At 71.2% G+C, this 54,669-nt stretch carries 59 protein-coding genes, 2 pseudogenes and 1 riboswitch (1 of these 62 only partly in view); of the genes and pseudogenes, 23 read left to right on the top strand and 38 right to left on the bottom strand.

What is annotated here, in order from left to right; translation table 11 throughout:
• The 5 genes from AB0B85_RS23430 to AB0B85_RS23410 all read left to right on the top strand — a co-directional run.
• Positions 1 to 764 carry the 3' portion of a metal ABC transporter permease gene (locus AB0B85_RS23430; RefSeq protein ID WP_357410639.1) on the top strand. The gene continues 109 nt to the left of window position 1, outside the view, so only the last 764 of its 873 coding nucleotides appear in the window; its start codon lies beyond the left edge, outside the window; its stop codon occupies positions 762 to 764.
• Positions 765 to 801: 37 nt separating this feature from the next.
• On the top strand, positions 802 to 1,101 hold the full coding sequence (locus tag AB0B85_RS23425) for a metalloregulator ArsR/SmtB family transcription factor (RefSeq protein WP_355030824.1): 300 nt from the start codon (positions 802 to 804) through the stop codon (positions 1,099 to 1,101).
• Positions 1,098 to 1,496 (top strand): Fur family transcriptional regulator, encoded by a 399-nt coding sequence (locus tag AB0B85_RS23420; RefSeq protein WP_357410637.1) that lies wholly within the window; start codon positions 1,098 to 1,100, stop codon positions 1,494 to 1,496. The genes AB0B85_RS23425 and AB0B85_RS23420 overlap by 4 nt, the downstream gene beginning before the upstream one ends.
• Before the next feature lie 216 nt (positions 1,497 to 1,712).
• Positions 1,713 to 2,321 (top strand): hypothetical protein, encoded by a 609-nt coding sequence (locus AB0B85_RS23415; protein ID WP_357410635.1) that lies wholly within the window; start codon positions 1,713 to 1,715, stop codon positions 2,319 to 2,321.
• 64 nt (positions 2,322 to 2,385) lie between these two features.
• Positions 2,386 to 2,553, top strand: coding sequence for a hypothetical protein (locus AB0B85_RS23410; RefSeq protein WP_357410633.1), 168 nt, complete (start codon positions 2,386 to 2,388; stop codon positions 2,551 to 2,553).
• A 58-nt stretch (positions 2,554 to 2,611) separates the two neighbouring features.
• Here the strand turns inward: AB0B85_RS23410 and AB0B85_RS23405 are convergent, their stop codons facing one another.
• The 5 genes from AB0B85_RS23405 to AB0B85_RS23385 form a co-directional block, all read right to left on the bottom strand.
• The gene (locus AB0B85_RS23405; RefSeq protein WP_357410631.1) at positions 2,612 to 4,618 is read right to left on the bottom strand and encodes an acyl-CoA dehydrogenase family protein; all 2,007 of its coding nucleotides are present in this window, start codon (positions 4,616 to 4,618) and stop codon (positions 2,612 to 2,614) included.
• Positions 4,619 to 4,721: 103 nt separating this feature from the next.
• Positions 4,722 to 5,225, bottom strand: coding sequence for a DUF6328 family protein (locus AB0B85_RS23400; RefSeq protein ID WP_357410629.1), 504 nt, complete (start codon positions 5,223 to 5,225; stop codon positions 4,722 to 4,724).
• A gap of 168 nt (positions 5,226 to 5,393) precedes the next feature.
• Positions 5,394 to 6,143 (bottom strand): SIS domain-containing protein, encoded by a 750-nt coding sequence (locus AB0B85_RS23395; RefSeq protein ID WP_357410627.1) that lies wholly within the window; start codon positions 6,141 to 6,143, stop codon positions 5,394 to 5,396.
• Entirely contained in the window at positions 6,140 to 6,946 is an 807-nt protein-coding gene (locus tag AB0B85_RS23390) for an AAC(3) family N-acetyltransferase (protein ID WP_357410625.1), read from the bottom strand. Before AB0B85_RS23390 ends, AB0B85_RS23395 begins: the two co-directional genes overlap by 4 nt.
• A 29-nt stretch (positions 6,947 to 6,975) precedes the next feature.
• Complete coding sequence (locus AB0B85_RS23385; protein ID WP_357410623.1) at positions 6,976 to 7,806, bottom strand: alpha/beta fold hydrolase; 831 nt, start codon at positions 7,804 to 7,806, stop codon at positions 6,976 to 6,978.
• Positions 7,807 to 7,912: 106 nt separating this feature from the next.
• A riboswitch (TPP riboswitch) is annotated at positions 7,913 to 8,017 on the top strand.
• A gap of 75 nt (positions 8,018 to 8,092) precedes the next feature.
• On the opposite strand from AB0B85_RS23385, the gene AB0B85_RS23380 reads away from it, so the two are divergent.
• From AB0B85_RS23380 to AB0B85_RS23370, 3 genes are all read left to right on the top strand, one after another.
• Positions 8,093 to 8,686 (top strand): ECF transporter S component, encoded by a 594-nt coding sequence (locus tag AB0B85_RS23380; RefSeq protein WP_357410621.1) that lies wholly within the window; start codon positions 8,093 to 8,095, stop codon positions 8,684 to 8,686.
• A gap of 112 nt (positions 8,687 to 8,798) precedes the next feature.
• Positions 8,799 to 10,229, top strand: a complete 1,431-nt coding sequence (locus AB0B85_RS23375) for an ABC transporter ATP-binding protein (RefSeq protein ID WP_357410619.1) — start codon at positions 8,799 to 8,801, stop codon at positions 10,227 to 10,229.
• Positions 10,226 to 11,026 (top strand): energy-coupling factor transporter transmembrane component T, encoded by an 801-nt coding sequence (locus AB0B85_RS23370; RefSeq protein WP_357410617.1) that lies wholly within the window; start codon positions 10,226 to 10,228, stop codon positions 11,024 to 11,026. The genes AB0B85_RS23375 and AB0B85_RS23370 overlap by 4 nt, the downstream gene beginning before the upstream one ends.
• A gap of 269 nt (positions 11,027 to 11,295) precedes the next feature.
• Here the strand turns inward: AB0B85_RS23370 and AB0B85_RS23365 are convergent, their stop codons facing one another.
• Positions 11,296 to 11,682, bottom strand: a complete 387-nt coding sequence (locus AB0B85_RS23365) for a hypothetical protein (RefSeq protein ID WP_357410615.1) — start codon at positions 11,680 to 11,682, stop codon at positions 11,296 to 11,298.
• Between the two features lie 291 nt (positions 11,683 to 11,973).
• On the opposite strand from AB0B85_RS23365, the pseudogene AB0B85_RS23360 reads away from it, so the two are divergent.
• Together AB0B85_RS23360 and gndA are read left to right on the top strand one after the other, a co-directional pair.
• A pseudogene (locus tag AB0B85_RS23360) lies at positions 11,974 to 12,271 on the top strand (MTH1187 family thiamine-binding protein).
• A gap of 104 nt (positions 12,272 to 12,375) precedes the next feature.
• Entirely contained in the window at positions 12,376 to 13,818 is a 1,443-nt protein-coding gene (gene gndA / locus AB0B85_RS23355; protein WP_357410613.1) for an NADP-dependent phosphogluconate dehydrogenase, read from the top strand.
• A gap of 214 nt (positions 13,819 to 14,032) precedes the next feature.
• Here the strand turns inward: gndA and AB0B85_RS23350 are convergent, their stop codons facing one another.
• The 5 genes from AB0B85_RS23350 to recO all read right to left on the bottom strand — a co-directional run bounded on the left by AB0B85_RS23350 (position 14,033) and on the right by recO (position 17,310).
• Complete coding sequence (locus AB0B85_RS23350) at positions 14,033 to 14,794, bottom strand: pirin family protein (RefSeq protein ID WP_357410611.1); 762 nt, start codon at positions 14,792 to 14,794, stop codon at positions 14,033 to 14,035.
• A complete protein-coding gene (locus AB0B85_RS23345) occupies positions 14,791 to 14,991 on the bottom strand; it encodes a thioredoxin reductase (RefSeq protein WP_357410609.1) in 201 nt (66 codons plus the stop codon). The genes AB0B85_RS23350 and AB0B85_RS23345 overlap by 4 nt, the downstream gene beginning before the upstream one ends.
• 378 nt (positions 14,992 to 15,369) lie before the next feature.
• Positions 15,370 to 15,555, bottom strand: coding sequence for a hypothetical protein (locus AB0B85_RS23340; RefSeq protein WP_357410607.1), 186 nt, complete (start codon positions 15,553 to 15,555; stop codon positions 15,370 to 15,372).
• Positions 15,556 to 15,626: 71 nt separating this feature from the next.
• On the bottom strand, positions 15,627 to 16,439 hold the full coding sequence (locus AB0B85_RS23335; protein WP_357410605.1) for an isoprenyl transferase: 813 nt from the start codon (positions 16,437 to 16,439) through the stop codon (positions 15,627 to 15,629).
• Between the two features lie 4 nt (positions 16,440 to 16,443).
• The gene (recO, locus tag AB0B85_RS23330) at positions 16,444 to 17,310 is read right to left on the bottom strand and encodes a DNA repair protein RecO (protein ID WP_357410603.1); all 867 of its coding nucleotides are present in this window, start codon (positions 17,308 to 17,310) and stop codon (positions 16,444 to 16,446) included.
• 102 nt (positions 17,311 to 17,412) lie between these two features.
• Here recO and AB0B85_RS23325 point away from each other — a divergent pair, with 102 nt between their 5' ends.
• Positions 17,413 to 18,219: a DUF4097 family beta strand repeat-containing protein gene (locus tag AB0B85_RS23325; RefSeq protein ID WP_357410601.1), complete on the top strand. Its 807-nt coding sequence runs from the start codon at positions 17,413 to 17,415 to the stop codon at positions 18,217 to 18,219.
• Here AB0B85_RS23325 and AB0B85_RS23320 read toward each other — a convergent pair.
• Together AB0B85_RS23320 and AB0B85_RS23315 are read right to left on the bottom strand one after the other, a co-directional pair.
• A complete protein-coding gene (locus tag AB0B85_RS23320) occupies positions 18,200 to 19,393 on the bottom strand; it encodes an acyltransferase (RefSeq protein WP_357410599.1) in 1,194 nt (397 codons plus the stop codon). The genes AB0B85_RS23325 and AB0B85_RS23320 overlap by 20 nt on opposite strands.
• A 251-nt stretch (positions 19,394 to 19,644) precedes the next feature.
• Complete coding sequence (locus AB0B85_RS23315; protein ID WP_357410597.1) at positions 19,645 to 20,295, bottom strand: hypothetical protein; 651 nt, start codon at positions 20,293 to 20,295, stop codon at positions 19,645 to 19,647.
• Positions 20,296 to 20,353: 58 nt separating this feature from the next.
• Here AB0B85_RS23315 and AB0B85_RS23310 point away from each other — a divergent pair, with 58 nt between their 5' ends.
• Positions 20,354 to 20,812 (top strand): hypothetical protein, encoded by a 459-nt coding sequence (locus AB0B85_RS23310; protein WP_357410595.1) that lies wholly within the window; start codon positions 20,354 to 20,356, stop codon positions 20,810 to 20,812.
• Between the two features lie 63 nt (positions 20,813 to 20,875).
• Here AB0B85_RS23310 and era read toward each other — a convergent pair whose 3' ends face one another.
• The 7 genes from era to AB0B85_RS23275 form a co-directional block, all read right to left on the bottom strand.
• Complete coding sequence (gene era / locus AB0B85_RS23305; RefSeq protein ID WP_357410593.1) at positions 20,876 to 21,781, bottom strand: GTPase Era; 906 nt, start codon at positions 21,779 to 21,781, stop codon at positions 20,876 to 20,878.
• Positions 21,778 to 22,164, bottom strand: a complete 387-nt coding sequence (locus tag AB0B85_RS23300; protein WP_357410591.1) for a cytidine deaminase — start codon at positions 22,162 to 22,164, stop codon at positions 21,778 to 21,780. Before AB0B85_RS23300 ends, era begins: the two co-directional genes overlap by 4 nt.
• On the bottom strand, positions 22,157 to 23,581 hold the full coding sequence (locus tag AB0B85_RS23295; RefSeq protein WP_357410705.1) for a hemolysin family protein: 1,425 nt from the start codon (positions 23,579 to 23,581) through the stop codon (positions 22,157 to 22,159). Before AB0B85_RS23295 ends, AB0B85_RS23300 begins: the two co-directional genes overlap by 8 nt.
• A complete protein-coding gene (ybeY, locus tag AB0B85_RS23290; protein WP_357410589.1) occupies positions 23,557 to 24,030 on the bottom strand; it encodes an rRNA maturation RNase YbeY in 474 nt (157 codons plus the stop codon). The genes AB0B85_RS23295 and ybeY overlap by 25 nt, the downstream gene beginning before the upstream one ends.
• Positions 24,031 to 24,045: 15 nt before the next feature.
• Complete coding sequence (locus AB0B85_RS23285; RefSeq protein ID WP_357410587.1) at positions 24,046 to 25,104, bottom strand: PhoH family protein; 1,059 nt, start codon at positions 25,102 to 25,104, stop codon at positions 24,046 to 24,048.
• Positions 25,105 to 25,235: 131 nt separating this feature from the next.
• Positions 25,236 to 26,633: a serine hydrolase domain-containing protein gene (locus AB0B85_RS23280; RefSeq protein ID WP_357410585.1), complete on the bottom strand. Its 1,398-nt coding sequence runs from the start codon at positions 26,631 to 26,633 to the stop codon at positions 25,236 to 25,238.
• A gap of 64 nt (positions 26,634 to 26,697) precedes the next feature.
• On the bottom strand, positions 26,698 to 27,057 hold the full coding sequence (locus tag AB0B85_RS23275) for a histidine triad nucleotide-binding protein (RefSeq protein WP_124774517.1): 360 nt from the start codon (positions 27,055 to 27,057) through the stop codon (positions 26,698 to 26,700).
• Positions 27,058 to 27,195: 138 nt separating this feature from the next.
• Between AB0B85_RS23275 and AB0B85_RS23270 the strand changes: the two genes are divergently transcribed.
• Both AB0B85_RS23270 and ppk2 read left to right on the top strand, forming a co-directional pair.
• A complete protein-coding gene (locus AB0B85_RS23270) occupies positions 27,196 to 27,957 on the top strand; it encodes an SDR family oxidoreductase (RefSeq protein ID WP_357410583.1) in 762 nt (253 codons plus the stop codon).
• A 72-nt stretch (positions 27,958 to 28,029) separates the two neighbouring features.
• Positions 28,030 to 28,941: a polyphosphate kinase 2 gene (gene ppk2 / locus AB0B85_RS23265; protein ID WP_357410581.1), complete on the top strand. Its 912-nt coding sequence runs from the start codon at positions 28,030 to 28,032 to the stop codon at positions 28,939 to 28,941.
• Between the two features lie 4 nt (positions 28,942 to 28,945).
• Here ppk2 and AB0B85_RS23260 read toward each other — a convergent pair whose 3' ends face one another.
• The 3 genes from AB0B85_RS23260 to hrcA form a co-directional block, all read right to left on the bottom strand.
• Positions 28,946 to 29,680, bottom strand: coding sequence for a 16S rRNA (uracil(1498)-N(3))-methyltransferase (locus AB0B85_RS23260; RefSeq protein ID WP_357410579.1), 735 nt, complete (start codon positions 29,678 to 29,680; stop codon positions 28,946 to 28,948).
• Between the two features lies 1 nt (position 29,681).
• Positions 29,682 to 30,827 (bottom strand): molecular chaperone DnaJ, encoded by a 1,146-nt coding sequence (dnaJ, locus tag AB0B85_RS23255; RefSeq protein ID WP_030491782.1) that lies wholly within the window; start codon positions 30,825 to 30,827, stop codon positions 29,682 to 29,684.
• A 75-nt stretch (positions 30,828 to 30,902) separates the two neighbouring features.
• Positions 30,903 to 31,925 carry a heat-inducible transcriptional repressor HrcA gene (gene hrcA, locus AB0B85_RS23250; RefSeq protein WP_357410577.1) on the bottom strand — a complete coding sequence of 341 codons (1,023 nt, stop codon included), beginning with the start codon at positions 31,923 to 31,925 and terminating at the stop codon, positions 30,903 to 30,905.
• Between the two features lie 166 nt (positions 31,926 to 32,091).
• On the opposite strand from hrcA, the gene AB0B85_RS23245 reads away from it, so the two are divergent.
• Positions 32,092 to 32,733 carry a DUF4870 domain-containing protein gene (locus tag AB0B85_RS23245; RefSeq protein WP_357410575.1) on the top strand — a complete coding sequence of 214 codons (642 nt, stop codon included), beginning with the start codon at positions 32,092 to 32,094 and terminating at the stop codon, positions 32,731 to 32,733.
• Between the two features lie 65 nt (positions 32,734 to 32,798).
• Here AB0B85_RS23245 and hemW read toward each other — a convergent pair whose 3' ends face one another.
• The gene (gene hemW, locus AB0B85_RS23240) at positions 32,799 to 34,022 is read right to left on the bottom strand and encodes a radical SAM family heme chaperone HemW (protein ID WP_357410703.1); all 1,224 of its coding nucleotides are present in this window, start codon (positions 34,020 to 34,022) and stop codon (positions 32,799 to 32,801) included.
• Between the two features lie 19 nt (positions 34,023 to 34,041).
• Between hemW and AB0B85_RS23235 the strand changes: the two genes are divergently transcribed.
• Positions 34,042 to 34,851 carry an enoyl-CoA hydratase-related protein gene (locus AB0B85_RS23235; protein WP_357410573.1) on the top strand — a complete coding sequence of 270 codons (810 nt, stop codon included), beginning with the start codon at positions 34,042 to 34,044 and terminating at the stop codon, positions 34,849 to 34,851.
• Positions 34,852 to 34,911: 60 nt separating this feature from the next.
• Here AB0B85_RS23235 and AB0B85_RS23230 read toward each other — a convergent pair whose 3' ends face one another.
• On the bottom strand, positions 34,912 to 35,676 hold the full coding sequence (locus AB0B85_RS23230; RefSeq protein WP_357410571.1) for an SDR family NAD(P)-dependent oxidoreductase: 765 nt from the start codon (positions 35,674 to 35,676) through the stop codon (positions 34,912 to 34,914).
• A gap of 403 nt (positions 35,677 to 36,079) precedes the next feature.
• Here AB0B85_RS23230 and AB0B85_RS23225 point away from each other — a divergent pair, with 403 nt between their 5' ends.
• The 3 genes from AB0B85_RS23225 (at position 36,080) to AB0B85_RS23215 (ending at position 39,432) form a co-directional block, all read left to right on the top strand.
• Entirely contained in the window at positions 36,080 to 36,940 is an 861-nt protein-coding gene (locus tag AB0B85_RS23225) for a hypothetical protein (RefSeq protein WP_357410569.1), read from the top strand.
• A gap of 222 nt (positions 36,941 to 37,162) precedes the next feature.
• The gene (locus tag AB0B85_RS23220; RefSeq protein ID WP_091409805.1) at positions 37,163 to 38,065 is read left to right on the top strand and encodes a phytanoyl-CoA dioxygenase family protein; all 903 of its coding nucleotides are present in this window, start codon (positions 37,163 to 37,165) and stop codon (positions 38,063 to 38,065) included.
• 164 nt (positions 38,066 to 38,229) lie between these two features.
• Positions 38,230 to 39,432 carry a low temperature requirement protein A gene (locus tag AB0B85_RS23215; protein ID WP_357410567.1) on the top strand — a complete coding sequence of 401 codons (1,203 nt, stop codon included), beginning with the start codon at positions 38,230 to 38,232 and terminating at the stop codon, positions 39,430 to 39,432.
• Between the two features lie 26 nt (positions 39,433 to 39,458).
• On the opposite strand, the gene AB0B85_RS23210 is transcribed toward AB0B85_RS23215, so the two are convergent.
• The 6 genes from AB0B85_RS23210 to AB0B85_RS23185 all read right to left on the bottom strand — a co-directional run bounded on the left by AB0B85_RS23210 (position 39,459) and on the right by AB0B85_RS23185 (position 44,207).
• A complete protein-coding gene (locus AB0B85_RS23210; RefSeq protein WP_357410565.1) occupies positions 39,459 to 40,655 on the bottom strand; it encodes a low temperature requirement protein A in 1,197 nt (398 codons plus the stop codon).
• A gap of 152 nt (positions 40,656 to 40,807) precedes the next feature.
• Entirely contained in the window at positions 40,808 to 41,605 is a 798-nt protein-coding gene (locus AB0B85_RS23205) for an ABC transporter permease (protein ID WP_357410563.1), read from the bottom strand.
• Positions 41,605 to 42,528, bottom strand: a complete 924-nt coding sequence (locus AB0B85_RS23200) for an ATP-binding cassette domain-containing protein (protein WP_357410560.1) — start codon at positions 42,526 to 42,528, stop codon at positions 41,605 to 41,607. Before AB0B85_RS23200 ends, AB0B85_RS23205 begins: the two co-directional genes overlap by 1 nt.
• Positions 42,525 to 42,896 (bottom strand): hypothetical protein, encoded by a 372-nt coding sequence (locus AB0B85_RS23195; RefSeq protein WP_357410558.1) that lies wholly within the window; start codon positions 42,894 to 42,896, stop codon positions 42,525 to 42,527. The genes AB0B85_RS23200 and AB0B85_RS23195 overlap by 4 nt, the downstream gene beginning before the upstream one ends.
• The gene (locus AB0B85_RS23190) at positions 42,896 to 43,492 is read right to left on the bottom strand and encodes a helix-turn-helix domain-containing protein (RefSeq protein WP_357410701.1); all 597 of its coding nucleotides are present in this window, start codon (positions 43,490 to 43,492) and stop codon (positions 42,896 to 42,898) included. Before AB0B85_RS23190 ends, AB0B85_RS23195 begins: the two co-directional genes overlap by 1 nt.
• Before the next feature lie 76 nt (positions 43,493 to 43,568).
• Positions 43,569 to 44,207: an MOSC domain-containing protein gene (locus AB0B85_RS23185; RefSeq protein WP_357410556.1), complete on the bottom strand. Its 639-nt coding sequence runs from the start codon at positions 44,205 to 44,207 to the stop codon at positions 43,569 to 43,571.
• A 72-nt stretch (positions 44,208 to 44,279) separates the two neighbouring features.
• On the opposite strand from AB0B85_RS23185, the gene AB0B85_RS23180 reads away from it, so the two are divergent.
• Genes AB0B85_RS23180 through AB0B85_RS23170 form a run of 3 tightly spaced genes read left to right on the top strand, consistent with a single transcriptional unit; the run spans position 44,280 to position 46,660 of the window.
• On the top strand, positions 44,280 to 45,074 hold the full coding sequence (locus AB0B85_RS23180) for an ATP-binding cassette domain-containing protein (protein ID WP_357410554.1): 795 nt from the start codon (positions 44,280 to 44,282) through the stop codon (positions 45,072 to 45,074).
• On the top strand, positions 45,071 to 45,832 hold the full coding sequence (locus AB0B85_RS23175) for an ABC transporter permease (RefSeq protein ID WP_357410552.1): 762 nt from the start codon (positions 45,071 to 45,073) through the stop codon (positions 45,830 to 45,832). The genes AB0B85_RS23180 and AB0B85_RS23175 overlap by 4 nt, the downstream gene beginning before the upstream one ends.
• A 45-nt stretch (positions 45,833 to 45,877) precedes the next feature.
• Positions 45,878 to 46,660 carry a MerR family transcriptional regulator gene (locus AB0B85_RS23170; protein WP_357410550.1) on the top strand — a complete coding sequence of 261 codons (783 nt, stop codon included), beginning with the start codon at positions 45,878 to 45,880 and terminating at the stop codon, positions 46,658 to 46,660.
• Between the two features lie 23 nt (positions 46,661 to 46,683).
• On the opposite strand, the gene AB0B85_RS23165 is transcribed toward AB0B85_RS23170, so the two are convergent.
• The 7 genes from AB0B85_RS23165 to AB0B85_RS23135 all read right to left on the bottom strand — a co-directional run bounded on the left by AB0B85_RS23165 (position 46,684) and on the right by AB0B85_RS23135 (position 54,152).
• Positions 46,684 to 47,514 (bottom strand): carbohydrate ABC transporter permease, encoded by an 831-nt coding sequence (locus AB0B85_RS23165; RefSeq protein ID WP_357410548.1) that lies wholly within the window; start codon positions 47,512 to 47,514, stop codon positions 46,684 to 46,686.
• Positions 47,511 to 48,497 carry a sugar ABC transporter permease gene (locus AB0B85_RS23160; protein ID WP_357410546.1) on the bottom strand — a complete coding sequence of 329 codons (987 nt, stop codon included), beginning with the start codon at positions 48,495 to 48,497 and terminating at the stop codon, positions 47,511 to 47,513. Before AB0B85_RS23160 ends, AB0B85_RS23165 begins: the two co-directional genes overlap by 4 nt.
• Entirely contained in the window at positions 48,494 to 49,780 is a 1,287-nt protein-coding gene (locus AB0B85_RS23155; protein WP_357410544.1) for a sugar ABC transporter substrate-binding protein, read from the bottom strand. The genes AB0B85_RS23160 and AB0B85_RS23155 overlap by 4 nt, the downstream gene beginning before the upstream one ends.
• Before the next feature lie 248 nt (positions 49,781 to 50,028).
• Positions 50,029 to 50,313 carry a GlsB/YeaQ/YmgE family stress response membrane protein gene (locus AB0B85_RS23150; protein WP_357410542.1) on the bottom strand — a complete coding sequence of 95 codons (285 nt, stop codon included), beginning with the start codon at positions 50,311 to 50,313 and terminating at the stop codon, positions 50,029 to 50,031.
• Between the two features lie 526 nt (positions 50,314 to 50,839).
• Positions 50,840 to 51,124 carry a GlsB/YeaQ/YmgE family stress response membrane protein gene (locus AB0B85_RS23145; protein WP_357410540.1) on the bottom strand — a complete coding sequence of 95 codons (285 nt, stop codon included), beginning with the start codon at positions 51,122 to 51,124 and terminating at the stop codon, positions 50,840 to 50,842.
• Positions 51,125 to 51,621: 497 nt separating this feature from the next.
• Positions 51,622 to 53,499 (bottom strand): translation elongation factor 4, encoded by a 1,878-nt coding sequence (gene lepA, locus AB0B85_RS23140; RefSeq protein ID WP_357410538.1) that lies wholly within the window; start codon positions 53,497 to 53,499, stop codon positions 51,622 to 51,624.
• Between the two features lie 116 nt (positions 53,500 to 53,615).
• Positions 53,616 to 54,152 (bottom strand): DUF4240 domain-containing protein, encoded by a 537-nt coding sequence (locus AB0B85_RS23135; RefSeq protein WP_357410536.1) that lies wholly within the window; start codon positions 54,150 to 54,152, stop codon positions 53,616 to 53,618.
• 61 nt (positions 54,153 to 54,213) lie between these two features.
• Between AB0B85_RS23135 and AB0B85_RS23130 the strand changes: the two are divergent.
• Positions 54,214 to 54,669: pseudogene (locus tag AB0B85_RS23130) on the top strand (aminoglycoside phosphotransferase family protein); the annotation flags it as partial.

Below are 54,669 nucleotides of genomic sequence, written 5' to 3'. Positions count from 1 at the left end.
TGATCGGCGACGGGGTCGGGCACGTCGCGCTTACCGGCGTCGGGGCCGGCCTGCTGCTCAACCGCTCGCCGGTGCTTGTCGCGGTGCTCGTCGCCACCGCTGGCGCGATCGCCATCGAGGTGGTCCGGGCCCGTGGGCGTACCTCCGGTGACCTGGCCCTGGCCCTGCTCTTCTACGGCGGCATCGCGGGCGGCGTGCTGCTGGTCGGGCTCTCCGACGCGACAAGCGCGAACCTCAACGCCTACCTGTTCGGGTCACTGATCACCACCTCCCGCGCCGACGTGATCACCATCGCGGTGCTCGGCGCGGCGATCCTGGTCACGATGATCGCGCTGCGCCCGGCGCTCTTCGCGGTCAGCCACGACGAGGAGTACGCCCGGGTCTCCGGCCTGCCGGTCCGCACGCTGAACCTGCTGATCGCGGTCTCCACAGCGGTCACCGTGACCATCGCGATGCGGGCCGTCGGGGTGCTGCTGATCAGCGCGCTGATGGTGGTGCCGGTCGCCACCGCCCAACAGATCACCCGCGGTTTCCGCAGCACCATGACGGCCGCGATGGCACTCGGGCTCTTCGCCGCCGGCTCCGGCATCTGGGTGGCGGCTACCGCGGACACCGCGCCGGGCGCCTCGGTGGTGCTTGTGGCGATCGCCTCCTTCCTGGTGGTCGCCGTTGCCGGCGGGGTCTGGCGGAAGCTGCGCCAGCGGTCGACGCCTGTCGCAGCGTCAACGGCGGAACCCCACGAGGTAGTGCTGGGTCGATCCTGAGCGGGGAGATGACGGTGGTATTGGTTACCGTTGCGGGATGACCAGCGCGACGGGCTATGAGGGGTTCGACGGGGCCAGCGAGTTGCTCCGCGCCCTGTCGGCGCCGATCCGGTTGGCCATCGTCAGCGAGCTGGCAAGCGGTGAGCGGTGCGTACACGAACTGGTGGACAAGCTCGGGGCCGCGCAACCGCTGGTCTCCCAGCACCTGCGGGTGCTGCGCGGCGCAGGGGTGGTACGGGGTTCCCGCCGTGGCCGGGAGATCGCCTACAGCCTGGTCGACGAGCACGTCGCGCATATCGTGGCGGACGCGGTCAGCCACGCCGGGGAGGGATCATGAGCGAGAGCGGCGCCGCGGTGCGCAACACCCGCCAGCGCTCGGCGGTCAGCGCGCTGCTTGGCGAGATGGAGGGCTTCCACAGCGCCCAGGACCTGCACGCCATGCTGCGTCAGCGCGGCGAGCGGGTGGGCCTGACCACCGTCTACCGCACCCTGCAGGGGCTGGCCGACGCCGGCGAGATCGACGTGATGCGCCCGCCGGGCGGCGAGCACCTCTACCGCAGGTGCAGCGAGGGGCACCACCACCACCTGGTCTGCCGGGTCTGCGGCAACACCGTGGAGGTGGCCGGGCCGGCGGTGGAGAGCTGGGCCGACCGGGTCGCCGCGCAGCACGGTTATGCCGACGTCAGCCACACAGTGGAAATCTTCGGCACCTGCCCCGCCTGCGTCCGCTGACGACGCCCGGCGTCGCGCCGCGGCCCACACTCCGGCGCCACGCCGGGACCAGCGCCTCAAGATCGTGCTCGATCATGGTTTCTGGGGCCTGCGGGCCACCGCGATGCCACTACATCCTGGATGATGCACGATCTTGCGAGTAGTCGACGCCCGGTCGGGCCCTCGGGCTGATTCCACACCTGTAAGAACCTGAGCGTTCGTGACACGCTGTCCGGCGTGAAAATCTATGCTGATCGCTTTCCGACCGCCGCCCGTCAGTTGCTCACCGACCTGCTCGTCGTCGCCTGGGTGTACGCGGCGGTCCGGGGCGCGCTGTGGCTGCACGACCTGGTGCAGAAGCTCGCCGTACCGGGGCAGAAGTTGGAGGGTGCCGGCGGTGGTCTCGCCGACAACCTCGCCGACGCCGGCGGCAAGGTTCGCCGGGTGCCGTTGGTCGGCGACGAGCTGACCGCGCCCTTCCAGCGGGCCGCCGACGCCGCCCGGGGGCTCGCCGACGCCGGCCGGGACCAGCAGCACCTTGTCGACCAGCTCGCCCTCGCCCTCACCGTCGCGGTGCTGATCTTCCCGCTCGGGCTGGTGCTGTTCGGTTGGTTGCCGCTGCGGCTGCGCTGGATGCGGCGGGCCGGGTCGGCAGCGAAGCTGGCCGCCGGGCCGGCCGGCCGGGACCTGCTCGCCCTGCGGGCATTGGCCACCCAGCCGCTGGGCCAGCTGACCCGGATCGCTCCCGACGTGGCCGAGGCGTGGCGACGCGGCGACGACGCGACAGTCGACGCGCTGGCCGCGCTGGAGCTGCGCCACCTCGGTCTGCGCGGCCGGACCCGCTGACGCCGACGTGCCCGCGATCCCGCACCGCCTCGGTGCGCGCGGCCGGGACCGTTAAGGTCTTCGGGTGTTCTACTTCCTGGTCGTCATCGCCGTCCTGCTGCTCGGCTACGCCGCCGTCCTGATCTCCTTCGTCCGTCGGGGCAAGAAGATCCCGCCCGCGGCCTACCTGGGTCTGGCCGCGCTCAACGGCCTGATCCTGGCGGCGGTGCTGGCCTTCGCGGTCGCCCGCTGACCGGCACCGTCACCACCCGCGCCCCCAGCGGTGGCGCGGGTGACGCCGGGCGGTGCGGTTACGGTTTCGGCGGGATGCGGCGGCGGACGTCCTCGGCGGTGGACGGGCCGGGCGTCCAGCGGGCCACCCAGGGCAGCTCGTCGGACGGGGTGAGCACACCCTCCTCCAGACCCGCGTAGCGGCCGGCGAGGATCCGCTTCGCGGCGGCGGTGTCGACCGAGTCGGTGTTGTCCCAGAGGGCCGAGAACAGGGCGTCCACCCGCACGCGCGCCTGCCGGCAGAACAGGTCCGCCAACTCCACGTTCTCCGGTCGGGTGTCGCGTTCGGCGGCGGCCCGGACAGAGACCGCCGACATCGCGAACAACTCGGCGCCGATGTCCACCACGCGGCCGAGGAACGCCTGCTTACGTTCCATTTTTCCCTGCCAGCGGGACATCGCGTAGAACGTCGACCGGGCCAGCTTGCGCGACGACCGCTCCACCTGCCGCAGGTGGGCGGCGAGCGGCCCGAACTCGGCGTACGCAGACGGGCTCTGCCCCCGGCCCACTGCCAACGTGGGCAGCCACTTCGCGTAGAAGGCACCGGCTCGGGCGCCGGCGCGTGCCTTGCGGCCCAGGCCCGCGTCCGGGTCGATGATGTCGCCGGCCACCGACAGATGGGCGTCGACCGCCTCCCGTGCGATCAGCAGGTGCATGATCTCGGTGGAGCCCTCGAAGATCCGGTTGATGCGCAGGTCACGGAGCACCTGTTCGACGTTTGCCGGGCGTTCGCCGCGGGCGGCCAACGAGTCGGCCGTCTCGTAGCCACGCCCGCCCCGGATCTGGACCAGTTCGTCGGCGATCTTCCAGGCCATCTCGCTGGCGTACAGCTTGACCAGCGCGGCCTCGATCCGGATGTCGTTGCGGTCGTCGTCGGCGAGCAGGCAGCACAGGTCGAGCATGGTCTCCATGCCGTACGTGGTGGCGGCGATGAAGGAGAGCTTCTGCGCCACCGCCTCGTGCGCACCCACCGGTCGGCCCCACTGGACCCGGTCGGCCGACCAGCCCCGGGCCACGTTCAGCGCCCACTTGCCGGCGCCCACGCACATCGCCGGGAGCGACAGCCGGCCGGTGTTCAGCGTGGTCAGGGCGATCTTCAGCCCCTTGCCCTCGCCACCGATGACGTTCTCGGCGGGTACGAACACGTCGTGGAACCGGGTGAGGCTGTTTTCCAGGCCACGCAGGCCGATGAACTCGTTGCGCCGCTCGACGGTGATGCCGGCGCTGTCCCCGTCCACCACGAACGCGGTGATTCCACCGCGCCGCCCCTCGGTGGCCGGCACCCGGGCCATCACCACCAGCAGCGTGGCCACGATGCCGTTGGTGGCCCACAGTTTCACCCCGTTGAGCCGGTAACCGGTGCCGTCCTCGGTCGGCTCGGCGACGGTGGCCAGCCGGGCCGGGTCGGAGCCGACGTCCGGTTCGGTGAGCAGGAACGCGGACACCTCGCCGGCGGCGAGCCGGGGTAGGAAGCGCTGCTTCTGCTCGGCGGTGCCGAACATCTTCAGCGGCTGCGGCACCCCGATCGACTGGTGTGCGGAGAGCAGCGCGCCGATGGCCGGGCTGACCGAACCGGCCAGCATCAGCGCCCGGCAGTAGTGCAGGTTGCTCAGCCCGAGCCCGCCGTACTTCCGGTCGATCTTCATGCCGAACGCGCCGAGGTCGGCCAGCCCGTGGAACACCGAGTCTGGAATGGACGCGTCGCGTTCGATGGCCGCGCCGTCCACCTCGGAGGTGAGGAACGCGCGGAACCGACCGAGGAACTCCTCGGCGCGGGCCATGTCGTCGGGGTCGGACCGTGGCCATGGGTTGATCAGGTCGAGTCGGAGGCGGCCGAGGAACAACTCCTTGCCGAAGCTGGGCCGGTCCCAGGAGGACTCGCGAGCGGCCTCGGCGACCCGCCGGGCCTCCTTCTCGGAGACCTGCCCGGCCTCCGTCGGCAGCGGTGCGGCGGCACCGACGGTCTGCGGTGTGGTTTCGGAATCCGGCCCGTCCGGTGCTTGTCGACCGTCCTGTGTCGTGGTCACGGCTGCCCCCTCGAACCTCGGTGCGGCTGCTCGGTGTGTGCGACTACCGTCACGCTACCCCCGGGTGTTACCCAGGGGTAGCGCTCGGTGGAGAACCGCTCGATCAGCGGCCGGCGACCTCGTCCGGGTCGTCGTCCTCGTCGTCGATGTCGTCCTCACCCCAGCTGCGGCGGGCGAACGGCAGGGCAACCCAGAACGTCAGGAACCAGAGCCCGGTCAGCGCGCTGAGCACGAAGGCGATCGGCCGGTCCAGCACGAAGTCGGTGATCAGCAGCACCGCGCTGACCATGGAGATGAGCATGAAGGCGAGACCGCCGGTGGCCATCCGGTGCGCGAAGCGCACCAGCTCCGGCTTGCGCCCCTGCCGGAACAACGCCCTGTGGAACGCCACCGGCGAAATGATCATCGCGGTGGCGGCGGCCGCCGCGAGCAGCGCGACGATGTAGACGTCCCGCTGGAACTCACTGGTCCGGGTGAACCCGTTGCTGAACGGCAGGGTGAGCAGGAAGGCGAAGAGGATCTGCACGCCCGTCTGTGCGACCCGCAACTCCTGCAACAGGTCGGCGAAATTTCGCTGCCAACGCTGCTTCTCGGTCTCCTTGGACACGCGCTACCTCCGGTGCGACGGTACTGCCGACGGTCCCGGCCGCCGGCAGCAACGCCAATGCCCCACCCGGCTGAGCGCGAAACAAGTTCACGACATCCGCTGTTCATCACCGGTTCACACCGCACCGGCCGGCTGGGTGGATGCCGGACGATGTCGGCCGCCCCAGGGTCAGGACCCGCGTCGGATCCGACCGGCGTACCGGGCCTCCAGCTCCGTGTTGTGCGCGTCGCCGTCCGGGATGTTCGCCGACAGGTAGACCGGTGGCCGTTCCCCCGCCGCCAGCAGCCGGGCCACCACCTCCACAGTCACCTGCTGGGCCAGCAGCGCCGCGGTGATCGAGGAGACCGCGCCGACCGCGCCGCCGCCGGGCAGCGGCAGCGTCGCGTCACCGTACGGAGCACCGTTGTCGAGGACGACGTCGGCGAGGTCGGCGAGCTTGCGCCCGGACGGGTGCCGGGAGGTCATCCGGCCCGAGTGCTGCGCGGAGGTGATCGCCACCAAGGCGTGGCCGCGTTGCTTGACCAGGGTGGCGAACTCCACCATCGCGCCGTTGACCCCGGAGTTCGAGGCGAGCACGAAGACGTCGGCGGGCCGCACCGGCGCCAGCTCGTAGAGCCGGTGCGCGACCGCCGGGTCCCGCTCCAGCAGCGGGCCGAGCCGCTCGGCCGGTTCGCCGCCGATCAGCACCAGGTCACGCAGCGCGATCCGGTTGGTCGGCACCAGCCCTCCGGCCCGGCCGGCGATCTCCATGGCGAGCGCCTCGGAGTGCCCGGTGCCGAACGCGTGCACCACCCCGTCGGCCTGGACGGCGTCGGCGATCAGGTCGGCGGCCCGCCCCACCGCCTCCCGCTGGCTGGCTGCCACCCTGCCGATCGTCTCGGTCACCACGGCCAGGTAGGCCTCGGCACTCACCGTCATGCGTCCTCCGTCGTCCGGTTCTGGTCCAGCCAGCGCACCGCGAAGTCGACAGCCGCGCGCTGGCGCATCAACCTGCCGGTCCCGGTGCCGACCGACCCGGTGCGAACCGCCCCGGTGGCCTCCAGGTCCGCGCCCAACGCGGCGAAGTCGTCCGCGTCGAGCCGGACGTCCTGCCACCACACCCACTCCCGGCCGCCGTCGCCGGTCCGCACCGCGGCGCCGACCCGCTCGCGGGGCGAACCCCGGCGACGGTACTCGGCCAGGTGCAGCGAGGTGCTCACGGAATGGTCCACGCCGAGCAGCAGGATGTCGGCGTCCAGGTCGTAGAGCCGGGCCAGCGGGGAGCTCTCACCGAGCATGTCGGCCAAGCCGTGACCGGCCACCACCTGCTCGGCGGCCGGGCCGAGCGCGGCGAACGACACGTGCGGATGCGAGCTGCGCAGGGCACCGGGCCAGCCGCGAACCGTCTCGGCGACCGCGCCCATGTGCCGGCTCGGGGTCACCGCCGGGTCGAAGCCCGGCATCTCGGCGCGGATCAGCGGCCACCAGTCCATCGGCACCGGCGGTCTGCGCCACTGCGCGGGATCGCTGTTCTCCGGTGTGTGGGTGGGCACGACGATCGTGCCGTCCGGACCGAGCGCGTCACGCAGGGCCAGCACCACCGCGTGCGGACCACCGCTGATGAATCCCAGCGGACGGAGGCCGGCGTGCACCAGCAGCGTCGCGCCGGGGCGTACGCCCAGCAGGCGTAGTTGCGCGGCGATCGAGCGGCGGCTGCCCGGCCCGCTGCCGTCCGTCGTCATGATGGCCCTCCCCTGCTGACCCGCACGACTCAGGCCGTTGCGCTGACTCGGGCCAGGATCGCCTCGGCGAGCGGGCCCGGGGCCGCGTCCGGGATCCAGTGGCTCACACCGGCCAGTTGCACGAAGCGGTAGTCCCCGGTGACGTTCGCCGCACACGCCTCGGCGGCGGTCCGGCCGATGGCGACGTCCCGGCCACTCCAGACGTAGGTGGTGGGCACCGTGACCGGGCCGACGCCGGCCAGGTCGGCGCGGGACATCGCCCGGTACCAGTTCAGGGCGGCGGTGAGCGCCCCCGGCTCGCGCATCGGGGCGGCGTATCGGTCCACCCGCGGTCCGTCGCCCACTCCGCCGAGCAGCTTGCGCAGCGCTGCCGCGTGCCACGCCAGCAGCACCTTCTCCGCCGTGCCCGGCTTGCGGAACAGGGTGATGTACGACGACCGGGCCTTCTGCTGGGCATCGTTTCTCAGGGCGTACGCCATGGCGGCCGGATGCGGCACCGACACCGCGGTCAGCGTGCGGACCCGGTCGGGGCGCCCGGCGGCGACCGCCCAGGCCACTATCGCGCCCCAGTCGTGGCCGACCAGGTGCACGGCGTCCAGCCCCAGGGCGTCGAGCACCGCCACCACGTCGGCGACCAGTTCGGGGATCCGGTAGTCGGCCACCGCCGTCGGCCGCGCGCCGGGCGAGTAGCCGCGCTGGTCCAACGCGTACGTGCGCAGGCCGGCCGCGTGCAGGGCGGGCGCCACGTCGTCCCATTCGCCGCTGTGCTGGGGGAAGCCGTGCAGCAGCAGGACGGGTACGCCGTCCGACGGACCGCCGGCGGTTACCTCGAACGTGAGACCTCGCGCGTCGACCCGCATGATCGTCAGCCTACCCAGCCCGCGTCCGGCTGGCCGCCCGGCGAGCTGCACGGAAGCCCTGCTGGGCCGGCACCCCTTGTCGGTGTTAGCGTCATCGAGACAACTTCACATCCGACAGGGGAGCGCACAGCGCTGAGAGTGCGGGCACGCCCGCAGACCCTCGAACCTGATCTGGGTAATGCCAGCGCAGGGAGTTCGGTCGACCTCCAGCCGCGCCGCCGTCCGGTGCCACCGGACGCGCGGCGTGCGTCTTCTCCTGGTTCGCACGCAGAACTGGGAGCAACACATGAAATCGAGCATCGACACCGGCCGCTGGCGGACCATCGACATCGTGGTCGCCTCGGTGATCGCTGTCGCCTTCGGCGTCATCTTCTGGGCCTGGGGCCTGGTCTGGAGCGCCACCGAGGGTGCGTTCGCGTTCTTCCCACCGGCGCAGACGCTGCTCTACGGCGTGTGGCTGATGCCGGCCGTGATCGGCGGCCTGGTCATCCGCAAGCCCGGCGCGGCGCTCTACTGCGAGACGGTGGCCGCTGTCCTCTCCGCGCTGCTGGGCAGCCAGTGGGCCGGCACGGTGATCCCGCAGGGCATCGTGCAGGGAATCGGCGCCGAGCTGGCGTTCGCCGCCTTCCGCTACCGGTCGTACCGGCTGCCGACGGCGATGCTGGCCGGCGCGCTCACCGGTCTCAGCGCCGCGCTTTTCGACTTCTTCATCTGGAACGTCGACTACGCGTTGGTCGACTACCGCATCCCGTATGCGCTGATCACCATCGTCAGCGCCACCGTGATCGCCGGCGCCGGCGGCTGGCTGCTGACCCAGGCCCTGGCCAGAACCGGTGTCCTGGACCGCTTCCCGGTAGCCCGCGACCGGGCCCTGATCTAACCCGGCCCACTCGTGTCGATCATGAGGTTGACGGGCGGGTGGATCTTCAGAACCACCGTCAACCTCATGATCGACCGTGCAGGGTGGAGCCCGAGGGATGGGAGGGGGTCGGGTGGGCGCGGTGGTCCTGCGCGGGTTCGGGTGGCGGCACGCCGGGCGGCGGGCCTGGGCTCTGCGCGGCGTTGACCTCCGGGTCGAGGCTGGGGAGCGGGTACTGCTGCTGGGGCCCTCCGGGGCCGGTAAGAGCACCCTGCTCAGCGCACTGGCGGGGCTGCTGCCCGACGATTCCGGCGAGCAGGAGGGCATCGTCGAGATCGACGGTCTGGACCCACGCAAAGGACGGGAACGGGTCGGCATCGTCTTCCAGGACCCGGAAACCCAGCTGGTGATGGCGCGCTGCGGCGACGACGTCGCGTTCGGGCTGGAAAACCGTGGCGTACCGACCGACGAGATCTGGCCCCGGGTGGACGAGGCGCTGCACCGGGTCGGCTTTCCGTACCCCCGGGATCGCCGCACCGCCGCCCTCTCCGGCGGCGAGCAGCAACGCCTGGCCCTGGCCGGTGCGCTTGCGCTGCGTCCCGAACTGCTGCTGCTCGACGAGCCGACCGCCAACCTCGATCCGGCCGGGGCCGACCTGGTCCGCCAGGCGGTGGCCGGCGCGCTGCACGCCGACACCACGCTGATCCTGGTCGAGCACCGGGTCGCCGAGGCGCTGCCCCTGGTCGACCGGGTGGTGGTCCTGGAACCGGGCGGCGGGGTGCGGGCGGACGGCACCCCCGATGCGGTCTTCGCCGCCCACGGTGCCGCGCTGGCCGCCGAGGGGGTCTGGGTGCCCGGTCACCCCGTCCCCTCCCGGCCGGCCACCGCCGCGCCGGGCGACCTGTTGCTCACCGCCGACCGGCTCGGCCTGCCGCCCCGGCTGAGCCACACCGACCTTGCGGTACGCGCCGGTGAGGCACTCGCCGTACGCGGACCCAACGGCGCCGGCAAGTCCACCCTGGCGTTGCTGCTCGGCGGGTTGCTCAAGCCGGGCGCCGGACGGGTCACCGCATCCGTCGAGCTGGCCGGCGCCGACCACCGCACTCCCCCGCACCGCTGGCGGGCTCCCGCACTCGCCCGCCGGATCGGGTCGGTCTTCCAGGATCCGGAGCACCAGTTCGTCACAAGCACCGTCTTCGACGAGTTGGCGCTCGGCCCGCGCCGGACCGGTCAACCCGAGACTGCCGTCAAGGAGACAGTGACCGGGCTGCTGGAACGGCTGCGACTGGTCCGCCTCGCCGCGGCCAACCCGTACACCCTCTCCGGCGGGGAGGCGCGGCGGCTGAGCGTGGCGACCGCCCTGGCCACCGCGCCCCGCCTGCTGATCTGCGACGAGCCCACCTTCGGTCAGGACCGGCGGACCTGGCGGGAGCTCGTCGATCTCCTCGCCGACCTCCGCGACGCCGGGCACGGCGTGGTCGCGGTCACCCACGACGCGGACTTCGTGGCCGCGCTCGCCGACCGAACCGTCACCCTGCGACGCGCCCCGGACCACACCCGATGATCACCATCGAGCCGATCGCCGCGCCCGGTGCGCCGTTGGCCCGCCGCAACCCGGTGGCGAAGGTCGCCGCGGCGCTGGTCTTCTCCTTCACCCTGCTCGCCACCCTGGACCCACTGGCTCCGGCGATCGCCATCGCCCTCGAACTCGCCGTGCTGCCGCTGTTCGGCATCGGCTACCTGATGCTGGCCCGGCGGGCCTGGCCGCTGCTGCTCAGCGCCGCCGGCATCCTGGTCACCCTGGTGCTGTTCGCCGCCGACCGGTCCGGCCGGGTCCTCCTGGACGCGGGACCGGTACTGGTGACCACCGGCGTGCTGCTCACCGCCCTCGGGCTGGTGCTGCGCGTCTTCGCGGTGGCCCTGCCCGGTGTGATCGTCTTCGCGACCACCGACCCCACCGACCTGGCCGACGCGTTGATCCAGAACGCCAGGGCGCCAGCCCGGTTCGCCATCGGGGCACTCGCCGCGTTTCGTCTGGTGCCGCTGCTCGGTCAGGAGTGGCAGATGATCAGCATGGCCCGCCGTGCGCGCGGCGTGGACGCGGGACGCAACCCGCTCGCGAAGCTGCGCCTGTTCGCCTCCACCGCGTTCGCGCTGCTCGTCGGGGCGATCCGCCGGGGCACCCGGCTGGCCGTCGCGATGGACGCCCGCGGCTTCGACGCCGGCACGCCCCGGACCGTGGCCCGCCACCAACGCTTCACCCGCGCCGACGCGCTGCTCATCGCCGGGTCCGCCGTGCTGGCCGGCGCCGCCCTCACGACAAGCATCCTGGTCGGCACGTTCCGCCCCCTGATCGGCTGAGCCCTCCGCCGGGCGCCCGCACGACGCCGACTCGCCCGGCACACGCCGCCCGCTGCTCGCCGCCCGCCCGCTGTCCGCAGCCCGCGCCACCCCGCGCGCCGTTCGCCGCCCCGCGCATCCTTCGCCGCCCCGCGCGTCCTTCGCTGTCCTCGGGCAAGATCGGCACAACATCAGGGATGTTGTGGTCTCGTCGGCGACCGAGGCCACTACATCCCTGATGTTGCTGTCACCCTCCGGCGCCTCCAGCGTGATGGGATGGCGCGGATCGGTCAGCTGCGGCGGAAGGCGTAGCGGCGGGTCTGGCCGGCCTGCTGGCCGCGACCGCCGCCGCCCGAGCGGTTGCCGCCACCCTGCGGCGGACCGGCCGTCGGTGCCGGCGGTCGCCCGGCTGTCTTCGGCAGACCTTCCACCGGCGGCGCGTCGACCGCCACCGGCACGTCGACCGGCAACGCCAACGCGTTGTCGACCGCCGCAGGCACGTCGACCGGCAACGCCAACGCGTCCGGGACGGCCGCCGCCGGCAGCGCCGGCTCGATCGGTTCGACGGCGAGGTCGGGGCGGGTGGGCGGGTGCGGGCCGCGTTCGGCCGCCGGGTCGATGCCGAGCGGCGTCGCACGGGGGGTACGGGACTTCTTCGGATTGCGCCTGGCAGGCATCCGGGCCTCCTTCGGTGCCGACCGGCTCGGCCGGTCCCGCGTCTCGGCGGCCGGTCGGATCGGCTGGTGACCGCCGCGGCGCGACGGTCGAACGGGAGAGAGACTGCTCACCGGGGGTCGGGTCGCGCCAGCGCCGCCGAACTGCGGGTGGGATGCGGGACGCCCGGGAGCGCACGGACCGCGACGCGGGGCGGCGGGCCGGCTCGGAGAAGGGGCGTCAGTAGCGCATGCCCGCACACTATCGGCTGGTCGTTCGTCGGCGCAGTCGATTTTCCTGGCACCATCGACGGCATGCTTATCGCGTTCTCGGTAACCCCGCTCGGTGTCGGTGAGTCCGTCGGTGACCTGGTCGCCGAGGCGGTACGCGTTCCGCGACTCGGGCCTGCCCAACCGCACCGACGCCATGTTCACCACGATCGAGGGTGAGTGGGACGAGGTGATGGCGGTCGTCAAGCGGGCGGTCGACGTGGTTGCCGCGCAGGCGCCCCGGGTGAGCGTGGTGCTCAAGGCCGACGTCCGCCCGGGGGTGACGGACGCGCTCACCGCGAAGGTGGCTCATGTGGAGGATCGTCTGGCCCGGCAAAGCTGAGCATCATTTGCCGATAACCGGCTGTCGAGACGACATGCCCACGTTTCGCCGCACCGCGATACGGTCCAAGCACGGAAGTTCGACGGCGAGAGGTGGCGGCACGAATGGCTGAGCAGGCGACGGCGCAGATCGGTGTGACCGGGTTGGCGGTGATGGGCCGGAATCTGGCCCGCAACCTGGCCCGCAACGGCTTCACGGTGGCGGTGCACAACCGGACGCCGGCGCGTACCCGGAGCCTGATCGCCGAGCACGGCGACGAGGGCACGTTCGTGCCCGGCGAGACGATGGCTGACTTCGTGGCGTCGCTGGAACGGCCCCGCGCGGTGATCGTGATGGTCAAGGCGGGTGCGCCCACCGACGCGGTGATCGACGAGTTGGTGCCGCTGCTGGAGGAGGGCGACATCATCGTCGACTGCGGCAACGCCCACTTCGCCGACACCCGTCGTCGGGAGGAGGCGCTGCGCGCGCAGGGGCTGCACTTCAGTGGCACCGGCGTCTCCGGTGGCGAGGAGGGCGCGCTGCTCGGGCCGAGCATCATGCCCGGCGGCTCCGCCGAGTCGTATGCCAAGCTCGGGCCGATGTTCGAGAAGATCGCCGCCCAGGTGGACGGCGTGTCGTGCTGCATGCACGTCGGTCCGGACGGCGCCGGGCACTTCGTCAAGATGGTGCACAACGGCATCGAGTACGCCGACATGCAGCTCATCGCCGAGGCGTACGACCTGCTCCGGGCCGGTCTGGGCGCGAAGCCGGCGGAGATCGCGGAGATCTTCCGCGACTGGAACGGCGGCGAGTTGGAGTCGTTCCTCATCGAGATCACCGCCGATGTGCTCGCGCACACCGACGCGGCGACGGGCCGTCCGTTCGTCGACATCGTGCAGGACCGGGCCGAGCAGAAGGGCACCGGCCGCTGGACCGTGCAGAGCGCCCTTGACCTGGGCATTCCGATCACCGGGATCGCCGAGGCGACCTTCGCCCGCTCGCTCTCCGGGCACGTCGACCAGCGCGAGGCGGCCCGGCGGGCGTTCCCGGACTCGGGTGAGCAGTGGCAGGTCGCCGACCGGGACGCGTTCGTCGAGGACGTCCGCCGGGCGCTGCTCGCTTCCAAGATCGTCGCGTACGCGCAGGGCTTCGACCACATCCGCGCCGGCAGCCAGGAGTTCGACTGGGACATCGACCTCGGCGGCACGGCCACGATCTGGCGGGGCGGCTGCATCATCCGAGCCCGCTTCCTGGACCGGATCCGCGAGGCGTACGACGAGAAGCCTGACCTGCCGACGCTGCTGGTGGCGCCGTACTTCGCCGAGGCCGTCGCCGCTGGCGTGCCGAGCTGGCGGCGGGTGGTGGCCGACGCGACCAGGGCGGGTGTGCCGACGCCGGCGTTCTCCTCGTCGTTGGCGTATTTCGACGCGCTGCGCGCCGAGCGCCTGCCCGCCGCGTTGATCCAGGGCCTGCGGGACAATTTCGGCGCGCACACCTACCAGCGGGTGGACCGCGAGGGCTCGTTCCACACCACCTGGGCCGGCGACAAGACCGAGTCCCCGGCGTAAACAACCCAGGGCCGACGGCCCGCACCGCAACCCACGGCCCACGGCCCACGGCCCACGGCCCACGGCCCACGGCCCACGGCCCACGGCCCACGGCAAGATCGTGCTCGATCCCTGATGTAGTGGCCTCCCGATGATGGGAGGCCACTACATCCATGTTGCGGCACGATCATGGGAGACGGCGCGGCACGGGAGACGGCGGATGCGCGGGCGCCCGTCAGTTGATCGTGGCGTGCATCTCCCAGACGAGGATCTCGGCCGGTTCGTCGGCGGTGACCCGCCGGCCGCCGGTCATGGTGAGGCGAGCCGCGTCGCCGGTGCCGAGCGGGCCACTGCCCTCCAGGGTCACCGTGCCGTTGGGCACGTAGACGTGCACGTACGGCGCGTCGGGGATGGTGACCTCCGCACCGGGGGTGAGCCGGGCGGCGTGCAGGGTCGCGTACCGGTTGCGGATCCGGATCGCGGACGCACCGTCGTAGCGGTCCATCCCGGAGGCGATCGGCACCAGGCCGCCCCGGAGGAGTTCGTCCTCGATCTCCAGCTGCTCGTAGCCGGGGTCGACGCCCTGTTCGTCGGGGAGCACCCACATCTGCACGAAGTGGACCGGGTCGGTGTGCGGTTCCTGGTTGTCGAGTCGCCAGGCGTCGTTCTTCTCCGAGTGCAGGATGCCGGTGCCGGCGCTCATCCGCTGAGCCAGGCCCGGGTAGATCACCCCGGAGTGGCCGGTGGAGTCCTGGTGTACCAGGGAGCCGCGCAGCACCCAGGTGATGATCTCCATGTCCTGGTGCGGGTGGGTCTCGAAGCCGGCCCCCGGGCGCACCACGTCGTCGTTGTTGACAAGCAGCAGACCGTGGTGGGTGTTGGCCGGGTCGTAGTGCCGGGAGAACGAGAACGAGTGCTTGGAGTCCAGCCAGGAGATCCGGGTGGCGAAGCGGTCGTCGGCGCGACGCACGTCGACCGAGGGCGCGGGAGCGGTCACCAGGCACTCCGCGTGGTGTCGGGGGTGGTGGGCGCCCAGGTCAGGGCCGGCTCGCCGGTGGCCAGTTCGGCGATCTCACCGGTGCGCAGCTGCGGCGTGTGCCCGAACTCGGCGCAGTGCTGCTCGGCGATCTCGGCACAGATGTCGGCCGCCTGCGCACAGATCGGCTCGCCCAGATCCGCGGCGTTCAACGCCATGATCATTTTGTACCGGAGATCCCGCACAGCCACCCCCACCGCTGTCGTCCCGCCACCTTCGGACCCTACCCGGCCCAATCCCCCGCCACCCCAAAACACCGAGCCCACCAAACCCAGCCCCACCCCCGCACCCCACCGTCCACCGCCCACCGCCCACCGCCCACCGCCCACCGCCCACCGCCCACCGCCCACCGCCGTCGATCATGGAGTTGTGGTGGCGAACAAAAGTCGTAAAAGCCCCTGATTCGGCCACCACGACTCCATGATCGACGGGGAAAGGGGTGGGGCGGGGGGTGCGGGGTGGGGGGTGGGGGGTGGGGCGGGGAGACGGGAGGCGCCGCCCGCGCGGGGGTGCGGGCGGCGCCTGAGGTCGAGGGGTCAGAAAATCCGGCGTCGCCTGGCCTTCTGGGGACGCATGAAGTCCGCGCCCTTGGTGAGCAGCCGGGTCATCCCGGAGGGACCACGTCGGGCCTCCAGGGTGTGGCTGAGCCGGCGTGCACCGGCAGCCGCCAGGGGTACCGCGACCGCCATCACCGCCCACTGGGCAATGCGCTTCTGGATCATGTGGGTTCACCTCCGTCAGTGGCTTCTGACAAGGGTGATACCCAGAGTGACGGGAGCGTAAGCGCGTCGGCTCAGATCACCGGGGCGACCGGGTTGGGCAGCGCCCCGCCGAAGCGGCGGTCGCGCTGCGCGTACAACTCGCACGCATACCAGAGGTGGCGGCGGTCGAAGTCGGGCCAGAGCGTGTCCAGGAAGACCAGCTCGGCGTACGCGGACTGCCAGAGCATGAAGTTGGAGATCCGTTCCTCCCCCGACGGGCGCAGGAACAGGTCCACCTCCGGGATCTCCGGGTGGTAGAGGTACTTGGCCACGGTCTTCTCGTTGACCTTGGCGGGATCCAGCCGGCCGGCCGCCACGTCGCGGGCGATCGCGGCAGCCGCGTCGCCGATCTCGGCCTGCCCGCCGTAGTTGACGCAGAACTGCAGGGTCAACGTCGAGTTGTCCCGGGACATCTCCTCGGCCGTCTGCAACTCGGAGATCACGCTCTTCCACAACCGGCCGGACCGACCCGACCAGACCACTCGGACGCCGAGGTCGACCAGCTGGTCACGGCGACGACGGATCACGTCCCGGTTGAACCCCATCAGGAACCGGACCTCGTCGGGCGAGCGCCGCCAGTTCTCGGTGGAGAACGCGTACGCCGACAGGTACGGGATGCCCATCTCGATCGCGCCCTCGATGGTGTCGAAGAGGCTGTGCTCCCCCGCCTCGTGCCCCTTGGTGCGGGCCAGCCCGCGGTCCTTGGCCCAGCGACCGTTGCCATCCATCACCACCGCCACGTGCTTCGGCACCGCCTCGGTGGGCAGCGCCGGCGGCCGGGCGCCGGACGGGTGCGGTGTCGGTGGCGTCGGCTCGCGCCGGCCAGCCTTCTTCGATCGGATCACTTGGTCACTCCCTGTTCGCGCCGTCCGCCCCGGCCTCGACGTCGCCATGTGGCCGGAGCACCACGACCCCGGTGCCGTCCGGCGGCGAGGCCGTGCCGGCCGCCGAGGGACCCCGGTCGACCAGCGGCAGCGAGCGTAGCGCGCGTTCCAGGTGCCATTGCAGGTGAGCCGCGACCAGGCCGCTGCACTCCCGGCGTACCCCGGTGTCGGTGGCGTCGGCGAGCACCCAGTCGCCGGTGGTGAGCGCGGACATCAGGTCGATGGTGGCCGGCGCGGGGTGGGCCGCGCCGGGTGGCCGGCAGTCCGGGCAGACCGCGCCGCCGGCCGGCACGGAGAAGGCCCGATGCCGCCCGGGGGTGCCACAGACCGCGCAGGCGATCAGCGCCGGCGCCCAGCCGGCGAGGGCCATCCCGCGCAGCAGGTACGCGTCGAGCACCAGGGTGGTGGCGTGCTCGCCCCGGGACAGCGCCTTCAGCGCGCCCACTGTGAGCTGGAACAGCCGCAGCGACGGCTCCCGCTCGACCGGGGTCAGCCGCTCGGCGGTCTCGGCGATCGCGCTGGCCGCCGTGTAGCGGGGATAATCCCCGAGGAACCGCTTGCCGTAGAGGTCGATGCCCTCGACCTGGCTGACGGTGTGCAGTGAGCTGCCGTGGTTGCCCTTCGGGTCACCGGCGAGTTGCAGGTCGACGTGGCCGAACGGCTCCAGCCGGGCGCCGAACTTGCTTGTGGTGCGGCGGATCCCTCGGGCCACCGCGCGCAGCCGGCCGTGCCGGCGGGTCAGCAGGGTGATGATCCGATCGGACTCGCCGAGCTTTTGCACACGCAGCACCACCGCGTCGTCGCGGTAGAGCTGTCGGCGGTACCCGGCCATCGGGCCATTCTCCCTCGGGGTGTGAAATCAGGGTCGGTTCGGGGTGGATGCGCGGACGAACCCCGATGTGCCCGGCTCGGCACCGGCCGTAGCGTGCTGGCCATGGCAACGCAATCCACCACCGACGCCCGCCGTCGTCGTGCCGCCGCCCCCATCGCCCTGGGACTGGCAACCGCCCTCATCGTGCTCGCCGGGTGCGACAACCTGGCCATGCGCCGGCTCGACTACGACGACACCGAGTCCGTGAAGATCACCACCATCAGGGTGCTGCCGGGCGCCGGCGACCTGATCGTCCGGGGCACCGCCGCCGCCGGGGAGGCGCGGATCAAGCGGGTGGTGCGCTACCAGGGCGGCGAGCCCCGGGCCCGGTACGAGATCAAGGGCAGCGAGCTGGTGCTGGACACCGACTGCGGCGACCGGTGCAGCGTCTCCTACGAGGTGGCAGTGCCGGAGGGCGTCGCCGTTGAGGGCGAGTCCGGCTCCGGCGATGTCGAGCTGAGCCGGATCGGCGCGGTGGACCTGCGGCTGGGTTCCGGTGACGTCCGGGTCAACGGCGCCTCCGGCACGGTCGGGGTGGAGACCGGGTCCGGGAACATCGACGTGAGCGAGGCCAGCGGGACGATCCGCCTGCGCGCCGGCTCGGGGGACATCACGGCGCGCCGGCTCGGTGGCGCGACGGACGCCGAGGCCGGCTCCGGCAATGTCACAGTCGAGCTGGAAAAGCCCACCTCGGCCCGGGCGCACGCCTCCAGCGGCGACGTCACGATGCTGGTGCCGCCAGGCAGCTACCAGGTGCGCTCCAGCACCGGTTCCGGCGACGCGAGGATCACCGTCACGCACGACCCGGCCGCCACCGACGTGCTCGACGGCTCGGCCGGCAGCGGCGACGTCACGATCGTCCAGCGCTGACGTCGCTCCGTGCCGCCGCAGCCCGCTGCGGCGGCACCACCGCCCGCCCGGGGGTGGCCCCGGCCGGCTGCTCGCCGGGACGGTCGCTGCGCTCGGTGTCGGGACGGTCGCGGCGCACGGTATCGGGACGGTCGCGGCGCTCGGCGTCGGGCTGGCCGGCCAGCTCGGTGGCCTGGACCGGGCCGCCGGGGATCAGCTCCGGGCGGCGACGGGCGGCGACGTCCTCGACCCAACCGACGGCCAGGGTGACCAGCCCGACCAGCGCGAAGACCAGCACCACCCGGATGGCCAGTCCCACCGGGTCCTGATGGGACCAACCGACCACGTCGACAAGCGGAGTGAGCGCCACCACGAACGGCATGTGCCAGAGATAGATGGTGAGTGCCCGCCGGTTGACCACTGTCACCACCCGGTCGGCCAGCCGGCTTCGGCCCAGCCAGGCCACCCCGGCGGGCGCTCGACCCAGCACGATCAGGATGAACGCGGCCGACCAGAGCGCGTTGCCGAGGTGGTTGTCGTTGAGGTCGTACCCGCGCGGGCCGGGATGCCCGACGATCCAGGTGCCGCCGGCCACCGCGAGCGCGAGCGCCGCCGGGTACAGCACCCGACCGGCGAGCCGGCGCAGCATCCCGGCGTGGTGGGCGAAGCCGAGCAGCCACGCTCCGAAGTAGAGCCCGAACTCGCGCAGCATCGGAGGCGCCGGGTAGATCCCCACCTCGATCGCCACCAGCAGGAGGTACGGGGCGAGCAGAGTGAGCAGCGGGGCACGCCGGAACAGCCAGAACGCGACAGGTGAGGCGAGCACGAACCACAGGTAGTCGCGCAGGTACCAGATGATGCTCAGCGCCAGGGCGCCCCAGTTGTTGGCCGGCGGGTCGGCGACCGGTAACAGCCACAGCAGCACCCGAGGGCTCATCGGCATCCCGCTGAGCAGCATGGCCGGCACGAAGACCACAGCGAGCACCCACAACGACGGCAGCAGCCGCCGCAGCCGCCGCCCGACCGCCACCGGCCCGGATCGGGTCAGGGACGCGGCCATCAGCGAGCCGGCCAGTGCGAACATCACCGACATGGCGGGGAAGACGAGGGTGAGGGTCGCCCAACCCGTGACGTGGTAGACGACAACTCGAACGATGGCCAGGAAACGGAGCAGATCGAGATACCGGTTGCGCATCAGCCTGCATCTGGGTCGGGGACGCCGGGCGTAACTCCCCTACCCTGCGCGGTGCTCGCGCGAAACAGTCACCACCCCCGGCCAAACGTGAGTCTTTCCACCCAGCTGACCGAAGATGATCATGAGGTTGCCCGGCATGCGGCCACTTAACCGCGATGACCCGATGGGCGAGGTGACGCGGCAGGCGCTCGGGTGGCGCGGCAACCCCGGCTCCACCGGGGCCCGTTTCCGGCCTGTCGACGGGCGTCCGCTCAGGCGAGGCATCCGCCGTGCGGCAGCGCACCGACCGCCTGCGGCTGCCCGGCGCTCCGACCACCTCCGTCGAGGTGGCCCACCACGCAGCCGGCGCCTGCCCGTACCGCGTAGACGATGGCGTGCCGGGGTGCGGGATCCGCCGGTCCGGCGGGCCGTACCACGATGTCGGTGAAGCCGGCGGCGGTGAGCGCCCGCTGGATCCGGTCGGCGGTCTGCTCGGGGCTGCCCGTGGCCGGAAACATCCGCCGGCGGGCCTCCTGCGCCAGGCACTCCTGGCTGACGGGCTCGGCACACTCCAGCGTCACCCGGCCGACTGCCGCGGCGACGGCAGCTGCCGCGGTCTCCGCCTCGGCGCGCTGCCCGGAGGTGAGGTTGCCGCGGCGGAGCTTGTCGTCCGTAACCCGCTGGCAGTACGCAAGGGAGTCGTCCCCGCCAGCCGGGCCAGCCCCGGCGCAGAGGACGGCAGAGGACGTGTCGACCGGAGCAGGTGGGTCGAGATCACTCTGCCTCGGTGCCGGCACCGAGGCGGTGGACCCGCCGCGTGGCGCCGAGGCCTGCGACCCACAGGCCGTGAGTGCCAGGCCGGCAAGCACGAGCCCTACCAACGCGGCCCAGGCGGGGCCGGTGACCGTAGCCTGTGGGTGCACCGCGGCAGCGTAACCGGTCGCGGTTCGGCCGGCGGCCCCGCAACCACAGTGAGGGACGATGACTGAACCACTGGACAGCGTGACGGCGCTGCTGGCGCCAGCTCACCGCGTCATCATCGTCGCGGGCGCGGCAGCCGAGTTTCTGGACCTGCCCGGCCGGGCCAGCGCACTGTGCTACGTCGGCGACGACGTCCTTTACCTGATGAGCGCTTCGGGTTCCTATCACCGCGCGCGAATAGTGCTCGAGTCGTGGGCCGCCGCCCCGCCGGACGACCGGCCGGACGTGGACGCTCAGCAGCAGGTGACACTGGCACTGAGCGACGGCACCGTGCACGTCTCCGGCATGTTGGAGTTCCAGGCCAGCCCGATCCTGACCCTCGGTCCGCCGGGCCGCTACCACGCCCGGGTCGAGGTCACCGGGCGTGCCGAGCTGCGCCGCGTCGAAGCCCGACCGGGCCACCCCACCCCCATCACGGACGTGGAACGGTTCCTGGTCCGCTTCTGGGCCGAATCATGAGGTACGGCGGTGCCCCACCCGCACCGACCGGACCGGATCACCCGCCCGGTAGGCGCTTGTGGATCAGAAACCCAGCTTGCGCAGCTGCTTCGGGTCGCGCTGCCAGTCCTTCGCGACGCGCACGTGCAGGTCGAGATAGACCCGGCTGCCCAGCAGCTCCTCGATCTGCCGGCGGGCGTTCGTGCCGACCTCCTTGAGCCGGCTCGCCTTGTGCCCGAGCACGATGGCCTTCTGGCTGGGCCGCTCCACGTACAGGTCGGCGTAGATCTTCATGACCTGACCCTCGGGGATCATCTCCTCCACCACCACGGCGATGGAGTGCGGCAGCTCGTCGCGGACCCCCTCCAGGGCGGCCTCCCGGATCAGCTCCGCGACGAGCACCTGCTCGGGATCGTCGGTCAGCATGTCGTCCGGGTAGAGCTGCGGCGACGGCGGAAGATATTTGGTCATCACGTCGACAAGGGTGTCCACCTGGTGCCCGGCGACCGCGCTCACCGGCACGATCTCGGCGAACTCCCCCAGTTGGCTCACCGCGAGCAACTGCTCCGCCAGGCGACGCTTGTCGACCAGGTCGGTCTTGGTGACCACCGCCAGTACCGTCGCCTTCAACTCGGCCAGCTCACCGGTGATGAACCGATCGCCGCGGCCCACCGGCTCGTCGGCCGGGATACAAAGGCCGATCACGTCGACCTCCGTCCAGGTGGACCGGACCAGGTCGTTGAGGCGCTCGCCGAGCAGCGTACGGGGGCGGTGCAGGCCCGGGGTGTCGACAAGGACCAGCTGCGACTCCGGTCGGTGCAGCACGGCCCGGATGACGTGCCGGGTGGTCTGCGGCTTGTTCGAGGTGATCGCGATCTTGGTGCCGACGATGGCGTTGGTGAGTGTCGACTTGCCGGCGTTGGGCCGGCCGACGAAGCAGCCGAAACCGGCCCGGTACGGCCGCGTCTCCGGATCCCGCACCGGGCTCACTCGGCCACCGTGCCGAGGACGGTGCCGTCCGGGGCGGCCACGTGGATCGGCGCATCCGCCGCGAGGTCACGAACTGCGGCATGCCCGGCGCCGTCCAGGGTCGACGCCTCGGTCACCACCACCGCGGCCTCCAGCCGACTCGCCCCGGCCGCCACCGCCGACGCGACTGCCAACTGCAACGCGGTGAGCGTCAGCGAGGGCAGCGCGACACTCGCCGCCGCGTACGTCCGGCCATCCTGATCTCGGACCGCGGCACCCTCCACGGCGGCGACCCGGGCACGGGCTCCCCGGGCCAGGACGACGAGCTTGGCGTCCTCGGCGCTCAGGGGTGCCGGGGCACCGGGGGCGGACCGAGCGGCGGGCACGGCGGGTGTGTCAGGCATCGGCGGATTGCCTCTCGTCGTCTCGGTGGTTGTCTGTGTCGTCCCCGGGGCCGGCGTGCTCGCCGCGCCCCGTGCTGTCCTGCTCCTGGCCCGGCTCCACCCGGTGCACCAGGACTGTGTCGATCCGGTTGCGCCGGCCGGTGGTGCCCTCGGCGAGCAGCCGAAGCCCGGCGACCTCGGCCTCCGCGCCGGGGATCGGCACTCGTCCCAGCGACTGGGCCAGCAGGCCGCCGACCGTCTCCACCTCGTCAGTGGGCAACTCGGTGTCGAACAACTCGCCCAGGGTCTCCACCGGCAGGCGGGCGGTCACCCGCACCGAGGAGTCCGTCAGACGTTCGACGGGTGGGCGTTCGACATCGTACTCGTCGGTGATTTCCCCGACGATCTCCTCCAGGATGTCCTCGATGGTGACCAGACCGCCGGTGCCGCCGTACTCGTCGACGACGATGACCAGGTGGTTGCGGGCCGCCTGCATCTCCGACAGCAGGTCGTCGACCGGCTTGGACTCCGGCACGAAGGTCGCCGGGCGCATCAGCTCGGCCACCGGCAACTGTTCGGCTGCCGGGTCGCCACCACGGGAGCGCCGGATCAGGTCCTTGAGGTAGAGCACACCGAGCACGTCGTCGACGCTCTCGCCGATCACCGGGATGCGGGAGAAACCCGAACGCAGGAAGAGCACCAGCGCCTGCGCGAGCGTCTTGCCCTCCTCGATCCACACCATCTCCGTACGCGGGACCATCACCTCACGGGCGATGGTGTCACCGAGTGCGAAGACCGAATGGATCATCTGGCGTTCGCCGTGCTCGACCACGCCGCGCTGCTCGGCCAGGTCGACAAGCTCCCGCAACTCGACCTGGCTGGCGAACGGCCCCTCCCGGAAGCCGCGCCCCGGCGTGACCGCGTTGCCGATCAGGATCAGCAACGAGGCGAGCGGGTTGAGCGCCCGGCCCAGCCAGCGGACCAGCGGCGCCACCGCGCGACCCACGGCGTACGCGTGTTGCCGGCCGATGGTGCGCGGCGCGACGCCGACCACCACGAAGCTGACCACTGTCATCGCGCCGGCGGTCACCAACGCGGCCCGCCAGCCGGCGCCGAAGCTGTCCACCGCGACCAGCGCCACCAGAGTGGTGGCGGTCAGCTCGGCGAGCAGCCGCAACAGCAGGAGCAGGTTGAGGTGCCGGACGACGTCGCCGGCCACGGTCTGCAGGGTGCGGGCGCCCCGCACCCCGTCGCGGGCCAGCTCGGCGGCCCGCGCCGGCGAGACCGCGGCGAGCGCCGCCTCGGTCATCGCGATCAGGCCGGCCAGCACCACCAGGCCGGCCGCGAAGACGATCAGCTGCAGGTCGGGCAGGCCGGCGGTGGCACCGGCCGCAAGTAACGGAGGAGTGGACATCACTGGGTGCGGGTCGACCGCCAGCTGGACAGCAGACGCGCCTGGAGGGCGAACATCTCCCGTTCCTCCTCCGGCTCGGCGTGGTCGTAGCCGAGCAGGTGCAGGACTCCGTGCACGGTGAGCAGGTGCAGCTCGTCGGCGGGGGTGTGCCCGGCGGTCGCCGCCTGCTTGGCCGCGACCTCGGGGCAGAGCACGATGTCGCCGAGCAGGGCGGGCTCACCACTGGCCGGCGCGGACTCCCCCGGGCCGTGGTCGACGCTGCCCTCGTCCATGGGGAAGGCGAGCACGTCGGTCGGACCGTCGCCACCCATCCAGCGATGGTTCAGCTCGGTCATGTACGCGATGTCGACAAGCAGCACGGACAGCTCGGCGAGGGGGTTGACCCCCATCTCGTCGAGGGCGTGCCGGGCGACGGCGAGCACGGCATCGGTGTCAACCTCGACACCGGACTCGTTGGCGATCTCGATGGACAACTGCTTTCCTCTGCTTTAGCGGCGGCGGCCGGCCCGGCCGCCCTGGGCGGGTCGCCCGGGCACGGCGTGGACGCCCTGCGCCTGCTGGTTCTCCCGCTCGGCGTCCCAGCGGGCGTACGCGTCGACGATCTCCCCCACCAGCCGGTGGCGGACCACGTCGGAGCTGGACAACTGGGAGAAGTGCACGTCGTCGACGTTTTCCAGGATCTCCCGCACGACCCGCAGGCCGCTGCTGGTCCCGCCCGGGAGGTCCACCTGGGTGATGTCACCGGTCACGACGATCTTGGAGTTGAAGCCGAGCCGGGTGAGGAACATCTTCATCTGCTCGGGCGTCGTGTTCTGGGCCTCGTCCAGGATGATGAACGCGTCGGAGAGCGTCCTGCCCCGCATGTACGCCAGCGGGGCCACCTCGATCGTCCCCTGGGCCATCAGCTTCGGGATCGTCTCCGGGTCGAGCATCTCGTGCAGCGCGTCGTAGAGCGGGCGCAGGTACGGGTCGATCTTGTCGTTGAGCGTGCCGGGCAGGAAGCCCAGTCGCTCCCCCGCCTCCACCGCCGGCCGGGTCAGGATGATCCGGTTGACCTGCTTGGCCTGCAACGCCTGGACGGCCTTCGCCATCGCCAGGTAGGTCTTACCGGTGCCGGCCGGGCCGATGCCGAAGACGATGGTGTTCGAGTCGATCGCGTCGACGTAACGCTTCTGGCCGAGCGTCTTGGGGCGGATGGTGCGCCCGCGACGGGAGAGGATGTTGAGCGTCAGAACCTCGGCGGGCCGCTCGGCGCTGCCCTGCTCGAGCATGCCGACGGTACGCCGGACGGCGTCAGTGGTCAGGGTCTCGCCTTTCTCGATGAGTTCGAGCAGCTCACTGAAGACCCGCTCGGCGAGGGCGTTGTCCGCGGGGTCACCGGTGATGGTGATCTCGTTGCCGCGAACGTGCACGTCACTGCTGACCGAGCGTTCGACGAGCCGGAGAATCTCGTCGCCTGCGCCGAGCAGATTGACCATGATCTTCGGGTCGGGCACGGTGATCCTGGTCTGCACCCGGGGCGGGCCGGGAGGTGGGGTGCCGGTCATAGGTTGGGCCGAAGGGCCCTGCGCACCTGCTCTCGATCTCGGCGCCGGCCCTGCTGGCACGGCGTGCGGACGTTACACCCATCGTATCTGTTGAACGTGGGCCGCACCGCGCCCATTTCCGCTGGCCGCGATCAACTCCCGGTCCGGAAGTCGTACCTGTCGAAGGTCTCCTGGTGACGGGTGAACCGGTACGTCGCCCAGTGCATCCGGACCACCGCGCCGGCCTCGTCCCGGGTCAGCCGCAGCAGCTCACCGGCCTCCCGCCCGGAGACCGTGCGGAACACGTCCGGCTGGTCCGGCAGTGCTGTGAAGATCGCCGGCGGACGTCCGGCCGGGTCGCCGGCCCCGCGCGCCCGCAGGGTGCCGTCGTGCCAGGAGAAGACGTACTCGAAGCCCTCGCCCCACCACCGGCCGAGCACTCCCCGCAGGGCCGCCGGAGCTGGCGGGCCGGGCTGCCACGGCTCGACCTCGGCCGGGTCGTGCTCGACCGCCTCCGCGAGCAGCCGGTGCGGCAAATCGAGCACCTCGGTCGCCGTCCCGGAGGAGCCGAGCACCGCGGCACCCATCGCGCCGGCCGTGCCGTCACCTCCGCGCCGGCCGTACACGGCGGCGAGGAAACCGGGCATCGCCCCGTCGTGCCCCACGTGCACCACGCGTTCGCCCTGCGGGATGAGGATCAGCCCGAGACCGAAGCCCGCGCCCCAGAGGGTCTCGTCGGTGGTGGTCACCGGCCAGCGCATCTCGTCGAGCGTGCTGGGGGCGAGGACCGCGCCGGCCGGGTCCAGGGCGGCCGGGTCGGCGAGGAAGGCGGCCCAGCGGGCCATGTCGGTGGCGGTGCTCCAGAGCTGGGCGGCCGGGCCCACAGCGCCGAAGTCGGTGGGCGGCTCCGGGTGTGCCTCGTCGGAGTACGCGTCGACCAGGAACCCGGTGGCCGCCGTCGGCCGAGGGGTCACGCCGGTGTCGGCCAGCCCCAGCGGGGTCAGGACCCGGTCGGCGAGCGACTGCGCCCAACTCTCACCGCGCAGCCGGGCGACAAGTTGACCGAGTACGGCCATGCCGAGGTTGGAGTAGTGGAACCGCCGGGCCGTCGGCAGCACCCGCTCGGCCCGGTCCAGCTCGGCCACCAGTTGGTCGTCGTCCGGCGCGCGCAGGCTGTCCCAGACATCACCGAACGGCTCGCGTTGCAGGCCAGCGGTGTGCGACAACAACCGGCGGACGGTCAGTTCGCCGTGGGCGGGGAGGTCCAGGTGCCGGCCCACCGGATCGTCCAGGTCCAGCAGCCCGTCGTCGCGGCACTGCAGGACCAGCACCGCGGTGAACGTCTTGGTGACCGAGCCGATCCGGAACTGGGTGCCCGGTTGCAACGGGCTGTCGGTGCCGGTCGCGCCGACGGTGCAGCTCCACAGCGGTCGGTCGGCCCGGTGCAGCGCCGCCGACACCGCGGGCACCCGGGCGTCGGCCTGCACCCGGCGGACCAGCCGACCCAGGCGCTCGTCCAGCCGGGCGTCGAACCCCGGACCCGCGCTCACGCCACCGCTCCACGTCGCCGCACGCGGCGCGGTAGTGCCACGCCGAGCCGTCCGGTCCGCCCGCTCACGCCAGGTTCCGGGCGAGCATCGGGCCGAGCGGCGCGCCACCGAGCAGGTGCGCGTGCACGTGGAACACTTCCTGCCCGCCGTACGCGCCGGTGTTGAACATCAACCGGAAGCCGTCGCCGAGCAGGCCCTCGTCCTCGGCCACCGCGGCGGACGTCGCCAGCACGTCGGCGGCCAGCGCCGGGTCACCCTGGGCGAGCGTCGCGACGTCGGCGTAGTGCTCCTTCGGAATGACAAGGACGTGCACCGGCGCCTTCGGGTCGATGTCACGGAACGCGAGCGTGGTGTCGGTCTCCCGGACCACGGTGGCCGGGATCTCCCCGGCGACGATGCGGCAGAACAGGCAGTCGGATCCCATCGGGGCAGTGTAAGGACTAACGGGCCGGTGCCGCTCCGGCGCAGCATGGGCCTGTTCGCAAGGGCCCCCGTGAACGCCTGCGGTAGTCGGAAGGGGCCCTTCCGACACCTCGGTCGGGGCTGGGGCAGGATGGCCGGCATGACGGATCGGGCGGTACTGGTGACCGGGGCCTCACGCGGGATCGGCCGGGCGGTGGCGACGGCGTTCGCGGCCGGTGGTGACCGGGTGGCGATCCACCACCGCGACTCGGCCGACGCGGCCGAGGAGCTGCGCACGCAACTGCCCGGCACCGGACACGTGGTGGTCCGCGCCGACCTCACCGACCCGGCTGCGGTCCGGACCATGGTCGACCGGGCCGCCGAACTGCTCGGCGGGTTGGACGTGCTTGTCAACAACGCCGGGACGTACGGCGACCGGGACGACCCGCATCCGATCTTCGGCGCCTCGTACGAGCAGTGGCAGCAGCGCTGGCAGCAGGTGCTGGCGACCAACCTGACCGGCGCCGGCAACGTCATCTGGTGCGCCGCGCAGCACATGCGGGAACGCGGCGGGCGGATCGTCAACGTCTCGTCCCGGGGCGCGTTCCGGGGCGAGCCGCACCAGCCGGCGTACGGCGCCAGCAAGGCGGGGCTGAACGCGCTGGGCCAGTCCCTCGCCGTGGCGCTCGCCCCGTACGGCATCGCGGTCGCCACCGTCGCGCCGGGCTTCGTGGCGACCGACATGGTCACCGATTACCTGCGCGGTCCGGAGGGTGCGGCGATCCGGGCGCAGAGCCCGTTCGACAGGGTGGGCCAACCGGAGGAGATCGCCGCCGCCGTGCACTGGCTCGCCTCCCCGCAGGCCGAGTGGGCCTCCGGCACGATCGTCGACCTCAACGGCGCCTCCTACCTGCGCAGCTGATCCCGCACCCGGCGGCAGATCACCTGGTCGATCAGGTGGCTGGCGGCACACGGGCGGGTAAAGGTCTCCGACATGGCCGAACCCGCGCTGCTTGACCTCACCGCCGACTACCGGGTGGCCGATGGCCACGACGACGACCCCGTCCTGCTGCGCCCGGACGGCACGCCGGTGCAGACCTGGCGGGAGGACTATCCGTACGCCGAGCGGATGGACCGCGACGAGTACGACCGCGACAAGCGGCTGCTGCAGATCGAGCTGCTCAAGCTCCAGGACTGGATCAAGGAGTCCGGCGAGCGCCTGGTGATCCTCTTCGAGGGTCGGGACGCCGCCGGCAAGGGCGGCACCATCAAGCGGTTCATGGAGCACCTCAACCCGCGCGGCGCGTCAGTGGTGGCGCTGGCCAAGCCGGACGAGCGGGAGGCTGGCCAGTGGTACTTCCAGCGCTGGCTGGCGCACCTGCCGGCCGCCGGTGAGATCGTGCTGTTCGACAGATCGTGGTACAACCGGGCCGGCGTCGAACGGGTGATGGGCTTCTGCTCCCGCAAGGAGTACCTGGAGTTCCTGCGGCAGGCCCCGGAGCTGGAACGGATGCTGGTGCGCTCGGGCATCCGGTTGGTCAAGTTCTGGTTCTCCGTCTCCCAGAACGAGCAGCGCACCCGGTTCGCGATCCGCCAGGTCGACCCGGTCCGACAGTGGAAACTGTCCTCGATGGACATCGCCTCACTCGACCGGTGGGACGAGTACACCGAGGCCAAGGAGGCGATGTTCTTCTGGACCGACACCGCGGACGCGCCGTGGACGGTGGTGAAGAGCAACGACAAGAAGCGGGCCCGCGTCGAGGCGATGCGGCACGTGCTGCACCGCTTCGACTACACCGGCAAGGACCCCGCTGTGGTCGGCACACCGGACCCGCAGATCATCGGGCCGGCCGGGCTGGACCTGGGGCCGGAGGAGGAGGTCGTGCCGGTGTTCCCGCGGCCCTGAACGGTCACCAGCGGCCGAGGCGGGTGGCGAGCACGCTGAGCGCCGCCACCCCGGCGGTCGAGGTACGCAGGACCGACGGGCCGAGCCGCACCGGCCGACCGCCGGCCTCGCGGAACGCTGTCAACTCGGCCGGGGCGATGCCGCCCTCCGGGCCGACCACCAGGACGACCTCACCGGTGGTCGGCAGGTCGGCGGTGGTCAGCCGCTCGTCGGCCTCCTCGTGCAGCACGAACCCCGCGGCGGCGCCGCCGATCCGACGGGCGACGGTGGCGGTGGACTCGTCGGGCGCGCCGGCCACCACCGGCAACCACGGCCGGCGGGCCTGCTTGGCGGCCTCCCGGGCGGTGGCCAACCACTTTTCCCTGGCCCGTACGCCCCGGTCGCCGCGCCACTGGGTGACCGAGCGGGACGCCGCCCAGGGCACGATCTCGTCCACCCCGACCTCGGTCATCGCCTGCACGGCCAGCTCACCCCGGTCGCCCTTGGCGATGCCCTGCACCACCACGAGCCGGGGGACGGGCGCGTCCGCGTACCCCCGGGAGGTGACGGCCACCTCCAGGCTGCCCCGGCCGACGGCGGTGACCACTGCGGCGGCCGTGCCGCCCCGACCGTCGGCGAGCAGCAGCTCCTCACCGACGCGCAGCCGCTGCACGGTGGCCGCGTGGTGCCCCTCCGGACCCGCCAGGGTCAACGCGTCACCGGTGGGCAGCGCCTCGACCAGGAACAGCGGCGCGGACACCTCAGGCGTGCCCGTTGAACGCGTCGCGCATCCGGGAGAAGAAGCCGCCCTGCTTGGACAACTCGGCGACCTCCTCACCGCGGGTCTTGGCGAAGTCGCGCAGCATCTTCTCCTGGTCCGGGTCGAGCTTGGTCGGCGTCCGCACGTCCAGGTGCACGTAGAGGTCGCCCCGGCCGGTGCCGCGCAGGTGCGGCACGCCCCGGGCGCGTAGTCGCAGTGTGCTGGCCGGTTGGGTGCCGGCCTTGACGTCGACGGTCTCCTCGCTGTCCAGGGTCTTGATGGTCAGCCGGGTGCCCAGCGCCGCCGCGGTCATCGGCACGGTGACCCGGCAGTGCAGGTCGTCACCCTTGCGGGAGTAGACGTCGTGCGGCCGCTCGTGGATCTCCACGTAGAGGTCACCGGCGGTGCCGCCACCCGGGCCGACCTCGCCCTGCTGGGCCAGCCGGATCCGCATGCCGTCCTCGACGCCGGCTGGGATCTTGACGGTCAGCGAGCGGCGGGTGCGCACCCGGCCGTCGCCGGCGCAGGTGGGGCAGGGGTGCGGGATGGTGGTGCCGTAGCCCTGGCACACGGTGCACGGCCGGGCGGAGACCACCTGGCCGAGGAAGGTGCGCTGCACCGACTGCACCTCGCCCCGACCGGCGCACGCCTCGCAGGTCGCCAGGTGGGTGCCGGCGGCCGTGCCGGCGCCGGAGCAGGTGGTGCAGAGCACCGCGGTGTCGACGGTGATCGGGGCTTCGACGCCGAAAGCCGTCTCGTGCAGGTCGAGTTCGAGACGCAGGATCGCGTCGGCACCGGGCCGGGTCCGCGGTCGAGGGCCGCGGGCGTTGCCGCCCGCACCGCCGAAGAACGCGTCCATGATGTCCTGGAAACCGACGAACGGGCCGGCGCCGCCGGGGCCACCGGGGCCGCCGGCACCACCGCCGCCCGGGGCGAGCGGGTCGCCACCCAGGTCGACGATCTGCCGCTTCCGGTCGTCCGAGAGGACCTCGTACGCGGCGTTGATGTCCTTGAACTTCTCCTGAGCCTCCGGGTCCGGATTGACGTCCGGGTGGAACTGGCGTGCCAGCTTGCGGTAGGCGCGCTTGATCTCGTCATCGGAGGCTTCCCGGCTCACACCGAGGATGCCGTAGTAGTCCCTGGCCACTGCGTTCCGTGTCCTCATGTTCGTCTCGCGTTGCGCCGATCCGGCGGCGATCAGCCGGCCGTCGGCCCTGACTGGTCAGTTCTGGGCCAGCAACTCGCCCACGTAGCGTGCCACGGCGCGCACCGTGGCGATGGTGCCGGGGTAGTCCATCCGGGTCGGCCCCAGCACCCCCAGGCCACCGACGATCGTGGCGCCCGGGCCGTACCCGGTGCTGACCACTGAGGCGGCCCGCAGGTTGTCGAACTCGTTCTCGTCGCCGATCAGCACCCGGGTCGTGCTCGGCTCGGTCTCGCCGATGAGCTTGAGGAGCACTACCTCCTCTTCCAGCGCCTCCAGGATCGGACGCAGCGAACCCTGGAAGTCGAGCAGGCCGCCGCGGGTGAGGTTCGCGGTGCCGGCCAGCGCGATGCGTTCCTCGTGCCGCTCGACGAGCGTCTCCAGGAGCACCGTGGAGAGCGTGGTCATCGCCGGACGCAGCTCGGCCGGCACCTCCTCGACGAGCGCCTGCACCAACGGCGGCGTGTCGGACAGCCGCGCGCCGGCGAGCTTTTCGTTTGCCAGCCGGCGCAGGTCGATGACGTCGTCGGCCGGCACCGGCGCGGGCAGCTCCACAAGCCGTTGCTCGACCCGCCCGGTGTCCGCGATCATGACGAGCATCAGCCGGGTGGTGGAGATCGGCACCAACTCCAGGTGCCGAACCGAGGAGCGGGCCAGGCTCGGGTACTGCACGACGGCCACCTGCCGGGTCAACTGGGCGAGCAGTCGCACCGTGCGGTGCACCACGTCGTCGAGGTCGACAGCGCCGACCAGGAAGCGCTCGATGGCCCGCCGTTCCGCCGGGCTGAGCGGCTTGACCCGGGACAACCTGTCGACGAAGAGTCGGTAGCCACGGTCGGTGGGCACCCGGCCGGCACTTGTGTGCGGCTGCCGGATGTAGCCCTCCTCCTCCAGCACTGCCATGTCGTTGCGGACCGTGGCCGGGGAGACCCCGAGCTGGTGCCGCTCGACAAGCGCCTTGCTGCCGACCGGCTCCTGGGTGGAGACGTAGTCTTCGACGATCGCGCGGAGCACTGCGAGTTTCCGGTCGTCGAGACCCATCCTCCGCACCTCCTGTCGCACGTCGGCCGCCGGTGCCGTGGCCCCGGTCGGGCCGTCCTGGCACTCGACTGTAACGAGTGCCAGTCTACGTCGGTGTACCCGCCGGCGCGATGATCAACGAACGTCCACTGGTGCGGCGTTGCCACGGGCACCTACCGTGACACGCATGACTGAACCTCCTCGCCCTCCCGGCGCGGGTGACCCTGGCAACTACCCGCCGGAGCCGACCTCTCCCAGCTCGTACCCGTCGGCCGAGCCACCCACCGCACCACTGTCCGGGGCGCCTGGCCCGGGCGGCTATCCCCCGGCCGGTGGCTATCCGCCGCCTGCCGGTGACCAACCGCCGTCGGGTGGCTACCCACCGGCAGGTGGCTACCCACCGCCCGGGGGCTACCCGCCCGGTGGCTACCCGGGTGGCGGATATCCGACCGGCGGCGCCTACGGCGGCCCCGGCGGCGGTTTCGCCAGCAACGAGGACAAGACCTGGGCGCTCGTCGCGCACTTCGGCGGTGCCGCCGGGATGATCCTCAGCGCCGGGGTGCTGGGCTGGATCGGCCCGCTTGTGGCGTTGCTGGCGCGGGGCAACCAGTCCCCCACGACGCGCTCGCACGCTACGGCGGCGCTCAACTTCCAGCTCCTCTGGTCGATCGTCGGCCTGGTCGGCTGGGTGCTGTCCTGCATCCTGATCGGCTTCCTCGGGGTCGGAGCGGCCGTCATCCTCGGCACCGTGTTCGGCATCGTCGCCGGCATCAAGGCCAACGAGGGCCAGCTCTACCGCTACCCGATGTCGGTCAACTTCATCAAGTGACCCGGCCGGCCGCTCCCCCGGCCGGTCGGTGCCCCGCTGCCCCGCTCCGGGGCGGCGGGGCTGGCTCAGGGCAGCAGGTCGCGCACTACCGCGTCGGCGAGCAGCCGCCCGCGCAGGGTGAGCACTGCCCGACCGGCCGCGTACTCGTCGGCGGCCAGCAGACCGTCGGCGAGCGCCCGCTCGGCGCCGGCCCGGCCGGCGGCGTCGAGCACCGCCAGCGGCAGGCCACTGGCGAGCCGCAGCCGCAGCATCACGTCCTCCATGTGCGCCTCGTCGACAGTGAGCACCTCCCGGGCCAGGCCGGGAGACGCACCAGCGGCCAACCGCTTGGCGTACGCCGAGGGGTGTTTGACGTTCCACCAGCGCACCCCGCCGACGTGGCTGTGCGCGCCCGGCCCGAGCCCCCACCAGTCCGCGCCGCTCCAGTAGAGCAGGTTGTGCCGGCAGCGGGCGTCGTCGGTGCGGGCCCAGTTGGAGACCTCGTACCAGGAGAGCCCGGCCGCGTCGAGGGCGGCCTCGGCGGCCAGGTAGCGGTCCGCCGCCACGTCGTCACTGGGGTACGCCAGCTCGCCGCGCTTCATCCGGGCGGCGAGCCGGGTGCCGTCCTCGACGATCAGGGCGTACGCGCTGACGTGGTCCACCCCGGCGGCCACCACCTGCTCCAGCGAGGCGGCGAAGTCCTCGGCCCGCTCCCCCGGGGTGCCGTAGATCAGGTCCAGGTTGACGTGCTCGAACCCGGCGTCGCGGGCTTCCAGCGCGGCGGCGGTGGCCCGGCCGGCGCTGTGTTTGCGGTCCAGGATCGCCAGCACCCCCGGGGAGGCGGACTGCATGCCCAGCGAGATCCGGGTGTAGCCGGCGGACCGCAGCAGCTTCAACGATTCCGGGGTGACCGACTCGGGGTTGGCCTCGGTGGTGACCTCGGCGTCGGCGGCCAGCCCCCAGGTGCTGTCGATGCCGTCGAGGATGCGGGCCAGGTCGTCGGCGGGGAGCAGGGTGGGGGTGCCGCCGCCGACGAAGACGGTGTCGACCCGGGGCGGCGGGCTGTCGCCCAGCACCCGGGCCGCGAGGGCCAGCTCGGCCAGCACGGTGTCGGCGTACCCGTCGCGGCTGGCACCGCCGCCCAGCTCGGCGGCCGTGTAGGTGTTGAAGTCGCAGTAGCCGCAGCGGCTGGCGCAGAACGGCACGTGCACGTACACGCCGAAGCCGCGCGCGCCGACCGCCGTGGTGGCGGTGGCGGGCAGCGATCCGTCGACGGGGACGGTCTCACCATCTGGAAGGAGGCCGGGCATGGCCACTAGTGTGCCCGGCATGACCTCTCCCGACGTCCTCGTGCGGGTCGCCACGGCCCGTGGGGTGACCACCCTCACCCTGGACAGCCCGCACAACCGCAACGCGCTCTCCACCGGCCTGATGACCCAGCTGCTGGCCGGGCTGGGTGACGCGGTCGCCGACGAGACGGTCCGGGTGATCGTGCTCGACCACACCGGCCCGGTCTTCTGCTCGGGCGCGGACCTGAAGGAGACGGCAGCGGCGTACGCCAGCGGCACAGTGCCCGCCGGGATGCTCGGTGACGTGCTCGCGGCGCTCTGGGAGTGCCCGAAGCCGGTGCTGGCCCGGGTGGGCGGGCCGGCCCGGGCCGGCGGGCTCGGCCTGATCGCCGCCGCCGACCTGGCGGTCTGCGCCGACGAGGCGACGTTCGCGTTCACCGAGGTGCGGATCGGGGTGATCCCGGCGGTGATCTCGGCGACCGTGCTGCCCCGGCTGCACCCGCGCGCCGCCGCCGAGCTGTACCTGACCGGGGACACCTTCGACGGTCGGCGAGCCGCCGAGATCGGCCTGGTCACGGCCAGCGTGCCGGCGGACGGGCTGGACGACGCGGTGCGGCGCTACTGCGACTCGCTGGTGCGCGGCGCCCCGGGTGCCCTGGCCGGCGCGAAGGAGCTGCTGCGCCGACCGGGCACCGCCGAGCTGCGCGCCGACCTGGCCCGGCTGTCCGCCCTGTCGACCGGCTACTTCCTCTCCGAGGAGGGACGCGAGGGGGTCATGGCCTTCCGCGACAAACGACCGACTCGATGGGTGGCCGCTCTGGGCGGTGGTTCTGCTGATCATGCCGGGTAGGACGGGGACCGCCGGGACGCCGCCGGTGAGCCGCGGCGCCCCCGCGTCCGTTCGGTCGGGTCACCAGGCGGTCGCGCCGCCGTCGACCGGGTAGTTCGCTCCGGTGATGTACGACGCCCGGTCGGAGGCCAGGAACACCACAAGTTCGGCGACCTCCTCGGGTTGAGCGAACCGCTTGAGCAGCGTCTTGCCGGTGATCGCGTCCCGAGCCGCCTGGTTGTCGCCCAGGTCGCGCTCGCTTGCCGGGCTGATGATCGGCCCCGGGCTGACCGCCACCACGCGGATCCCGTGGGGTGCGCCTTCGAGCGCAAGCTGTCGCGTCAGGCCGATCACGCCGGCGTTGGCGGCGGTGTGACCCACCATCGGGGGTACGTGACCGGCGATCATGCCAGCCATGGAGGCAGCGTTGATGATGACGCCGCCGCCCCGCTGAACCAGATGTGGCCAGGCGAACTTCGACACGAAGTACGGCATGTCCAGTTCACCGGTGATGGTGTAGCGCCAGTCCGCCACGGAGAAGTCCGGCATCGGGCCGAAGCGCAGGGCGGCGGCGTTGTTGTAGACCACGTCGAGCCCGCCGTAGACCGTTGCGGCGTCCTCGACGAACGTCCGCACCTGTTCCGGATCGGTGAGGTCGACAGGCGCGATGCCGGTCATCTCACCGCCGGCGCCACGAACGAGTTCGACAGTCTCGTCGTTGCCGGCGACCTGGATGTCGGCCCCGACGACCTTCGCGCCTTCCCTGGCGAAGATCTGCGCCGCGACGCGCCCCAGGCCGCCGCCGGTGCCGGTGATGAGCACAACCTTGCCGTCGAGCGTTCCCATGGCATTCCTCCTCGCTCCGTGGCCCGGTCCGGTCGGCTTCGCGAACCACCGGGCGGGCCAGCGATTGACATGTCAACCGTGACAACTCCTTGACCGGTCAATCACTTCCCGTGCGGTCGGGGCGGCGACCCACCCGACAGGCAGCGGCCCGACCGCCCGGGGCAACGCCTCCCGGGCGGCGGCAACCCCGGCACCACCTACTGCGGATTGTCGTTGAGCCGGGGTGGGCGGGCGGGCTATCCGGGCAGGTGAGAGCGCGCCCGCAGCGGGAATGCCTCGATCGGAACGCGTCGGCGGAGCCGACCCCGAACCGGGACGGAGCCGCCGAGCCGACCCCGAACCCGCGCGGACGGCCCGATGGGCGCGACGGAGACGTACGCTTGGCAGACTTGTCGATCTGGGGGTGTGGGTGCGAACTCGGGCAGCCGTTGCGGGTGGAGTGGTCCTCATCCTCGTCGCCGTGATCGCGATCTGGCTCGTCGCACGGCAGGTCGGGGGTGGCCTACAACTGCCGCTGGCGGCACGCAAGTGCACGGTGCAGGCCGACGGCCGGGTCGCCCTGGACGCCGACCAGATGGCAAACGCGGCGACCATCGCGGCGATCGGCGCCCAACGCGGCATGCCCGAACGGGCCGTGGTGGTCGCGCTGGCCACGGCGTACCAGGAGTCGGGGCTGCGCAACCTCGCCGACGGCGACCGCGACTCGGTCGGCCTGTTCCAGCAGCGGCCGAGTCAGGGCTGGGGCACCTCGGCACAGATCCGCGACCCGCGCTACGCGGCCAACCGGTTCTACGCGGCGCTCAAGAAGGTCCGCGGCTGGGAGAAGATGCGCGTCACCGACGCCGCCCAGCGGGTGCAGCGCTCGGCCTTTCCGGAGGCCTACCAGAAGTGGGCCGACAACTCCGAGGTGCTCAGCCGGGCACTGATGGGCGACGCCACCGGCGCGGTCGCCTGCACGGTGGGGCGTACCCCGGTGATGCAGGGGGCGGCGGCCACCGCGCAGCTCACCCGCAACCTGGGGCTGGACTGGGGCTTGAAGGGCCTCGACCCGAACGATCCGACCGGGCTGACGGTGACTCCGGGCGACCAGCGCGACGGCTGGCGGTACGCGCACTGGCTGGTCTCGCACGCCCAGGATCACGGGGTGAAGCGGGTGCAGTTCGGCGACCTGGAGTGGACCGCCCGGGGCGGCACCTGGGGTCGGGTGGACGGCCGGCAGAACTCCGCCGGCCAGGTGGTGGCCGAGGTGTTCAACGAGGGCTGACCGGCCCTGGATCTCTTAACCGGCAGTCACCGCACAATCGGACAAAACCCTCAAACTTCGTCCTCGATCACGAATATCTCACTTTGCGCAACCCTCCCGCTGCACGGGGTTCCAGCCGGGGTCCACTCCCGCAACGCGGCCTCCCCGGCGCCTTGGCCACCGCGTTACGATCGGCGGCCTGTGCCAGAAAAGGTTTCACCTCATGGGGAGGGGTACGACGCGGTGTTCGATTACGGCGACCGGACCGGTTACGAACCGATCAGCGACACTGACCGCAAGGAGTTCCACGAGCAGGGCTTCCTCCTGCTGCGCAACGTCCTGACGGAGGACCACCGGGCGGCGCTGGAGGCGGCTGTCGACCGCGTCTACGCGGAGGAGCAGGCCAAGGGCACCACCAAGAAGGACGGCACCCTGCACCTGCTGGGCTTCCTGGAGCGCGACGAGCTGTTCGGCGAGCTACTCACCCACCCGATCGCCTTCCCGTACATGTGGGGGCTGGCCGGCTGGAACATCTACACCCACCACAACCACCTGGACGTCACCCCGCCGGCCGCCGAGCCGGAGAAGCCGTACTGGGGTTGGCACCAGGACGGGTACCGGCAGAACTCCGACCCGGAGACCATGGACCCGAACCTGCCCCGGCCGATGTTCTCGCTGAAGGTCGCGTACGTGCTCTCGGACCTCTCCGAGACCGGCCGCGGCGCCACCAAGGTCATTCCGGGCAGCCACCTGAAGAACTCGCTGCCCCGGCCGGCGGACCTCACCGTGCAGAACCCCGACCCTGAGGGCACTGTAGAGATCACCGCCAACCCGGGCGACGCGTTCATCTTCGACCGCCGGCAGTGGCACTCCCGCTCGACGAACCTGTCGACGATCACCCGCAAGATGCTCTTCGTCGGCTACACCTACCGGTGGATCCGTCCGCTCGACGAACTGCACCCCGACGTGAACGGCGAGTGGTACCGCAACCGCACCCCGGTGCAGCGTCAGCTCATCGGTGAGGGCACCCACACCGCCAACTACTGGGGCATCAACTGGGACGGGTACGTCGACGACGAGATCCCGCTGCGCAAGGAGCTCAAGGAGCGCGGCCTGCTGGACCGTAACATCCCCTGGCTCCGCTGATCACCCGCGTCTGAGAACGGCCCCCCGCCACCGTTGGCGGGGGGCCGTTTTCGTATGCGCGCTTCCGGGCCACCAGGCGCCGCGCTGTCGGTAGCGTGACGGGTAGGCAGAGCCGGGGCGTAGCGCCTGGCCGGGGCGCGGGGGTGGCACAGGAGGCAGCCGCAGTGACGTCCGCTCCGCTCCCCCGGATCCTCCGCCGTCGCGGCGAGCCGGAATATCCGACCTTCCTGGAACTCTTCTTCGACCTGGTCTACATCTTCCTGCTCTCCCGGCTCTCGGCCAGCCTGGGCGAGAGCCTCACCGTCCGGAACGCGGCGCAGACCGCCGTCCTGCTGCTGGCCGCGTGGTGGGTCTGGGTGCTCACGGCGTGGCTCACCGACCTGTTCAACCCCCGACTGCCGATCATCCAGGCGACCGTCCTGCTGGTCATGCTCGGCACGCTGCTGATGGCGATCGCCACGCCGCACGCCTTCGGCAGGTACGGGTGGCTCTTCGTCGCCGCGTACTTCGGCATCCACCTGGTCCGGGACGCCGTCCTGATCCCCGGCACCCGGGTCAATCGTCGGATCCAGGCCCGGAGCATCCGGGTCTTCTTCTGGTTCGGTGTCACAGTGGCGCCCTGGGTGGCCGGGGTGTTCGTGGACGAGACGGCTCGGCTGGTGCTCTGGTCGCTCGCGGTGGCGGTCGACCTCGGCTCGGCACGGTTCGGCTGGCCGACACCGGGGCTGGGGCGCACCGAACTCGCCAGCCAGATCTTCACCGGGGTGCACCTCTCCGAGCGGCACCGGGCGATCTTCATCGTCGCGCTCGGTGAGTTGATCCTGAGCACCGGCATGGGGCTGGCCGGCAGCGGGTTCACCGTCGGTCAGATGACCGCCAGCGCTGTGGCGTTCGTCAGCGCGGTCCTGCTGTTCCAGCTCTACTTCCAGCGCGTCCAGCGGATCCTGGCCCGACCCAGGGTCACGACTGTGGAGCGGGTCCGCTCCGGCACCTCCACCTCGTACACCCATCTGGTGATGGTGGCCGGGGTGGTGTTGGTCTCGACCGGCACCTCGATGGTCATCGCTCGGCCGTCCGGTCACACGCCGGTGGATGTCATGGTTGCCATCCTCGGCGGGCCGGCGCTGTTCCTGCTCGGCAGCGTGCTGTTCGACGCCGTGGTGACGGCCCGGATTCTCTGGTCCCGGGTGCTGGCGATCGTGCTGCTGGCGGCCGTGCTGCTGTGCGCGCTCGTCGCGCCCGGCGTGTTCCGGCTACCGCCGTTGACCGTCCTGGTGGTGGCGAACCTGGTCCTGCTGCTCACCCTGGCCGGGGAAGCGCTGGGCGCACGTCGCGGGCTGGTCGAGGCCACCGCGCCGGCCCGATGAGGGTCGCCCCGCCGCCGCGCGGGGTCTCACCCGAGCATCGGCGGCGCTGGCGTACGGGCGTGCCGTCGGGTGCTCACCAGGTTCGCCACGGCGATCAGGGCCAGCACGCTCATGGCGAGCAGAGCGACCATGACCGGCGGCAGCACGGGCGTGGTCGGCGCCAGGCACGCGAGCAGCACCACGCCGGCCAGCCGGGACCGCGAGATGCGTCCGAACACGGTGAAATCGAGGAGGCCCCGGCCGAGCAGGAACAACGCGGGGCTGCCGAGGATGACCGCGGCCCACGACGGCGGGGTCTCGCCCAACGGGCGCCCCACCACGAGGTCGCTGGTGACCGCCGCGCCGGCGATGCCGGCCACCATGATCAGATGGGTGGCCGCGGCGGACTGGGTGAGCAACGCCGGGTCTGTCGACCGGGCGATCGCGTCGGTCAGCAGCTCACCGGCGCGGTAGATGTAGATCCGCCACATCAGCACCACAGTGCTGAACACCACGAGCAACGCCGCTGCCCTCACCAGCGTGTAGTCGCTCCTGCTGAAGGTCGTCCCGGTCACGAAGATCGACACCCCGAGCGCGATGATGACGAACTGCCGGTAGCGCTCGGCCACCCGCGCGTGGATCAGCCGCCAGTCCCCCGGTCGCGAGCGGCCGATCCGGGGCAGCGGCCAGCCGCACACCGCCCCGACGTACTCCACGACGACAGCGGTCGCCCAGATCGGCAACTGGCCCGAGCCGCCCACGAGCGCCCCACCGATCCAGCCGACAGCGGTGACGGACTTCCAGGTCTGGATCCGGATCGTCGAACGCCGCAGGGGCCGGCCCTTCGAGACGACGACGGCGTAGTAGGCGGTGGTGCTCAGGGGGATGATCACGAAGGTGATCGCGAAGAGCAACGCGCGATCTCCGTACGCGTCGGCCGCGACCGCCGCCAACAGCAGGCTGGCCGCCGCCACCCAGATGAGATGCCCCTGCCCGGAAGCACTGGTCAGGTCGATGGTGTCCGCCGTCCACACGGTCAGCGCCCAGATCATCGTGAACGCGAACAGCAGCACCAGCACCTTGACGACGCCGGTCCAGGTCAGGTCGCCGGCCAGCATGGTCGCCAAGGTGACCAGCGCGAAGACGTAGACGAGGTCGAAGAAGAGTTCCAGGAACGCCGGACGCTCCAGGTCCGAATCTGCGGACGCCGCTGCCGTGGCGCCGCCGTCCGTTGCCATCGACATCGCGCTTCACCCGGCCTCCACCGCATGCCCCAAGGGGGACGATACGGGCAACGGCTGGCGCCCAGCCCCGTCATCCGGTTCTTACCGGCCACCGGCCGCCCAACGTCGGCGTGTCGCCTCGGCAGGGCGACCGGCCGCGCGTCCTCGGCCGGTCAGGTGACATCCCGACGCAGGGGCAGCAGCACGGCGATCACCGAGGCGGCCACCGCGTACGCGGTGAGCAGGAGAGCGCCGGCCACCGGTGGAAGCAGGTGGACCGCACCGCTGCCGAGTTCCGCGGAGATGGCATCGGCCACGTAGGTGAAATCGGTGAGCGCGGCGGTGGCTCCGCCGGGCAGGATCGGGTAGAGCGTGTTGACGCCCGGGATCATCATCAGCACCGGCTCCCCCACGTACAGATAGCCGATCACGACGCACAGCGCCGCGATCTGGTGGTGGATGAGGGCGCCCATCCCGGCCCCGAGGAGCAGGTAGACCACCATCGCGACGGCGATGCGGCCGAGCAGTGCCAGCACCGTGGTGGCGGGCAGACCGAGTGAGACGTCGCGGGCGGCGGCGACAGCGAACAACGCCACCGCGGCCGTGCCCGCGAGGACGAGCCCGTACGCGAGACCGACGACCGCGTAGGTGGCGAGTTTGGCGGTGAGCACCCGCCCACGGCGCGGAGCGAAGAGAAAGGTGACCGCGGCGGTGTGGTGTCGGTACTCGGAGGTGACAGCCAGGGCCCCGGCGGCGGCCGGCACGAACGCGGTGTAACCGAGAATGCCGAGGATCGCGCGGAGGCCGGCCTCGGTGTCCAGACCGGGCATCGGTGGGTCGAAGTTCTCCGGCCCCGCCAGCGCCATGGCCCCGAACATGCCCCCGCCCAGCACAGCGGCGGCGATCAGCAGGCCGCCCCACATCCGGGTGGCCAGCAGCCGGCGGAACTCCGCCCTGATCAGGTGGTTCATCAGGTGACCGCCTTGTCCGTGGTGAGGTGGAGGAAGAGTTCTTCGAGGCTGGTGGTCTCGACGACCAGCTCGTGCACCCGAAGGTGGTGGGCGACGGCGAGGTCGGCGACGCTCGGCGCGTCCAGCCCTCGTACCCGCAGCCGGTCGGGCCCGGCGGCTTCGACGTGCGGTGCCGTGCCGCCGCCGTTGACCGGGTCGGCCGTCAGAACGGCAGCGAGCGCGTCCGCGTCGGGTGAGGTGACCAGCACAGCTGGCGGGCCGGCGAGCCGGGAACAGGGTCCGGCGGCGACGAGTTCGCCACGCCGGATCACCACTACGTCATCCACGAGCTGCTGGATCTCGCCGAGCGCGTGGCTGGAGATCAGCACGGTGCGGCCCTCGTCGGCGAGCTGACGCAGAAAGCCGCGCAGCCACGACACGCCTTCCGGGTCCAGACCGTTGCCGGGCTCGTCCAGCAGCAGGACGCGGGGGTCGCCGAGCAACGCCGTGGCGAGGTTGAGCCGCTGCCGCATGCCAGTGGAGAATCCTCGGGTACGACGGTGTGCGGCCTCGGCGAGGCCGAGCAGGTCGAGCAGGGCGGTGACCCGGCTGTCCGGATGTCCGCCCATCGCTGCGTAGACGCGCAGGTGCTCACGGGCGGTGTGTCCAGGATGGAACGCGTTGGCGTCGAACACGGCCCCGACAGTGCGCGACGGCCGGGCAAGTCGGCCGTACGGCAGGCCGCCGATCGTGGCGGTGCCACTGGTCGGCGACACCAGCCCCGTCATCATGCGCATCGTGGTGGTCTTGCCGGAGCCGTTCGGGCCGAGGAATCCGGTGACCACGCCGGGTTGCACGACAAAGCTCAGATCATGCACGGCGGTGACGTCACCGTAGCGTTTCGTCAGGCACGACACCTCGATCGCGAGGTGGTCGCCGGTCACGCGCGGGCCGCCATGGCACGCGTGATCGTCTCCACGAGACCTGGCGCGGCCGGACCGGAGAGCACTACCTCGTCGAACTCACCGCCTGCCGCAGCCCGGTCCAGAACGAGGTGCAGCCCTGGTTCCGCCCGGCGGACTGCCACGAGCTGCCGAGGACCGCCGTACAGGCCCCACACTCCGATCTTGGCGAAGCCGGACACCACGTATCCCCGGCGGGCGCCACGGGCCAGACGGAGCGGGTTGTCCACCAGGGCGATCTGCCGCACCGCGGTGAGGGGCAGTGCGAACTGCTCCCGCCCGACCCAGACCCGCTCCCATCCGGTGAACCGAATGTCGATCACATCGTTGGTCACCATGACCGATGCCATCAGTCATCCCCTTTCGTCGTGTCGGAGTCGTCAGTCGGTGCCGGTGCGCGCCTGTCGGCCGTCGACGGATCGGTGGGCAGCAGGACTGTCGCCAACAGTCGCGGTGTCCGTCCACCGCCGGGCTGGTTGCCGAGCAGCGGGCCCACAAGTGCGTTGAAACCGGCGGCGAACTCGCCCAGTTCGGCGTCGGTCAGGTGCAGCACGAGTTGCTGATAGCCCACACCGTCGGCGGTGAAGTCGACCCGCTCCCGGGTGAGATAGCGGGAGAACTCCGACAGCAGACTCGACATGAACGCCGTGAAGTAACGCGCGTGGTCTTCCCGGGTGGCCGTGGCCAGGGCCGCCGGGTCGAGCGTCGCGCCGTGCGCGGGCAACGCGTACACCCGCTCGACGGCGCCGCGCACCCTGCGCTCATCGACCACCTCGACCAGCCCTGCCTTGACCAGGATCGCCAGGTGCCGGTACATCGTGGCCTGCGGGACATCGGGCAGCAGCTCGAGCAGCCCCTGTGTGGTCAGGCGCGTGCCCGCGACCGCACGCAGGATCCGGATCCGCACCGGATGCAGCGCCAGGTCCGCCCAGCGCTCTCTCGACATCTCCACGACCGAACGATATCACTCTCGATAATGAGAATGATAGCGCCGCCTGGGCGCTCGGCGCCTTCGACGGCGGCTAACGGGCGGTGAGACGGCGGCGGACCTTGTCCCGGATCGACTCCGGCAGGTCGGGTGCCTCCAGCAGGCGGGGCAGCAGCTCCGGTTCCAGGCTGGTGGCCCGGAACACCTCACCGATTGTCACCCCGTGCGCGGGCCGGTCCACCACCTCGACCGGGTCACCCGGGCCGACCTCCCCCTCGCGAAGCACCCGCAGGTAGGCCCCGGGTAACGCCCGGACGGTGAACCGCTTGATCAGATCCGGTACTCCCCAGAAGCCGGCGAAGGTGGTGCACGGCGTTCGCGGCTTGGTCACCTGAAGCACTGCCGACCCGACCTGCCACTGCTCACCGATCACCGCGCCGGTCAGGTCCACCGCGTAGGTGGTGAGGTTCTCGCCGAAGCCGCCGGGCCCGATGCCGCGCCCCAGCTCGGTAGACCACCAGGCGGCGTCCTCCTCCGCGTAGGCGTAGACCGCCTGGTCCTCGCCGCCGTGGTGGGCGCGCTCGCCGATGAAGTCGCCGACCACCCCGTCGACGCGGAACAGCACCGGCGCGTCCACCGGTCGCTTGTCGATGCCGCTGCGCCCGCTCGCGTCGCCGGCCCACTCCGCCTCGGTCACGATGCCGAGGTTCACCGCTGCCACCCTGCCCGTCATGACGGACAGCCTAGGTGAATTCGCGGCTCCGGCTTGACCTTGACGCTGCGTCAACCCTCCATGCTGGCGGCCATGAACATCCCGCCAACCGATCAGGTCCAGCAGGCCGTGATACACGTGCAGGGGCTGGAGAAATCGTTCAAGCAACTGAAGGTGCTGCGCGGTATGGACATCGACGTGGCGCGCGGCACCGTCTTCGCCCTGCTCGGCTCCAACGGAGCCGGCAAGACCACTGTGGTGAAGATCCTGGCCACGCTGCTCAAGGCCGACGCGGGAACCGCCCGGGTCAACGGCTTCGACGTCGCGGCACAGGCCGCCGAGGTGCGCGAGTCGATCAGTCTCACCGGGCAGTTCGCGGCGGTCGACGAGATCCTCAGCGGACGGGAGAACCTCGTCCTGGTCGCCCGGCTCAGGCACCTCAAGGACCCGGGCGCCATCGCGGACGCCCTGCTGAAGCGCTTCTCGCTGACCGAAGCGGGCACCCGGAGGGTGGCGACGTACTCCGGCGGCATGCGCCGCCGGCTGGACATCGCGATGAGCCTCATCGGCAACCCGCCGGTGATCTTCCTTGACGAGCCGACGACCGGGCTGGACCCGGAGGCACGCATCGAGGTGTGGCATGCCGTCAAGGAACTGGTCAAGGGGGGTACGACCGTTCTGCTCACCACTCAGTACCTCGACGAGGCGGAGCACCTGGCCGACCGGATCGCGATCCTGCACGAGGGCCGGATCATCGTGAACGGCACCCTCGACGAGCTCAAGCAGCTCCTCCCACCCGCGAAGATCGAGTACGTCGAGAAGCAGCCGAGCCTGGAGGACGTCTTCCTGACCCTCGTCGGCTCCCGAACCAACAAGGAAGAACGATGAACAGGCATTTCGTCGGCGACACCGCTGTTCTCCTGGGACGCTCGCTGCGCCACATCGCCCGCAGCCCGGACACCATCATCACCACCGCGATCATGCCGATCGCCTTCATGCTGCTGTTCGTGTACGTCTTCGGCGGCGCGATCGAGACCGGGACCGACTCGTACGTGAAGTACCTGCTGCCCGGCATCCTGATCATCACGATCGCCTCGGGAATCTCCTACACCGCCTTCCGCCTCTTCCTGGACACGAAGGGCGGCATCTTCGAACGGTTCCAGTCCATGCCGATCGCCCGCTCATCCGTGCTGTGGGCGCACGTCCTGACCTCGCTGGTCGCCAACCTGATCTCGATCGTCGTCGTCGTCGGCGTCGCCCTGATCATGGGCTTCCGGACGGGCGCGGGCGTGTCGCAGTGGCTCGCGGTCGCCGGCATCCTGGTCCTGTTCACCCTGGCCCTGACCTGGATCGCCGTGATCCCCGGTCTCACCGCGAAGACCCTGGACGGCGCGAGCGCCTTCTCCTATCCGCTCATCTTCCTGCCGTTCGTCAGCTCCGCATTCGTGCCCACCGAGTCGATGCCCGGCCCGGTGCGTGCCTTCGCCGAGCACCAGCCGGTGACCTCCATCGTCAACGCGATCCGGGACCTGTTCAGCCAACAGCCGGTCGGTACGGACATCTGGATCGCCCTCGCCTGGTGCGTCGGCATCCTCGTCGTCGCCTACCTGTTCGCCAACGTCACCTACCGTCGCAAGATCTCCTGAACCGGTGACGGCCAGGGCTGAACCAACTGCGGGCAGGATCAGAGCATGCTGACGATCGGCCAACTCGCGGCGTACGCCGGCGTCACGGTGCGGGCGGTGCGGCACTATCACCAGATCGGCCTGCTGCCGGAGCCGGAGCGGGACGCTTCCGGCTACCGGCGGTACGGCGCGACCGCGGTCGTGTCCCTCATCAAGATCCGCACCCTCGCCGACGCCGGTGTGCCGCTGTCGCAGATCAGTCGGATGCTCGAAGCCGACGCGCCAGCCTTTGCCGACGCCATCCGGACCATCGACAACCAGCTGCGCGACGAGATCGAACGGCTCCAGACCAGCCGCCGACACATCGCGCAGCTCGCCGCCGGGGACGCCCTGGCGCTCCCACCGGAGGTCACCGCCTATCTCGACCGGCTCCGGGCCATTGGGGCGTCCCAGCGGATGGTGGAGGCCGAACGCGACGGGTGGATCCTGGTCGCGGCGCGCTGGCCCGACCGCATCGTCGAGTGGATGCCCGGCAAGATCGCCCACCTCGACGATCCGCAGGTCGTCCGGCTCTACCGGGTGCTCTCGGAGATCTTCGACGGCGACGAGGCCGACGACCCGCGCCTGGCCGAGGCCGCCGACATCATGGCCTGCTTGGCAGAGCAGGCGTACGCCGCCGGCGAGGTCCTGCACGCCGAGGTGGTCGACGACGATCTCCCGCACGACCTGATCGACGCGCTGGCCGTCGAGTCCGACCCGCGGGTGCGGCGGCTGCGGGAGCTGATGCGCGAGCGCGGCTGGTCCGGTTGGAACCGGATGGAGCGGCTGGCGGAGCCGCCCTCCGCCTGACCGTCGGGCGTCGGTCCGGCCCGTCAGCCCTTGACGGCGCCGGCCACCAGGCCGGAGACCATCCGTCGCTGCACCAGCAGGAAGAAGATGATGACCGGCAGGGTGAACAGGGTGGACGCGGCCATCACCGGCCCCCAGTTGGTGTCGTCGCGGCCGAAGAAGAACGTCATCGCCACCGGCAGGGTGTAGCTGCCCTGGTCGTTGATGAACGTCAACGCGAAGATCAGCTCGTTCCACGCGGTGATGAAGGAGAAGATGCTTGTGGCAACCAGGCCGGGCGCGACAAGCGGAAACAGGACGCGGCGGAAGATCTGGGCCCGACTGGCGCCGTCGATCGCCGCCGCCTCCTCCAACTCCTTGGGCACCGCGGCGACGAAACCGCGCAGCATCCAGACCGCGAACGGCAGCGAGAAGCCGAGGTACGTCAGGATCAGGCTGGGCAGGGTGTTGTAGAGCCCCAGCCGCTGGATCATCAGGAAGAGCGGGATGACCAACGCCTCCAGCGGGATCATCTGCACCACCAGCAGCATGATCAGGAAGCTGGTCCGCAGCCGGAAGCGGAACCGCGCCACAGCTGTCGCGGCCAGCAACGCGACAAGGCCGCTGAGCACCACTGTGGAGACCGCGACAAGCGCGCTGTTGAGGAAGAAGTCGAAGAAAGTCACACCGGGGATCAGGTTGCCGGTCAGGATCTCCCGGTAGTGCGCAAGCGTCGGGTGGGTCGGCACCGGCTGCGGGGTGGCCGAGAAGATCTCGTTGCTCGGCTTCAGCGAGGTCGAGATCATCCAGTAGACCGGGAACGCCGCGAAGAGCGCGACAAGCAGCCCGGCGGCGTTGAGGGCTACCTTCTTCACGACTCGTCCTCCTGCCTGAGCACCATCCGTACGTAGAAGCCGGTCACCACGAGCAGGATCAGCGTGAGGATCACCGCGATGGCCGCACCGAGTCCGTACTTCGGCGGCGGGGAGAAGGCCTCGGCGTACGAGTAGATGGCGAGCATGAACGTCGGTCGGTCCTGGGTGCCGCCGGCCAGGACGAACTGCTGGGTGAACACCTTGAAGTCCCAGATGGTGGAGAGCACGATCAGGATCCCGAAGACCGGGCGCAGCAACGGGAAGGTGATCTTCCAGAAGACCCGCCAAGGGCTGGCACCGTCCACCCGGGCCGCCTCGTGCAGCTCGCTCGGCACGCTCTTGAGGCCGGCCAGCACGCTCACCGCGATGAACGGGAACGAGTGCCAGACCACCACCAGGGTGAGGATGGCGAAGAAGAGCAGTGGCGAGTTGAACCAGCCGTAGCCGGTCCAGTCGCTACGACCGAACAGGCTGTTGGAGAGCCCGTCGGGCAGCGCGTTGAACATCCACGTGACCAGGCCGCTCGTGTCGTCGAAGATCCATTTCCAGACGATGGTGCCGGTCAGCGCGGGCGTGGCCCAGGCGAGCATCACGCAACTGGCCACAAAGGTCGCCATCTTGCGGCCGAGCCGGTTGAGCAGCAGCCCGACGAGCGTGCCGAGCACCATCGTGAGTAGCACGTTGGCCGCGGCGAACAGCACCGTGTTGCGCAGCACGGTCAGGAAGAACGGGTCGGAGAGGATGTCGGCGTAGTTGCCCAGCCCCACCCACGGCCACTCCCGGTCGCCGCGCAACTGCCGGACGCTGTCGAGCCGGTAGAAGGACATCACCACCACCTGGCCGAGCGGCCAGAGCAGCAACACCCCGATGATCACCAGTGCGGGCAGGAGCAGCAGGTAGGGCAGGCGGTCCACCCGGCGACGCCGCCGCGCGGGGGTCTCCCGCGCGGCGGCCGTCTCCGGCACCTCGGTCAGCGTGGTCACTTGGCGTTGAGGATGCTTTCCATCTCACCGGCCGCATCGGCGGTAGCCTTCTCGACCGTCTTCTGACCCTTCATGACCGAGCTGTTCATCGCCTGGGTCACCGTCTTCGTCCGGCTGACCTCCACCCACTTCGGGGTGAGCGGCGTGAGCTTGGTGTTCTGCATGGTGGTGGCGAACGCCGCCATCACCTTGTCGTTGGCGTACGTGTCACCGGCCACCAGGTCCTGGTAGACCGGGAAGAAGCCGAGGCTGCTCGCGAAGCTCTGCGAGTTCTTCTTGTTCAGCAGCACTGTCAGGTAGTCCCAGGCCAGATCCTGGCGCTCACTGTCCTTCCAGATCGCCACGTCCGAGCCGCCGGCGAACCCGGGTGCGGCCTTGCCGTCCGGGCCGGGGATCGGGAACGTACCCCAGACCTTCTCGATCTCGGGGTTGTCCTTCTTGATGGCGGCCTGCTGCCAACTGCCGGCGAACGCCATCGCGGCCTTGCCGGTGGCGAACTGCGTGCGCGCGTCGATCTCGTTCCAGCCCGCCGCCGCCGGCGGGGCGACCTTGTGCACGGTCACCAGGTCGGTCCAGAACTTGACGGCCCGCTGCGCCTCCGGCGTGGTGTAGCCGGACTTCCAGGTGCCGCCCTGGTTGCTGGCGATCTCGCCGCCGGCACCCCAGAGGAAGGAGTAGAACGGCAGCTCGGAGTTGCCCGGCAGGGCGATGCCGTAGGTGCCCTTCTTCTTCGCCTGCACGGCCTTGGCCACGGTGACCAGGTCGTCCCAGGTCTTCGGCGGCTGCACACCGGCCTCGGCGAACCAGTCGGTGCGGTAGTAGATCGCACGCACACCCGCGTACCAGGGCACGCCGTACTGCTTGCCGTCGAGCTGCGCGTTGCGCACCAGGTCGGGCAGCAGGTCCTTGCCGTCGGCCCAGCCGCCCATCCGGGCACTGACGTCGGCGAGCGCCTCCTGCGCGGCCCACCCCTGGGTCTCGGTGTTGCCCAGCTCGGTGATGTCCGGTCCCTCACCGCCGGCGAGCGCGGCCTGGAACTTCTTGGGCGCCTCCAACCAGGGGATGTACTGCACGACCACATCGGTGTCGGGGTGCTTCTGGCGGAACTCGGTCTCGACGCCGTCGAGGAACTTGTTCTGCGCGTCGCCGCCCTCGCCCATCATCCAGACCGTGAGTTTGCTGTCGTCGCCCGCCTTGTCGTCGGAGCCTCCACAGCCGGTCAGCACCATCGCGGCCGAGGCCACCACGGCGGTGACCGGGGCCAGCCGCTTCCACCTGTTCACGCCACTTCTCCCCTCACGCCGCATGGAACTAACCTTCTCCGCCGCACCCTAGTACGAAGAATTCCTTTACGACAGTGGGCAGGATTGACCAAAGTCTGGCGACGGTATCGCAACGGCCCGACGAACGGCGCTCTGACCTCGGGGCGAAGTTGGGCAGATGGCACGAAAAAGCGCCCGGCTCTCGGCCGGGCGCTCCTTCGGTAGTGCTGTCCTACGGTGTTGCTGCCTCGCCAGGTGATGCCAGGTCGTTATCGGGTGAGGCTGCGGCGGCGACCCACCCCGGCCACAAGCGCGACCGCGATCGCGGCAACCACGACCTGGACCAGCAACTCGGCCCAGTCGATACCGCTCGTCTCGGTCGCGATGCCGATGGCCCGCGCCAGCACCGTGCCCAGCAGGGCCGCGCCGATACCGATCAGCAGGTGCAGCCAGATCGGCATGTTCTGCCGGCCCGGGACGACCAGGCGGCCGAGCGCGCCGACGATGAGACCAACAACGATCGCAGTGATGATGCCCCACACGGTGAGCTCCACGGCCACCCTCCTTCAAAATGTCTGACACACGCGATGTGTGCTTCCTGTCGTGACCGCTAAGTGCCCGCCCCACCGAAAATCCAAACCGACTTCAGCCACCAAACGATCACGTCTTGGCCGACAAGGGCAGGTTCCACCGGACGCCCTCGTACCCGAACCGCGGCAGGCCGCCCCGCCGCCGCCCGCCGGGCCGCCACGCCGCCGTCCCACCAGGCCGGCGGATCGCCACGCCGCCGCTGCGCTGCCAGACCGCCGCGCCCCGGGCCGCCCTTCCACCAGACCGCCGCCCCGCCACAGCGCCGCGCTGCCACGCCGTCGCGGCAACCGACCCAGCAGGTCAGCCCGCTTCCAGGGAAACGGAGTGGATCACAGCGGTCCGGGGCGCCGAAAACGCCAACCCGGGCGTCGGAACGCCTGGTCGGCGCGGTGAGGGCCGCCGCAGGTGCGAGAACGCCGATGGGCGCCTGGCCTGTCGGCCGGGCGCCCATCGACTGTGTAGCTGTGGTACGAGTTCTGCTGTTCGGTGTTACCGGGTCACTCGGCGGCGGCCACCCACGCCGGCCACCAGGGCGACCGCGATCGCAGCAACCACGACCTGGACCAGCAGCTCGCCCCAGTCGATACCGCTCGTCTCGGTCGCGATGCCGATGGCCCGCGCCAGCACCGTGCCCAGCAGGGCCGCGCCGATACCGATCAGCAGGTGCAGCCAGATCGGCATGTTCTGCCGGCCCGGGACGACCAGACGGCCGAGCGCGCCGACGATGAGACCAACAACGATCGCAGTGATGATGCCCCACACGGTGAACTCCACGGTCGCCCTCCTTCTAAAGAATGTCCGACACACGATGTGTGCTTCCTGTCGTGACCGCTAAGTGCCCGAGCGGCCGAAAGTCCAAACCGACTCACCGCCAACGGCACCGTCAGACGTCAATTTCCGACGGGTGCGTCGGTTGGCGCGCGGGCGCGTCCACACAGGTAGGAGCCCATCTCGTCGGGCCCGACCGCCCTCGCGGCGGCCCAGAAAATTTTTCCGTCACGCCTCGGTGACCCCGCCCCCGCTGGCCCCTACGACGGTCTGCCAGACCGCATGAACGGGGAAGGTCAGCACAGTCAGACCAGCGCAGGGCGGACCACGCAGACGCGAGCCACGGCAGGCGCGGACCACCGCAGACGCACGCCACGCGAACGCGAGCCAGGGCGGACACGCAAGATCCGCGCAACCTCGGGGGAAACTGCCGCCTCAACCTGACTCCAGGCGACACTTCCCCGAACCTGCGCGGATCTTGACCGCGGGGCCGGACGTCCGGGCTACTTCTTTCCGGCGGCCTTGCCGTCGCCGGAGTCGGAGGAGAGGGCGGCGATGAAGGCCTCCTGCGGGACCTCGACCCGGCCGACCATCTTCATCCGCTTCTTGCCTTCCTTCTGCTTCTCCAGCAGCTTGCGCTTGCGGCTGATGTCACCGCCGTAGCACTTGGCGAGCACGTCCTTGCGGATCGCCCGGATGGTCTCGCGGGCGATGACCCGGCTGCCGATGGCCGCCTGGATGGGCACCTCGAACTGCTGGCGGGGGATGAGGGTACGCAGCTTCGCGGCGATGGTGACGCCGTAGTTGTACGCCTTGTCCTTGTGCACGATGGCGCTGAACGCGTCCACCGGCTCGCCGTGCAGCAGGATGTCCACCTTCACCAGGTCGGACGCCTGCTCGCCGGAGGGCTCGTAGTCCAGCGAGGCGTAGCCCTTGGTGCGGCTCTTCAACTGGTCGAAGAAGTCGTAGATGATCTCCGCGAGGGGCAGCGTGTAGCGCAACTCCACCCGGTCGGCGGACAGGTAGTCCATGCCGAGCAGGGTGCCGCGTCGGCCCTGGCAGAGCTCCATCACGGCGCCCACGTAGTCGTTTGGCGTCAGCACCGTCGCCCGGACCACCGGCTCGTACACCTCGGCGATCTTGCCGGTGGGGTACTCGCTCGGGTTGGTGACAACGATCTCCGCGCCGTCGTCCGTGATCGCCCGGTAGACGACGTTCGGCGCGGTGGAGATCAGGTCGAGGTTGTACTCGCGCTCCAGCCGCTCCCGGATGATCTCCAGGTGGAGCAGGCCGAGGAAGCCGCAGCGGAAGCCGAACCCGAGCGCGCCGGACGTCTCCGGCTCGTAGTCCAGGGCGGCGTCGTTGAGCTTGAGCTTGTCCAGCGCCTCACGCAGGTTGGGGTAGTCGGACCCGTCGATCGGGTAGAGCCCGGAGTAGACCATCGGCTTCGGGTCCTTGTAGCCACCCAACGCCTCGCCCGCCGGCCGGCTGTTGATGGTGACCGTGTCACCGACCCGGGACTGCCGGACGTCCTTCACACCGGTGATCAGGTAGCCGACCTCGCCGACGCCGAGCGCCTCGGCCTTGACCATCTCGGGCGAGATGACGCCGATCTCCAGCAGCTCGTGCACGGCCCCGGTGGACATCATCTTGATCCGCTCGCGGGCGCTGATCCGGCCGTCGATGACCCGGACGTAGGTGACGACGCCGCGGTAGACGTCGTACACCGAGTCGAAGATCATCGCCCGGGCGGGCGCCTCGGCGTCGCCGACCGGCGGGATGAACTGCCTGACGATCTCGTCGAGCAGGTGCGGTACGCCCTCGCCGGTCTTGCCGGAGACCCGGATGCAGTCGGCGGGGTCGCCACCGATCAGGTGGGCCAGTTCCTCGGCGTACTTCTCCGGCTGCGCGGCCGGCAGGTCGATCTTGTTGAGCACCGGGATGATCCGCAGGTCGTTCTCGAGGGCCAGGTAGAGGTTGGCCAGGGTCTGCGCCTCGATGCCCTGCGCGGCGTCGACGAGCAGCACGGCGCCCTCGCAGGCGGCCAGCGACCGGGACACCTCGTAGGTGAAGTCGACGTGCCCCGGGGTGTCGATCATGTTGAGGACCGCGTGCTCGCCGGCCCGCTCACCCTCGCGGATGGTCCACGGCATGCGAACGGCCTGGCTCTTGATGGTGATGCCGCGCTCGCGCTCGATGTCCATCCGGTCCAGGTACTGGGCGCGCATCTGCCGGGGGTCGACCACACCGGTGAGCTGCAGCATCCGGTCGGCCAGGGTCGACTTCCCGTGGTCGATGTGGGCGATGATGCCGAAGTTCCGGATGCGACCGGGGTCGGTGGCACCAGGGGCGTTCGCGCCGGGATCGAGCTTCGGTGGCACAGCGGTCCGTTCTGGTCGGCTGACGTGAACAGGCCGGCGCGCCGCCGACCCCCTCTATGTTCCCACGCCGCCGGGGTACGCCCGCTGCGCGGGCGATGGATCGGCCCGAGGCCCCGTCATTCCATCGGCGGCTCGACGAACAGCGCGGCCAGCCGGGGCAGTCGTCGGCGGGCCTCCTCCTCGTCGTCGAAGTCCCAGAAGTCGTTGAGGTCCGGCGTCCGCACCGGGTCGCGGTCCGCCGGCAGTTCGCTGGCGGTGGCCTTCCGGTACGCGTCCCAGGGCACCGAGAGCATCTGCTCGGCGGAGAACTCCTCGCCGCTGAGCGAGGCCGCCCGCACCTGGGGCAACTCGGCAAGCGAGTCCGGTTCGGCGACCGCGCGGGCGAAGACCGCCCGCCCCTGGGTCATCAACCAGCCCCGGAAGTACTCGAAACCGTCGGCCGAGGCACCCCCGTTGATCAGGTACGCCGCACCCCACAGATCCGCCTTGTGCGAGGCGGCCAGCACCCGCGACTGGTGCCGCGCGTACCCGATGATGTCCTCCGGGTCGCGCTCGGCGAGCAGGGCGACGGCCCGCGCGGCGACCGGCCCGGGCTCTCCCCCGCCCCCGGCCCGCGCCTCGTCGATCAGCTGCCAGAAGTCCTCGGTCCTCATGGCTTGGCAGTCTGGCAGTGTCGCCGCGCGTCGCGCACGCACCCCGGGGCAGCATGGTGTGGTGTCCTCTCCCCCGTTGCCGCCGGTGCCGTACCACGCGAGTGCCCAGCGTCCGTCGTGGTCGGCGTTGCCGGCGGAGCTGCGGGCCGCTGTCGCCGACCGGCTCGGCGCGCCGGTGGTCACCGCCCGGGTCGCTGCGGCGGGCTTCACCCGCGGCTTCGCCGCCGTGCTCCAGACCGCCGCCGGTGGCCGGGCCTTCGTCAAGGCGGCACCCGCCGCCGAGCAACCGCACCTGGTCGACTGGTACGCCCGGGAAGCGGCGATCCTGGACCGGCTGCCGGTCGACCTTCCGGCGCCCCGCCCCCGGTGGACGCTGTCCGAGGCCGGCTGGTTCGTGCTCTGCACCGACGCCGTCGACGGGCACACCCCTCCACCCGCACTGTGGACTTCCACTGTCGCAGCATGCCCAAAGCTGGCCCGGATTTCGACTGTTGTCGGCGGGTCCGGGGCAAACAAC

The organism is Micromonospora sp. NPDC049044, assembly GCF_040649215.1.
Classification (GTDB): Bacteria; Actinomycetota; Actinomycetes; order Mycobacteriales; family Micromonosporaceae; genus Micromonospora.
Note: the sequence above shows the minus strand (reverse complement) of the source record. Positions and strands in the feature narration are given on the sequence as shown.

Excerpts from the sequence above, each read along its gene's own strand:
- AB0B85_RS23380 (WP_357410621.1), top strand. The coding sequence starts at position 8,093 with ATGAAATCGAGCATCGACACCGGCCGCTGGCGGACCATCGACATCGTG.
- AB0B85_RS23365 (WP_357410615.1), bottom strand. The coding sequence starts at position 11,682 with ATGCCTGCCAGGCGCAATCCGAAGAAGTCCCGTACCCCCCGTGCGACG.
- AB0B85_RS23135 (WP_357410536.1), bottom strand. The coding sequence starts at position 54,152 with ATGAGGACCGAGGACTTCTGGCAGCTGATCGACGAGGCGCGGGCCGGG.
- AB0B85_RS23170 (WP_357410550.1), top strand. The coding sequence starts at position 45,878 with ATGCTGACGATCGGCCAACTCGCGGCGTACGCCGGCGTCACGGTGCGG.
- hemW (WP_357410703.1), bottom strand. The coding sequence starts at position 34,022 with ATGCCCGGCCTCCTTCCAGATGGTGAGACCGTCCCCGTCGACGGATCG.
- AB0B85_RS23185 (WP_357410556.1), bottom strand. The coding sequence starts at position 44,207 with ATGACGGGCAGGGTGGCAGCGGTGAACCTCGGCATCGTGACCGAGGCG.
- AB0B85_RS23325 (WP_357410601.1), top strand. The coding sequence starts at position 17,413 with ATGGCAACGCAATCCACCACCGACGCCCGCCGTCGTCGTGCCGCCGCC.
- AB0B85_RS23395 (WP_357410627.1), bottom strand. The coding sequence starts at position 6,143 with ATGACGGTGAGTGCCGAGGCCTACCTGGCCGTGGTGACCGAGACGATC.
- AB0B85_RS23270 (WP_357410583.1), top strand. The coding sequence starts at position 27,196 with ATGACGGATCGGGCGGTACTGGTGACCGGGGCCTCACGCGGGATCGGC.
- AB0B85_RS23390 (WP_357410625.1), bottom strand. The coding sequence starts at position 6,946 with ATGACGACGGACGGCAGCGGGCCGGGCAGCCGCCGCTCGATCGCCGCG.
- AB0B85_RS23235 (WP_357410573.1), top strand. The coding sequence starts at position 34,042 with ATGACCTCTCCCGACGTCCTCGTGCGGGTCGCCACGGCCCGTGGGGTG.
- AB0B85_RS23310 (WP_357410595.1), top strand. The coding sequence starts at position 20,354 with ATGACTGAACCACTGGACAGCGTGACGGCGCTGCTGGCGCCAGCTCAC.
- AB0B85_RS23345 (WP_357410609.1), bottom strand. The coding sequence starts at position 14,991 with ATGGCGTTGAACGCCGCGGATCTGGGCGAGCCGATCTGTGCGCAGGCG.
- AB0B85_RS23210 (WP_357410565.1), bottom strand. The coding sequence starts at position 40,655 with ATGTCGATGGCAACGGACGGCGGCGCCACGGCAGCGGCGTCCGCAGAT.
- AB0B85_RS23175 (WP_357410552.1), top strand. The coding sequence starts at position 45,071 with ATGAACAGGCATTTCGTCGGCGACACCGCTGTTCTCCTGGGACGCTCG.
- AB0B85_RS23245 (WP_357410575.1), top strand. The coding sequence starts at position 32,092 with ATGACTGAACCTCCTCGCCCTCCCGGCGCGGGTGACCCTGGCAACTAC.
- AB0B85_RS23285 (WP_357410587.1), bottom strand. The coding sequence starts at position 25,104 with ATGACCGGCACCCCACCTCCCGGCCCGCCCCGGGTGCAGACCAGGATC.
- recO (WP_357410603.1), bottom strand. The coding sequence starts at position 17,310 with ATGGCCGGGTACCGCCGACAGCTCTACCGCGACGACGCGGTGGTGCTG.
- AB0B85_RS23370 (WP_357410617.1), top strand. The coding sequence starts at position 10,226 with ATGATCACCATCGAGCCGATCGCCGCGCCCGGTGCGCCGTTGGCCCGC.
- AB0B85_RS23195 (WP_357410558.1), bottom strand. The coding sequence starts at position 42,896 with ATGGCATCGGTCATGGTGACCAACGATGTGATCGACATTCGGTTCACC.
- AB0B85_RS23425 (WP_355030824.1), top strand. The coding sequence starts at position 802 with ATGACCAGCGCGACGGGCTATGAGGGGTTCGACGGGGCCAGCGAGTTG.
- AB0B85_RS23420 (WP_357410637.1), top strand. The coding sequence starts at position 1,098 with ATGAGCGAGAGCGGCGCCGCGGTGCGCAACACCCGCCAGCGCTCGGCG.
- AB0B85_RS23320 (WP_357410599.1), bottom strand. The coding sequence starts at position 19,393 with ATGCGCAACCGGTATCTCGATCTGCTCCGTTTCCTGGCCATCGTTCGA.
- hrcA (WP_357410577.1), bottom strand. The coding sequence starts at position 31,925 with ATGGGTCTCGACGACCGGAAACTCGCAGTGCTCCGCGCGATCGTCGAA.
- gndA (WP_357410613.1), top strand. The coding sequence starts at position 12,376 with ATGGCTGAGCAGGCGACGGCGCAGATCGGTGTGACCGGGTTGGCGGTG.
- AB0B85_RS23190 (WP_357410701.1), bottom strand. The coding sequence starts at position 43,492 with ATGTCGAGAGAGCGCTGGGCGGACCTGGCGCTGCATCCGGTGCGGATC.
- AB0B85_RS23205 (WP_357410563.1), bottom strand. The coding sequence starts at position 41,605 with ATGAACCACCTGATCAGGGCGGAGTTCCGCCGGCTGCTGGCCACCCGG.
- AB0B85_RS23385 (WP_357410623.1), bottom strand. The coding sequence starts at position 7,806 with ATGCGGGTCGACGCGCGAGGTCTCACGTTCGAGGTAACCGCCGGCGGT.
- AB0B85_RS23275 (WP_124774517.1), bottom strand. The coding sequence starts at position 27,057 with ATGGGATCCGACTGCCTGTTCTGCCGCATCGTCGCCGGGGAGATCCCG.
- AB0B85_RS23180 (WP_357410554.1), top strand. The coding sequence starts at position 44,280 with ATGAACATCCCGCCAACCGATCAGGTCCAGCAGGCCGTGATACACGTG.
- AB0B85_RS23340 (WP_357410607.1), bottom strand. The coding sequence starts at position 15,555 with ATGATCCAGAAGCGCATTGCCCAGTGGGCGGTGATGGCGGTCGCGGTA.
- AB0B85_RS23230 (WP_357410571.1), bottom strand. The coding sequence starts at position 35,676 with ATGGGAACGCTCGACGGCAAGGTTGTGCTCATCACCGGCACCGGCGGC.
- AB0B85_RS23300 (WP_357410591.1), bottom strand. The coding sequence starts at position 22,164 with ATGCCTGACACACCCGCCGTGCCCGCCGCTCGGTCCGCCCCCGGTGCC.
- ppk2 (WP_357410581.1), top strand. The coding sequence starts at position 28,030 with ATGGCCGAACCCGCGCTGCTTGACCTCACCGCCGACTACCGGGTGGCC.